The following is a 57671-nucleotide window of genomic DNA, read 5'->3' as shown; positions in this document are numbered from 1 at the left end:
TTACAGCGATTTTGAAAGTGGAATGATGAGTCCTCACTCTGAAGTATATATGCATGAAATGCCTGGAGGGCAATACAGTAATCTTCAACAGCAAGCGAAAGCCGTGGGGCTTGGTGCGCGCTGGGAGGAAGTAAAAGAGATGTACCGCCGGGTAAATGATATGTTCGGAGATATCGTCAAAGTAACACCTTCTTCCAAAGTGGTGGGGGATATGGCCTTGTTTATGGTTCAAAACAATCTTACTGAGGAAGATGTAATAGAAAAAGGAGAATCCATTGATTTCCCCGACTCCGTCATCGAACTTTTTGAAGGCTACTTGGGGCAACCACATGGCGGATTCCCGAAAGAGCTGCAGAAGGTTATTTTGAAAGGCAAATCACCGATTACAGTCAGACCTGGCGAACTATTGGATGATGTGGACTTCGATGATATCCGGCAAAAATTGTTTGATACATTGAACCGTCAGGTGACAAGCCACGAGATAATTGCATATGCTCTGTATCCGAAAGTATTTCTCGATTACCAGAAGAAGCAGGAGGAATACGGAAATGTTTCCGTGATTGATACTCCGACCTTCTTTTTCGGAATGAGGCTTGGAGAAGAGATTCAAGTGGAAATTGAACAAGGGAAAACATTGATGGTAAAGCTTGTTTCAATTGGACAACCTCAAAGGGATGGAATGAGAGTGGTCTACTTTGAATTGAATGGACAGCCTCGTGAAGTGAATATCAAGGACGAAAGCGTGAAGTCGGCTGTTGTGACCAAACCGAAAATGGATGGCAGCAATCCGACTCATATTGGAGCAACCATGCCAGGCACCGTCATTAAGGTACTAGTTGAAAAAGGGGAGAAGGTCTCCAAAGGTGACCACCTCATGATCACCGAAGCCATGAAAATGGAAACGACCGTTCAGGCACCTTTCAGCGGCACGGTCAAGGAAATCCATGCAAACGCCGGAGAAGGCATAGCCACAGGTGATTTATTAATAGAAGTGGAACAGATCTAATCAGTTTTGATTAAAGAAAAGCCCCAAAAAGAAACGAAAATCGTTCCGTTTTGAGGTGCATTTTTAATAATATGTGCTGAAATGACAGTCGTATGGGCATCATTATTGGTATATAAAAAAGTGAAACTCGCCGAAGTAATTGGCGAGTTTCTTTTATTAGGGATACAAAAACCAAATTTAAATATAACCTCACTCACAGATGATTCCGTTCGTTGTAAAGTCTTGTCCTTTATCGAAGAACCAGCAAAAGTATAATAAGCGGAGATTTTCCGGTTAAATGCAGAATCTAGCTAGTTTCGGGACAAATAAGGGGAGTTTTTCCGCTTATGTACAGCAAAATCACCCAAATTCGAATTTTACGAGTCAATAGGCGGAATTTCTCCATCTATTTCAGCCTTTTTTAAATGGTAATTACAAATTAAGCAAAATTGTTCCGTCTATTTATCTGTTTATGTACTTACCTGATCTCCCAACCGAAAAGTGCGAACCTCTTAATCCTAGATGAAGGATTAAGCATCCAAAGATCAATAAAATTCAAAACCGTACTGTAAATTAAGAAAAAAGCGAGGGATCTATTAGTTGATCCGCTCGCTTTTATTGCTGTTTCAGCCTATTCACTTTATTTCGAGTCACTAGCATGAATAGATAGCTAAGCACTCCGAAAAGGCAGGAAATAATTAATGCGTGTAACAGGGAAACAAAAATATTCAATTTAGTTAACACTACTAAAGCACCTGTTGTCGCTTGCAACAAAACTAGTCCCGCGCAAATCATCCAACCTTTATATATAACTGGTTGATGCTTATACTTCCTAAAGCTAAGAATTGTCACATAAATGATCCAGACTACAATAAGTCCAGCAGCTGCCCGGTGACCCATTTGAATCCATTCATGCATTTGTGTAGGAATGCCAAGTCCATTTCGGGTACATGTCGGCCATGTAGGGCATGCTAAACTTGCACCAACATGGCGAACCAAAGCGCCTGAATACACAACCATATAACAATAGGTGATGATCCCGATGATATGATAGGACATTCGGCGGTCTATAATCAATGTTTCAGCATCAAACCGCTTGTCTGCTTCGAAAATAAGTAATGTCAGCAGAAATACAGAAGCGAATGAGACTAGAGAAATTCCGAAATGTAGCGCTAATACAGCTGAAGATTGTCCCCAGATAACCGCTGCTGCCCCAATAAGAGCCTGAAGAATCAGAACGGCAAATGAAAGCAGTGCAAGAAATTTCGTTTCTCTCTTATGGCCAATTGCTCTCCAAGCCCAAACAGCCAATACCAATACCATGATGCCAGCCAAGCCGGAAACGATACGGTGACTCAGTTCGACAATCAGTGCAAAATCGATATTGCTGGGAATCAATTCGCCATGACATAATGGCCAGCTTCTTCCGCACCCCATACCTGATCCGGTTTTGGTAACTAGAGCTCCCCCGATTAATACAAAAAGCATGACAATAGAGGTACAAACGGCGAACCATTTCAATAATTTATACAACCGATTCACCTTCTAACAAAGAATTTATTTCTCCCATATATATTAAAACAAGCAGAAATGGTAAAATAGTAAACGTCCTCCCCATACTACACAATGTAACGGAAATTGACAATATCCAACATGAAGTTACAAAAGCGATTTATTATCGTGAAAAAGGTTGAATAATGGTGTGGAGTTTGCTAGAAATATATATGGGACATGTTGAAATTGTAGCTGTCCAATCGACTATATGATCAACAAACCCTATTATATACTGATTTAGAGAGTGTAGGTAATATTCTGTGTAGGTGACACAAATTAGTCATATTTTCTTCAAATATAATTCACAATGTTTTAGGCAAATATGATTTAATATACAGAGAGAATGTTACTTAACATCCTTGTGTTTTCGTGTGTTTTGCACTATCTCAAAGTTCCTTAGTGGAAACGGATTCAATCCTTATTTTACAGGATATAATGTGTTTAACATGTATGTACCAAGGTTCAAAGGAGGAATACAAATGGCAAAATTGAGGACTTTGGATCAAGCATCTGCTTCTTTGTCAGGTGACCGTCCTCAAGATAAAGAAGTGAATTCTGTTTGGAAGGACTTCTTAGCGCTTATTAAAATAGGGATTGTCAATTCTAATTTTATCACTACTTTTACTGGGCTTTGGTTAGCATTGTTTTTTACCCAAAGAAGTTTTATAGCCAATATAGATGTTGTTCTACTCACAATTATCGGTTCTTCACTGGTTGTAGCCGGATCGTGCAGTCTTAACAACTATATCGATCGCGATATTGACCATCTAATGAAAAGAACCAAAAACCGTCCTACCGTAACAGGTCGAATGAATCCGGTAGGTGCACTTTATCTTGGACTGGCTTTAACAATTATCGGAACTATTCTTTTAGCGATGACAACATATACTGCAGCCATTATTGGTTTGATAGGAGCCTTCACTTATGTGGTCCTATATTCTATGTGGTCTAAAAGAAGGAATACTTTAAATACAGTGATAGGCAGTATTTCCGGTGCAGTCCCACCGCTAATTGGCTGGGCAGCGGTAGATCCTAACCTTTCATTGATTGCTTGGATGCTGTTTTTCATCATGTTCCTTTGGCAGATTCCACATTTTCTGGCAATCGCGATTCGTCGCTGTGAAGAATATCGGAGTGCCGGTATCCCGATGCTCCCTGTCGTACATGGATTCAACATAACCAGACGACAAATGCTCGTATGGGTGGCATGTCTATTGCCATTGCCATTCTATATGTTTGACCTGGGCCTTGCTTTTGTCATATTGGCAACCCTCCTTAATCTGGGCTGGCTCGCATTAAGCGTCGCAGGATTTAGAATGAAGGATGAAATGAAGTGGGCAACATTGATGTTTGTCTATTCCTTGAATTATCTTACCATCCTTTTTGTTTCCATGATTATTGTTACCATTTTTTAAAACAAGGCAGTATAAGCCCAGATCCTATAGAGGAATGACTGTCTTTTTTTGACGGAAACTTTAAAGTTGAAGGGTGAAAGAGTGCAAGCTGTGGTATAGTAACAACTAGAGGAAAAAATTTTCATCTAATGAAGAGAGAATGTGTAAAGGACCTCGACACCATAAGTCATTTTCCGGCAGATGTTTCTGTTAACCTCTGTCGGAAAATGCCTTATGCTTGTCGAGGCTACATAAAAGCGAAGAGAACCTGCCTTCAACTACTGAGCATCTTGTTATGCGCTCAAATTGCATGCAGCACTTTCCGCTTTCCAAATTATGATTTAATTCTTTCTCTTCGATTGGAAGGAATTTATCAATACATTCTACTTCACTTACTAAATATGAAAGAGGGGTTTGATTAAGCTATGAAGAAATGGCTACCAAATTGGCGAATTCTATCGCTTTTTAGTGTAATGACGCTATTCTTAGCAGGCTGTGGTAAACCATTCTTATCTGCACTTCAGCCGGTTGGTGAGGTAGCAGATATGCAAAAATCACTGATCTTGTTAAGTTCAGCAATTATGATTCTTGTAGTAGTGGTTGTTTCCATTATCTTCGTTTACGTTGTGATTAAGTTCCGTCAACGTGATGGAGAAGAAGAGCGCATTCCTAAACAAGTAGAAGGAAGCCACAAATTAGAAATTACCTGGACTGTTATTCCGATTTTACTATTATTGATCCTAGCAGTTCCAACTGTTTCCTACACATTCCAATTGGCTGATGTGAAGGAAATGGAGAAAGAAGAGACTGACGCACTTGTTGTTAATGTTACTGCACATTTGTACTGGTGGGAGTTTGAATATCCCAACCAAGAGGTAGTAACAAGTCAGGACCTATACGTACCAACAGATGAGAAGATTTACTTCAATCTTAAAGCAAGCGATGTAAAACATTCTTTCTGGATTCCTTCTGCTGGGGGGAAAATGGATACGAATACAGAAAACGAAAACAAGTTCTGGCTGGAGTTCGACTCCAAACGTGTAGGGCAGGCACCTGATGAACTTTTCTACGGAAAATGTGCCGAGCTTTGCGGACCTTCACATGCATTGATGGACTTTAAAGTGAAAACACTTCCTCGCGACGAGTTCGACCAATGGATTGAGAACATGAAGAGTGCAGAGCCAACTGCAGAAACTGAACTTGCGCAAGCAGGGGAAGAAATTTTCGAACAAAGCTGTATTACCTGTCACGCAGTTTCTGCTGATCAAAAGGGTGTTGCACCTAACTTGACTAACTTCGGCAGCAGGGAAATGGTTGCTGGTCATGAAGCAAACACGCCTGAAAACCTGGCTGACTGGTTGGAAGATCCAGAGACTTTCAAACCAGGAAACAAAATGACTGGTGCTTACGACGATCTTAAACCAAATGAAATAGAAGCACTTGTAGAATATTTATCAGGACTAAAAGTAGAATAGATTTTCACGAAAAGGAGGTTACATTGTGAGTACGTTAGCACAGAAAAAGGGATTTGGCGCAACAGTATGGGATTACCTGACAACGGTTGACCATAAGAAAATTGCCATCCTTTACTTAATTGCCGGCGGATTCTTCTTTGTCGTCGGTGGGATAGAAGCGATGCTTATTCGTATCCAACTGGCAGTGCCGGATAGCGGCTTCATTGCTGCTGGATTATATAATGAAATACTTACAATGCATGGTACAACCATGATATTCCTGGCTGCGATGCCGCTATTGTTTGCATTTATGAACGCTGCGATGCCATTGCAAATCGGTGCACGTGACGTTGCATTCCCGTTCATCAATGCACTCGGATTTTGGTTGTTCCTATTCGGTGGGATTTTCCTAAACCTTAGCTGGTTCCTAGGAGGAGCACCTGATGCAGGTTGGACCTCTTATGCGTCCCTGTCATTGGCATCCCCAGGTCATGGTATTGACTTTTATGTACTTGGACTTCAAATCTCAGGTATCGGTACGTTAATTGGTGGTATCAACTTCCTTGTTACCATCATCAACATGCGTGCACCTGGTATGACTTATATGCGTATGCCACTTTTCACATGGTCTACGTTTGTAGCATCTGCACTTATTCTTTTCGCTTTCCCTCCATTAACGGTTGGATTGGCTCTAATGATGCTTGACCGTCTATTCGGTTCTGCATTCTTTGATCCTGCTCTTGGCGGGAACACCGTAATCTGGGAGCATTTATTCTGGATCTTCGGACATCCTGAGGTATACATATTGATCTTACCGGCATTCGGTATTTTCTCTGATGTATTCTCAACTTTCTCTAAAAAGCGACTATTTGGTTATTCATCCATGGTATTCGCAACAGTTCTTATCGGATTCCTAGGATTCATGGTATGGGCTCACCATATGTTCACTACTGGACTTGGACCAATTGCGAATGCAATTTTCGCTGTTGCAACAATGGCAATTGCCGTTCCGACAGGTATCAAAATCTTCAACTGGATGTTCACGATGTGGGGTGGACAGTTGAAAATAAATACTGCAATGCTTTGGTCTGTAGCCTTTATCCCGACTTTCGTACTTGGTGGGGTAACAGGTGTAATGCTAGCATCAGCAGCTGCTGACTATCAGTACCATGATTCCTACTTTGTAGTAGCTCACTTCCACTATGTAATCGTTGGTGGGGTTGTTTTTGGTCTATTTGCTGGTCTACACTACTGGTGGCCAAAAATGTTTGGAAAATTCCTGGACGAAACATTAGGAAAGATTACTTTCTGGTTGTTCTTCTTTGGATTCCATTTAACATTCTTCATTCAGCATTTCCTTGGACTGATGGGTATGCCTCGCCGTGTATTCACGTTCAAAGCGGATCAAGGTTGGGATCTTTCCAACTTGATAAGTTCAATCGGAGCTGCTTTCATGGCTATCGCTACAATCGTGCTAGTCATCAATATCGTAAAAACTGCATTAAGCAAACAGACAGTTGCTGGCGATGCATGGGGTTATGGCCGTACATTGGAATGGACCATCCCATCTCCGCCGCCAGAATACAACTTCAAGCAAACTCCACTTGTACGTGGATTAGATCCTCTATGGGTTGAGAAAATGGAAGGCAAAAAAGGTATGACTCCTGCTGAGCCTGTTGGAGATATCCATATGCCGAATGGTTCCATTCTTCCACTCATCATTTCGTTTGGTCTATTCGTTGCCGCGTTTGGTGTAATGTACAGATTGGATTATGCATGGGGATTACCTGTGATGATTCTTGGATTGGTAATTACATTCGGTGCAATGTTCTTGCGTTCTGTAATCGACGATCATGGGTATCATATTCATAAGGAAGATCTATTGGCTGAAGATGATGACAAGGGGGCGAAGTTATAATGCATACAGAAGAAAAATTAACTGCAGAAACTTTTCCAGCATCGCCTGAAAAAGCGACCCTTGAAGGTAAAAACAAATTTTTAGGCTTTTGGCTCTTCCTTGGGGGAGAAACAGTTCTATTTGCATCTTTGTTTGCAACATATCTTGCATTGAATGATTCAACTGCTGGCGGCCCGACGTCGAAGGAAATGTTCGACTTGCCTCTAGTGTTTGCGGCGACCATGTTGCTTTTGACAAGTTCATTGACGAGTGTGTACGCTATGTATCATATGAAAAACTTCAATTTCAGGAAAATGCAATTATGGATGGGTATCACTTGGTTACTCGGTCTTGCGTTCCTTCTCCTTGAAATTTACGAATTCTATCATTATATACATCATTATGGACACACATTCACTAGCAGTGCATTCGGTTCCGCGTTCTATACATTAGTAGGTACTCACGGTGCCCACGTATTCTTTGGTCTTTTATGGATCGGTACATTGTTGATCCGTAACATGAAGCGTGGTCTTGACCTGTACAATGCTCCAAAGTTCTATGTAGCATCATTATACTGGCACTTTATCGACGTTGTATGGTTGTTCATCTTTACTGTAGTATACTTAATGGGAATGGTGTGATGACATATGGCAAATCAAACTAATACTGGAAATCCAAAAGTAGATTTAGCATATCGTCGTAAAAAGAGCAAGGAAGAAATGAAATATCAGGTAGTATCATTTGTGTTGATGATCTTCCTTACGCTTCTTGCATTTTTGGCAGTAGGAGCGGAAATGTCTAAATTGTTCATTGTACCGGTAATCATTTTAATGGCAGTGGTACAATGTATTTTCCAACTATACTATTTCATGCATATGAACCATAAAGGTCATGAAGTGCCTTCATTGTTCCTATTCTCTGGATTAGCGGTTGGGTTGATCACAATCTTAGCGTTTACGACAATTATTTGGTGGTAAAAAGGAAAAGCGGAGACCAGTTAACTGGTCCTCCGCTTTTTTTGTTTGCTTCTTTGAACACCCTGTTGATTTCCTTTCCAGGGTTCAAACACCACACCATATGTCCAATTCATGACAATTACGCTTGAATACCTCTACACGATTCTGCCTTACATTGAAGGGGACAGGGTGCTGTAGTATAATTGTCGTAAGCATACAAGTGTCCTTGGTGGCACTATTAAAAATGAGGTGACTTCTTTCATGTTAGGCAACTTGGATATGTTTGGCTTTCAGGCACTCTGGAGCCCGTTTTTACTTGTCACGACCATTGCAATCATTGCTTTGTATATTTATATAACAGGAAGCGGACGGAAGCATTTTAAGGATTCGGAAGCTATTACCAATAAGCAGAGATCCTTTTTCATTGTCAGTTTAATCATGTTCTATCTTGTCCAAGGGTCACCTGTCGATCTTCTGAGCCACTTGATGTTAAGTGCTCATATGACACAGATGGCAGTGCTTTACCTCGTGCTCCCACCGCTTTTGTTGATGGGTAGTCCGGCATGGCTGCTTCGAAAAGTGATCAACCTGCCTGTAGTTAAGCCATTTTTCAGGTTTTTCACCAAGCCATTAATTGCATTGATCGTATTTAACGCCATATTCTCGATCTATCACATTCCGGTGATTTTTGATATAGTGAAAGTGGATATGACCTTGCATACGACTTATACTGCAGTGATGTTTGTAGCTGCATTCATCATGTGGTGGCCTCTTGTAAATCCTCTTCCAGAAGAACAGAGGCTTTCAGGTATTCTGAAAATCGGCTACATTATGGGAGATGGCATACTTTTGACACCAGCATGTGCATTGATTATTTTCGCCGATCAACCGCTTTATGCGACCTACTCGGAACTGACAGCATGGCTTGCAGCACTTGAGCTGTGTGTGCCTGCAGGAACATTGGCAGGCCTGGATCTTGGAGGACCTGAACTCTTCAATGCCCTTCCCCTTATTGAAGATCAAAAGCTTGGCGGAGTTATTATGAAAATTATTCAAGAAATCATGTACGGTAGCATTTTGGCCTATGTGTTCTTCCAATGGGCTCGCCGTGAAAGAGAAAAAGAAGAGATGGAATTATCACAATCCATGAACCCAAAAGTAGTGGAGTAGCAGTAGCTTCGACAGCAACCATGCAACGTTGCTGTTTTTTATTGAGGTCAGTGAATTTTACAATATCATGAACGTTCTACATTCATATTGCAAGATTTATGTGAGTTAACTTAAAATAGTCTTGAGTAGAGCATAAGTGTGAGAGGAGAAATACATGGATTATTCGATTCCTATTCTACCAACCATCAGTACTTTTTTTATTGTACTCAGTGCTATTTTTGTCGGTATCGGTTGGTATTTAATCAGTAAAAGAAAGATTGAGGCACACAAGAAAACCATGCTGCTTGCAGCGGTATTTGCGATTATCTTTTTCATAATCTATGCTTCAAGAACGATATTTGTCGGTAATACCAGCTTTGGCGGACCGGATAATATTAAGATCTACTATACATTGTTCCTGCTGTTCCACATTACATTGGCAACGATAGGTGCAGTAATGGGTATCATCACATTATGGACAGGATATAAAAACAACCTATCCAAGCATAGAAAGCTTGGACCAATTACAAGTATTATCTGGTTTTCTACAGGTATTACAGGGGTGGCGGTCTATCTGCTACTTTATGTGATTTATCAGGGTGGAGAAACGACATCTGTCTTTAAAGCCATTTTGGGATTTTAATTTCTTCTTGTCTGAATATAACTGAAAAAAGGTGTCCGGAGAAAATTCCGAACACCTTTTTTAATTATATTTTAAAATTAGTCTTGATGATCCCTGCTTCACGTGCGGAATTGAATGCAATCAGGATTAGCGGACCTACTATGAAACCAAGGATTCCAAGGAGCTTCAGACCTAAATACATCGCAATCAATGTGGCAAGTGGCGACAAGCCTATATGTGTTCCCATTACTTTCGGTTCTACCGTTCTTCTTATAATAAGAAGAACAATGGCAAGAACTGTTAGTTGAGTTCCAAGGCTGATATCACCTGTTATCAGATGAAATAGCGCCCATGGGCCAAGGATGACGATAGAACCAATAATCGGAATGAAGTCAATGAGCCAGATGATCAGGGACATGATTAAAGCCGTCTCCGGAGCAATGATCCATAGCCCGACAAGTGAAACGAAAAAAATGATGACACTGACCAAAAACTGGGCTTTAAAAAAGCCAAATACAACATAGGATAGTCTAGAGGTCATAAATTTGACCTTATTGGCAGTAGATTCCTTCAAGTGAGAATAGAATCCTATCTTTAATCGCGGCATATCCATGAGGAAGAGGAACAGGGCGATTAAATAAACGAGAAAACTGACCAGATAATTAGGAATATCCGTGAAGAGGCTACTGATATTTTGGATATTCAAGAAATCTGTCAAGAATATTCTAAGATCATACAGAAAAGATTCCACCTGTTCACTTATTGCATCCACTACTTCAGGTGGCAGGTCTTCGGAGGCATTATGAAGATCTGCTTGAAAATCTTGCCATACTTTATTCACTTCATTTATGTAGGAAGGAGCGTTTTCCACAAGATTTATTGCTTCTGTAATGACCTTTGTTGTAATAAAATAGCCAACTGCCCCAATGGAAGCCATAAAGAGAAGAAATACAATCATCACGGAAAGATTTCTTTTCAAGTTGACACGGTGCTGCAGCAGTTTCACAATTGGTTCTAAAAAGAATGAGGTTACAAGTGCTAATATGATCGGTATGGATACCGGTAAAATGAAGTAACCTACGACACAGATTGCGGCAATGATAATAACGATTAATAACGTTTTTTTCGAAAACAAAGAGGACAATGGATGACTCCTTTCTAAACACAAAACTTCTCTAATATAGATTATAGTATGGATTTTACTGAAATAATAGTATGTAGGAAAATAAATATGTATAGGAAGTCAAAATATGATAATCATTGCAGTCTTAAGGGAAATATAAAGCTATCCACAATAGGATGGCATTTCCTATTCCACAATCATAATTTGATGAAGAAAAAATTTTAGGAGGCTTTTATGGAAATCAATAAAGGGCAGATTGAGATAAGTACATTACTGCTTCAAACGATCACTTCCATATGTGTTTCTGACATTGATGGCATCAAACAGATTGCGCCTCGGCTACTCGGCAAGGTATATTCCTTATGGCAGCAGGAACAGAGGCAAGCGGCCATTATTCAGTTGGAAAAGGAGCATCTGGTTAAGATAGATGTATTTATTGCAGTAGCCTTTCACACAAGCATCCCGGATGTTTGCATCAAATTACAGCAGCATATCAAGAATGAGATAGAGGTAATGACAGGTTATGAGGTAAAATCAGTCCGAGTTTTTGTAGGGGAGGTCTATAGAAAGTAAAAAAAGGTGGAATGCCCGTGCCATGCACAAACAAATCCACCCCCTATCCCGAAATTATTTCATTTGATCCATTCTTTCTTTTGATTGCACCAATAGAGATTTGGATGTCTCTACAACATTTGCGGGAAAAGTTTCGCCTTCTCCATATTCCACGCCATGAGGATAGTAATGCTTACCTAATAGAGGAGTCATCAATTTGATCATTGCATGAGATCCGCCAACATCCCCTTCAACAGCAAAGCCTTGGACACGCAAATAATATACGTGACCTTTATTTTCGAATTTACGATCAAATGTAACGCGCTCGTAATCCCATTGTCCTGCAAGTACGAACCCTAAGTCTTCCATGATATCCGTTAAACGGGATAATTCCACTACTTCATTTTCAATTCCAGTGTTTTCAATTCTCATGTATGTACACTCCCTTTCGATCCTTACCAAAAAAGTACGCTCCTTGTTAATAATAGTACGAATAAGGATAACTTTCAATAATGGAATAGTCGAACTCGCCTTTTCGACGCACTTTTTTAGAAAAAGTCATGATTTTGTAGAAAATGGTCAAACTATCTGTGAGGGAGGAGGTTACATTCCTCCTCTACTAAGTATCCTATCCAATTTAATCGAAAAATACGAGGTGACATAATGAAAACAGTTCGAGAAGTAATGACAACTAATGTAGACGTGTGCACACCATTAGACAATGTTTATGAAGTGGCAACGAAGATGAAGGATTTGAATGTTGGAGCAATCCCTATCGTGGAGAATAATCAGCTAGTTGGAATGATAACAGACCGGGACCTTGTAGTCAGAGGAATTGCTGAAAAGCATGCCGGTTCCAATCCTGTCACCAATGTGATGAGTGATCATCTGGTAACCATTACTCCAGAAGCATCTGTAGAGGAAGCGGCCCATCTGATGGCCCAGCATCAAGTGAGAAGACTTCCTGTGGTGGAACATGGACAGTTGATTGGAATATTGGCTCTAGGAGATCTTGCTGTAAATCAATTGTCAGATGACAGTGCCGGAGATGCTTTAAGCGACATTTCTGAAAGGTAATATGAAGACTGCAGTTATCATAAAGAGCTGCAGTCTTTTATTTTGTCCTTCCACTCCCAAATCTTTTATAATGAAGTAAATATGGAAAAAAGCGTATTCATTACGCAGAAGTTGGGTATAAAAGTGATAAAGATAAAAACTCTACCATTTTGTGTACATAAGTAGAATGTAAAGGAAGTCTATCAAATATATTAATAGAAAAGGAGGGATCGACCGGAAAATGAGGGGACTATTTATATTATTGTTTGTTGCTTTCTGCCTTTATCTATTTGTCAATGTAGAGCCCGAGCAGCTGGAAGAACTGTTGGGCAATCAGCCTCAAACAGAACAGGGTGAATCGGGTGAATCCTTAAATGAGGAAGAGCAGGCAGTGATCCAGTCCAAAATCCAATCATCCGACACAGTGGAAGGAATAGCATCATTCATCGGAAAATCCGATAGTGAGCTATTGGACGCCTACGGGGAACCGGTAAGAAAAGATCTTTCCGCCTATGACTATGAATGGTATATCTATAATAATTATCCGGTAGAATATGTTCAATTCGGGGTGGAAAACGGAAAAGTGGTAACTGCTTTCAGTACAGGTGCAAACAGTAAAAACAGTCCTTTCCAAATTGGTCAAGCATATGATTCCCTTAACGAGGAATGGTCCTTTGCGGATTCTGTCACTGTTTTATACGACGAAGGATCCTATCGTTTCGAAATGAAAGAAGAGGAGCTTCTGACCCGTCCATTAGTCCTGATGGGGGATGTGTATGTACAACTATACTTTGACAGCTTCGATAAAGAGCTTTCGAGTGTACGGTACTTGAATGCGGAGACCCTTATCAAGCAGCGTCCGTATGAGCTGGTTTATCGGGGTCCTTTGCTCAATCCGAAGGAATTGAACCAAGAGGAATGGAAAGCGGTGGAGGCAGGGGCAGAACAACAGATCATCGATTTTACCAATATGATCAGAAACCGATTTGAGCTTGCTCCTGTAGAGTGGCACGACGAAACGGCAGATGTTGCATTTCTGCATAGTAAAGATATGAAAGACGCCGATTATTTTTCGCATACGTCTCCTACTTCCGGAAGTCTCTCTGACAGATTGACAACCGGTAATGTCCCATTTCAATATGCAGGGGAAAATATTGCGGCACAGTATGTCGATGGAATAGCTGCGGTAGAAGGCTGGCTCAATAGTGAAGGACACCGAAAAACCTTGCTCAATGAACGTTTCACCCATCTTGGAGTAGGGGTGAATGAAAAATATTATACCCAGAACTTTATTGAAACATGGTGAAAAAAGCTGAACATCGGGAATACTCGCGATGTTCAGCTTTCTTTTATGCTTCCAGCAATAAAAATGTCTTTTTCCCATTGTCCCTCCACCAATACTGCGTTGCCAGGTCGAAGGTTCATTTCTTTCCAATCCTGAGTAAATGGCTGACGAAGCACCACAGAAACGGTCCGGTCGTTGCTCTGCAGCTGAATGGTGGTTACCATCATGTACATTTCATGGTAATAGCGTTTTTTCACCGTACTCAAGGCGGTGATCGTACCCTGTATACGTGCCTCCAGCATTAACTTGTCGAGCATTTCCCATTTTTGACGTTGCTTTGCTTTCTCTTTTTTTGTAATCAGATAAAAATACAGGATTAATATAGGGATGACTATTGCTGTTACCATTCAAACAACCTCTTTACACTTTTTTAGGGATAATGAAGAAGCTTCCGGTAGCATGAGCGATCAATGTTTGGTCTTCCCTGAAAACTCTCCCTTCCATTACCAGAAGCTTTGAGCCTTTATGTATTACATTTGCGACACAAGTAAATTCATTTCCGACGCCTTTTGCAACATAGTTGATTTTCATCTCAGTGGTAACAGCTGCTTTATCTTCCGGCAGTAATCTGAAGGCCAATGTTCCCATTGCTGAATCCAGAAGTGTGGCAGTTAGTCCGCCATGCAAAATGTCTAAGGAATTCTGCAGAATCTCAGTATTTGGAATGGTCATTGTCAATGTATCAGGCTCATGGAACTCACTAGTGATCCCCATCAGTGCACCGATATGTGTTCCATTCTTACCCGTTTTTTTCCGCTTTAGGCTTTCAAGGTATAAAGAGGCAACCTCGCGCTCCTCCAATGTGGCTTCTATTAAAAAATCGTTCCATTGCTGTGTTAAGTCCATTTCTGTTCCTCTTTTCTAAGCAGTCTCCTCTCATCTTATCAATTATTGGCATGTAAAGAAAAGAAAAATAGGCGAACGCTTTTTCTTTTTTTCAATAAAATACACTAGGCATATAGAGGAGAGAGGTGAGAGAATGGCAACGAAAGAAAAGCACCCAAGTATTGAAAAGTTCAAAGCGTTTGTCAAAAAGCATCCGAAACTTGCAGCTGAAGTAAAAAGTAACAAAAAGACCTGGCAGGAGCTTTTTGAAGAATGGTATTTGATTGGGGAGGAGGATGAAAGCTGGAAAAGCTTCCGGGATCCCAATCTTCCAGAGGAGGAGAAGAGTTCAAAGGAGTCAAAATCAGATGTTATTCCTCAAATACTACAATCTTTGAAGAAAATGGATATGAATCAGATGCAATACCATCTAACCAATGTAAACTCTGCAATAGGCAATATCCAACAGCTCATACAACAGTTTATACCAAACTCGTCAAAGGGTAGTTCGCCGTCCCAAGGCACCAAAAATCCTTTTTCGTTTAGAAAAGATTAAGCTAATAGGAATGGATGAAGACCATGAGAAAAGATGTGTACGAATATATCCAAAAGAAAAAAACATTAAAGTCCTACTTACGTGAACAGCCATCCTGGTATCGAACACTTACGAGAAACCCTGAAAAGCTAAATGATTTTGAGTTATCTTCCATGCACTATTACAAACAGACCATCCCCCACAAAGTAGAAAAATTTCAGAATTCAGTCCAGATGGCGTCCATGATGGTGCATATGTTTCAGACCATGAAGAATATGGATTGAACAAAATAAAACTTGATCTTGATGGAGCTAATAGACAGCTCCATTTTACATATCCAGGAATAGAAACACTTCCAATTTCTCAAACTAAGTAAAAATTGGGAGGAGCAACCATGATGAATAAGTTTTTTATTACCCTTACCTGCTTCACTCTTGTGCTTCTAACAGGCTGCAAGGAAGAGAAACGCAAAGAGCCCGAAGTAATGAACCATGTAAATGAACTGGCAACAGAAGTATCATTGATGTCTTCTCAGGCAAAGAAGCCATCCGGTAAATCTTTATCGATGACCATTCATCACCAAATCAAAGGACAGCATGTTTATATGGAATGCATTGTCGGACCGAATTTTCATTTTACCGACGATAGCAGAAAAAGAAAGCAGGGAGAGGGCCGGCTCCACGTTTATGTTGATGGAAAATTTTTGGAAACCAAGTCGCAGGGAGCCTTCATCCTGAGAGGGATGCCTACTGGAAAACACACAATAACCGTCAAGCTTATGCACAATGACCAGACGGAATATGGAATTTCGGATTCTTTTGAAGTAGAGATAAACTAGGGGTAGGTATTATACTTCCTTTACATTTCATGGTATGATGGAATCGGAGGTGTTTTCCACTATGATCGCTACTTTTGAGCAAGTTCAAATGGTAGAAAAAGCAGAAGAGTTGGCGAAGATGATTTGGCAGTCAGAGCTTGCCGAAGACTATCATCGTTGTCTATATAATGTACATCAGGATAAAGAGGCGCAGGAATTGATCCGTGCTTTTCAACATATGAAAGACCGTTACGAGGAAGTACAGCGTTTTGGGAAGTACCATCCCGATTACCGTAAAGTCACCCTCGAAACAAGGGAGCTCAAGAGAAAAGTAGATCTGCATGAGACCATCCATGCGTTCAAGCAGGCAGAGGAGGCCATTCAAAAGACACTTGATGAAATAAGTGTAATGATAGGCCACTCCGTCTCTGTCAATGTGAAGGTCCCTACAGGAAATCCATTTTTCGACTCCCTATCAAGCTGCGGCGGAGGCTGTGGATCTGGTGGAGGATGCGGCTGTAAAGCAAGTTGATTCTCATTCAGTACGCAAAAAGAGACTAATCCGTTAGTCTCTTTTTTTATGATTTTTTTCTTAAACGGATACAATCCTCACATAGATTTCCACAACAGAACATTTTCTCCTGCGGAACGAAAAAACGGTGTCTATAAACATATTGATTTTGAGCTTGCCGTACAAAATGTGTTTCCACTGTGACCTTTTTACGGAACATGGCTTTTTTGGAACAGGCAGCTATGATGGCAGACCCTTTAGAATCCCATTCTGGCACTTTTTCTTCGGAAACATGAACATAGAGAAAAGGTATTCCGGTGATATTTTTCCGGAAGCACCCCTCTACCAGCTCATCTTCTTTCAGCTCATTCAAAAAAGTGGACCAGATCTGTTCAAGTTCCATGGATAGTGTCCTCCTAACCTTTTTCATAAAGGAAAGTAATGAATTTTCACATATATTAGGGCGTTTATGTGTGTTATCTTCCATTCATCCGTGCTAAAATAATAAAAAGGTCGAAAGAATATGATAATATAGGAATAGTATATAGATATCGGCAAGCTAGAATGATAAAAGGGGCAAAAACATATGCTGACACAAAGACAAGGCATTGTAGTATGGCTACATTCGTTAAAGCAGGCAAAGCTGCTGCGACGTTATGGCAATGTCATTTATATATCAAAAAAATTGAAGTATGTTCTATTCTACTGTAATAGTGAAGATACTGACACTTTGGTCGAAAAGCTGAACAAGCAATCCTATGTGAAGAAAGTGGAAGTATCCCACAAGCCATCCATCAAAACCCATTACGAGAATTCCAGACCGGATAAGGCAAAGGAATATGATTATAAGATGGGACTATAAGAAAGAGCAGTACAAACTTTTGACTTCAGGTTGGGTTTGTACTGCTTTTTGTCTTTTTAATTGCCTTATTCGTACTTCAGTAAACACTTTTGAAATAGAACATTTATCTTAAAGGCGGAATATAATGGTTTAATCGCAAAATCCCTATAATGTATTGGTAGAATAATGCCTTTTCGGCAAAGGTGGTGGATGGCTTGATATCCATCTGTATGATTACCTTGTCCAGGCTTGCAGCCAATTCCTCAAATAATGCCGCGCGCTTATTTTGCAGATGGTTCGGATTGGGTATCCCCTCTAAACATATGTAAATGGCCTGAAAGTCTCCGGGATCTGTCGGTTTCATGACTACAGCCAAAGAAGTGACCTTTTTTCCGTCCTTAACGGTGTGGAACATCATGAGATGCTGCAGCCGTTCCTTGTTGCACCTTCCCAATTCCAGCAGCTCATAAATATCTGAATATCCTTCCCCTAATTCTATAAATCGTTGAATCATTTTTTAATAACTCCTCTCCAAGAACATGTTCATTTAAACAACTATCAATATCCCGGTTTTACTTTAACACTTTCCGCATAAAAATAGAAGTACAGCCCAAAGACCATTGAAAGGGAGGAAAGCTTATGTTATTGGTTTTCTTATGTTTATTGGGTGGTTTACTCGTTGTTTATGGAAAAGATCACTTCACCGTCTCGAAATCTTCCCAAGAGAACAACCATATACCCTTAAAGGGCATTCTTGCCACCGGATTAGTATTCTATCTGCTGTCAAGAGGTCTGATAAACGACGATCAGAAGGAATTGCTTGAATCGAAGACCTTAGAAGAACTGGAAGGGTATATTCTAAGCAACAATATTTTAACTGAGCAGGAATGGGCAAATGTATGTGTCACGGAGTTCAACTCCTGCACTTTAAGTGACTTTGACATGGATATGCCGGTACTATAATAAAAAAAACCCTGCATGGATACCCATGCAGGGTCCTTCTATTCCTTGAAAAAATTCAAGGTTAAGAAGGCAAAGGGAGAGGAGAAACCGGAGGAAGAACTTATGGGGAAACGTAAGTCTTCTCCGCGGTTGGCAACAACATCACACGAATAGATGTTGTTATAGGTAAGTATGAACCAAATAAAGGAAAGCTATACACACAAGTTGCAACTATCTTCCATCCTGATAAATACTTTTGAATTTTATGTCGAATATGATAGGATATTGGTAATTGAGTTTATAGAAATAAAAGTAGTGGTGAGAAGATGAGAGTAGTGTCAGGGAAATTTAAAGGTAGACAGTTGAAAGCGGTACCAGGGATGAATACCCGTCCCACGACCGATAAAGTAAAAGAATCAATTTTCAATATCATTGGACCATATTTTGACGGAGGTTCGGCATTAGATCTTTTTGGCGGCAGCGGCTCACTTGGAATCGAAGCACTCAGCCGGGGAATCGATAGAGTGATTTTCGTTGATAAAGACGGGAAAGCGATTCAGACTATTAAACAAAATATTGAAACCTTTGAATTGGAGCCCCAGGTGGAAATCTATCGCAACGATGCAATGAGAGCATTGAATGCGTTGAATAAAAGGGAGATTTCTTTTGATTTGATTCTTTTGGATCCTCCATATAAGAGGCATCACCTGGAAGATCTTATACATAAAATAAGTGATTATCATTTACTGTCCGAAACAGGCCTTATCATGGCAGAGCATAGCAACGAGGTTGAGTTGCCAATCATTCTTGGAAGCTTTAAACGGACAAGGCAGGAGCATTACGGGCTGACCGTGATTTCAGTATATAAATTTGCATCGGGTGATGAAGGAGGAAATTAAGTTGGCAAGTATTGCAGTTTGTCCAGGTAGCTTTGATCCGGTTACCTTTGGTCATATGGATATCATCAAAAGAGCATCCAAGGTGTTTGATAAGGTATATGTGTGTGTGTTGAATAATACTTCCAAAAAGCCATTGTTTACTGTGGAAGAAAGGGTTGCGCTTCTTCAGGAGGTCACAAACGAATTTGGAAATGTGGAAGTGGAAGAGTTCCATGGCTTATTGATCGATTACGCACGCAGCAAAAATGCAAGTTCCATTGTCAGGGGACTGAGGGCGGTTTCCGACTTTGAATATGAGATGCAGATCACATCGATGAACAGGGTGCTCGACGAAAGCATTGAAACCTTGTTTATGATGACCAATAATCAATATTCCTTCTTGAGTTCAAGTATTGTAAAAGAAGTCGCAAAATACAGCGGCTCCGTATCAGAACTGGTACCGCCGGTTGTAGAAGAAGCGTTGAAAAAGAAATTCAAAAATAATTAAATAATATATAGGTAGAGCCAGCACCCGGTTTAGAGGGTGCTGGTTTTCTATTTGATTTCAACAGGTGCATTCTAATTAAATGACACAAAAAAAGGCGAATGAATTGGCAAACGGCTTTTCTCCTTTTTTTGTCAACGTTTCTACGGAATTCTATTAACTTAGACAAAGCAATTGATATCATTATTATGAGGTACAATTAGTTTTGTACAATTGAAAAGGGTGATCAATGGGAAATCAGGTTAAGCAGTAGAGCTGATAAATAGAGGGAAAAATTCCGCTTAATTAGTAATTACTAAAAAAAAAGGCTGAAATAGGCGGAGAAATTCCGCCTTTTGACTCGAAAAATTAGAAAATGAGCTATTTTGTTGTGCATAAGCGGAAAAACTCCACTAGCATTGCATAAGTATCCACAGGCCAAAAATAAATTCAATTCCCTCCTATTAGATAGAATAATAGGGGCTATTTTATGGACGAAAACAAAAAAGTCCCCTAAAGTAGAAGCTGAACCCACGTTATCCGTGACTGCTACTAAAGGAGACTTTCATGGATAACATCATATCAAATCAGAGTGTATTTAGTAAATGCCTTTCTTTCTTACCGTTTGAAAAATATAAATGCTCGTGCTTAGACAACTGCGTAAAAAAACTTACTACCGCTAACTTAATGAGGATTTGTCTCACCATGCAATTAGGAAATTGGAAATCCTACGAGGAAACAGAAGAACGTATTCGTGCCATGGAAGGCACAGAGGAACTATTTGGACTCACTAGTATTAGTGCTTCTCAACTATGTCGTCGTGTCAATGCCTTACCTTCGGTCCTACCACAGCAGTTATTTCTTGCCGCTGTTGCCCAATTGAATGAATTGACGAGTAACGGAAAGGGAATTCCTTCTTTGGGGCGTCTTCATCTCGTGGATTCTTCTTCTCTGCTTCTTGGACCTACATTAGGAAAATGGACGTATTTTACAAAGTATAGTAATTGCGTGAAGCTGCATACTCGTATTGTAGTAACAGATCCCGACACAGCTTATCCCGATATGGTCATTCCCTCTACAGGTAATGTGGATGATCGTGAAGTCATGCTTGAGCTCGTGAAGGATCCTCATGCAACCCATGTGATGGACCGTGGCTATGTGGATTACAAAAAAATGGACCACTGGGTGGAAAACCAGATTCCATTTGCCATGCGTATCCAAGCTAAGCATAAGACGAACATTATTAAATCCTATGACGTTCCCGATGGCAGTAAGGTTAAGCTAGACGCCTTAGTCGTTATGGGGAGTAAATTCAGATCCATGGAACAGCCCCTTCGTCTGGTTGAATTCACGGATGAAGAGGGGAAAGAATACCGTGTCGTAACCAATCGTTGGGATTTAAAAGCTGAAGAAGTAACCGAATTGTACCGGCACCGGTGGATCATTGAACTGTTTTTCAAGTGGATGAAACAACATCTACGCCTAGTTAAACTACAGAGTACCCAACCCCAAGGAATATGGAATCAGATTTTCTTCGCCATGACGGCGTACTGTATCACACTATATGTTAGGTTAGTTGAGAATACGAAGAAGACCACCTGGAAAGTACTCACCCTTCTCCGCATCCATTCCGAAAGGACATGGAAATGTTTTCTCAATGAGTTACACCGTTTACCAGAAAGAAAATCGAAAGGAAGACAAAAGAGCAAGCACCCGCCAAATGAAATTAAACTTTATGATGCAGGTGTGGCCATGGTAAAACCGGTTGGGGTAAGTACTAGTTCAATGGCAAAATATATGAAAAAAAGAAAATAATATCCATTTTTTGGATAACTGGGTTCATTTACAACCTCCTCGACTTTTTGGCTCAAAGCTACGCGATTCTGGTGTAAAAATTATACATAAAAGCAATATAAAGTAATATAGATACTCTTTTGTGGATATTTTTGCAATGCTAATGGAAAAACTCCGCTTATTTTACATTTGTTTGTTCTTCTATAAAGGACATTAAAAGATTAAGACAACCCAGTATTTTTATTCCTATTTAAGAAACTCGGTTTAGGGTTGAGAAGGAGCTGATTTTCTATTTAAATCCATCAGCGGCAGTATTCAGGAAATTGTTTTAAGTCTTCTGGTAAGCAAAATAATCAAATACCCCCATAGAACAGCCAAAGTAAATAACGGGCCGTATATCTCCAAGCTTGACAGCAGTTTCTCCCAGAAACCTGCGGGCAGATAAGGTGCAAAAACAGGAATATCCACGCTCGCATTTTCAAGTCCGTTCAATTTTTTATCAATTGGTTTCCAAAGAAGGAAAGTAATAAGTGCGGCAAAGCAGCCATGCATGATTCTCGCAAAAAAGAAAGGTTTGAATCTGATATCGGATTCAGCAAGAATGCTTGCAACCTGAGCCTGTACGGACAGGCCACTGAATGCAAGGAAAAAGCTTGTGATAATGATCTGATCCATCAGGGAAACATGCATCACTTCACTGGTTAATTTACCTCCTAAAGTGATTTCAAAAACACCGGATATCAGGGGGATGCTCAGTTCTGTTGATATTTGGAATAGAGGCAGCAATAGCCCGAGCATACCTGCCAGCAATGCAGTGACCCCAATAAGAGCAAGCATGCTGTTCAGAACGGAAAATAGAATGAGGAACCCACCAACCATCAACAGAGTTTGGACAGATGTCAGTACTGCATCTCCCAGGAGTTTTCCAAGGGGTTTTTGATTTTTAAGGCGGGTTTGGTGAAGCTCGCTGAACGCTCTTCTCAAGGATACTTTCTTCACGGTAGAATGGCGCTCCGTTTTTTTTCCTTTATAGTAAGGTCCATGAAAACGCATCACCAGCCCAACACATATGTTGCCAAGATAATGCGCTAGAGCAAGGATGATTCCCACCTTTGCATTATGGAAAAATCCGACTGCTATAGCGCCGAAAATGAAGAGCGGATTGGATGAATTCGTAAAAGAGACAAGCCTTTCCGCTTCATATGCGGTTATCTCGTTATCCTTCCTGAGTCTTACCGTGAGCTTTGCGCCGGAAGGGTACCCGGAGGCCATACCCATTGCCCAAACGAATCCTCCCACACCAGGCACCCTAAACAATGGCCGCATCAACGGCTCCAGCAATACCCCAATAAAGGCGACCACCCCGAACCCTATTAAAAGTTCGCTGATAATCAAAAATGGCAGCAGGGAAGGAAAGACAATCTCCCACCACATTTTCAGCCCCCTTAAGCTTGCTTCAAAGGAAGCCTGAGGATTAAGTATAAGTGATAGTGCTAGTAGGGAAATAATAAAAGCAAAGAATAATGTTTTTATTTTGGAAAAGTTCACTTGTTTAGCCTCCTAGCCAACTTGGGGGATGAAAGGGTTCCTCAGGCTCCGCTTTTCTTTGTCCAGCTCCGCCGGCTAGCCCCTCGAGTCATAAGCCATGTTTCCTGCGGAGGTGAAACCCAACCTCCTCCGGAAACCTGTCTTATGCTTGTCGGTGCTGCCCAAGCCGGCTCCGCTTTTCTTTGTCCAGCTGCGGGCGCTTGGGACTATCAAACTTCCCTCACTTCCCTACGATAAGTCAACATCGACGCTCGTGCTCTTCGTGTTTCCTTTATCTCAGGAAGCTCAGTCCAGTTTGTAAGTCCCAGAGCGAGCGCCCTCCGCTTTTCTTTTTAGTACAAGAATGATTGGGTTTTTGTTAGAATATTAATAATTACCTATGAAAGGTGGGATGGTTTGTCCATCTTACCTTTCAATATACGAGGGAAGGGTAGGGATTTAGAACAAAAATTGACCCAAGTCTCTACTGTTTGCTCACCATATAAATAAATGAAGCGTACAATGAATATGAAGAAAATAGCAGGTTTAATGGGCTTTTAGGTGGCTGTTAAAGCTTGGGGTGATGTGTATGGAACCTAAAATTGGAGTCGCACTGGGGTCTGGTGGTGCAAGGGGGTTTGCCCATCTTGGTGTGCTGAAAGTATTGCAGGATGAAAATATTCCGATTGACCTGATTGCCGGGAGCAGTATGGGGGCATTAGTCGGCAGCTTCTTTGCAATGGGGCATGATATGGACCGCTTATACAAGATTGCTACTGCATTCAAACGGAAGTATTATCTGGATTTTACGGTTCCGAAGATGGGCTTTATTAGCGGCAATCGAGTGAAGGATTTGTTCAGGATGTTTACCCAAAATAAAAATATTGAGGATCTGGCTATACCACTTAGCATCGTAACGACAGATCTGGAGAAGGCCGAGAAGGTTATTTTGACATCAGGATCGATTGCAGATGCTGTCAGAGCAAGCATTTCCATTCCAGGAATATTTGTGCCTGAAAAGCTGAATGGGCGTCTCCTGGTGGATGGAGGGGTGGTAGATCGTGTACCTGTCAGTGTGGCAAAAGGGATGGGGGCAGACCTGGTAATAGCCATCGATGTTTCCCATGTAAAAACAAACGAGCCGGTGGATTCGATTTTCGATGTTATTCTGCAGACCATTGATATCATGCAAAATGAACTGGTGAAGCGCAGTGAGCTAGAATCTGATATTATGATACGGCCACCTGTTGCGCACTACAGTTCACGTGCGTTCACCAATATAGAAGAGATAATACGGATAGGGGAAGAAGAGACAAAAAGACATATTCCTCTCATTCGGAAAAGGATTGAGGAGTGGAAGGGGAATCATCAGAATGAAGAGTAAAATGTATCGGAATTCCTTGATAATCGGGGTCATTATTGCTGTGGTATTGAATTTTGTCACATTGCCCTATTATGTAACCAGGCCTGGATCAGCAGAAGAGCTGGCACCACTGGTTTCTGTGGAAGGGGGAGATAAGGATGATGCGGGACGCTTTATGCTGACTACGGTTAAAATGGGGAAAGCGAATGTCTTTACCTATGCATTTGCAAAATTCAGCGATTACCAAAACATCTATCCGATCAATCAGATTCGCAGGGAAGATGAATCAGATGAGGAGTACTCCTACCGTCAGCTTCACATGATGGAAAATTCTAAAGAGACTGCCATCAAAGTTGCTTATGAGAAGGCAGGTAAGGAAGTAGAACTGATTTCAAGAGGTGTCTATGTTTTCTCGGTGCTTGAAGGAATGCCTGCTGAAGGAAAATTGGCGATAGGGGATAGAATCACCCATATCAACGGGGAGGAAACTCCGACTTCAGAAATTTTCATGGAAAAGGTAAGTGCCAAAAAGATTGGCGAAACAATTGAAGTTACATACGAACGTAAGAAGAATGAGGAAACTGCCACCATCAAATTGGGTGAACACCCTGAAAAAGAAGGAAGTCCAGGGATAGGAATCAGTTTACTGACTGATTATGAGATTACAACCGATCCGGAAATCACTATCGATACAGCCCAAATCGGAGGTCCATCTGCTGGTCTGATGTTTACACTCGAAGTTTACAATCAGTTAATCGAGGAAGACATAACAAAAGGATATAATATTGCGGGTACCGGTGCCATTAATGAAAAAGGTGAAGTATTGCGTATCGGAGGAATTTCACAAAAAATTGTCGCTGCAGATAACGCAGGTGTAGATATTTTCTTTGCTCCAAACGAAAACGGGGCTGAAAATTCCAATTACCAGGAGGCGTTGGTAGCTGCGAAAGACATCAAGACAAAAATGAAAATTGTTCCAGTAAATACCTTTGATGATGCAATCGAATATCTTGAAGAGCTTAAAGAGGAATAAAAAGAACAAAAGACGGAAACGAAAAGCATTTAGAAAAAAAATAATACAAAAGATTGTTCATTTTGAGTACCAATTGTTTATTCTGCTGATTTCTTCATCTGGAATCAAGAGGGTTCTCACTAATCGGTTGGGAGATTAGGTTAACCACTAGCTAGAGCTGATAAATAGACGGAATAATTCCGCTTACTTAGTAATTACTATTTAAAAAGGCTGAAATAGACGGATAAATTCCGCCTATTGACTTGAAGTATTCGAAAATGGGTGATTTTTCTGTGCATAAGCGGAAAAACTCCCCTTATCTCCCCTGAAACAAGCTACATTTTGCATTTAACCGGAATAACTCCGCTTATTTTACTTTTGTTAGTTCTGTGAAAAAGGACATTAGATTAAGACGATCCAGTATTTGTATTCGAAATAAAGAAACTCGCCGATTACTTCGGCGAGTTTCACTTTTTTTTATAAACCAATAATGATGCCCATACGGCTGTCATTTCGGCACATATTTTTAAAAAATCACCTCAAAACGGAACGGCTTATTTTTGGATGGGCGCTGTCTTTTATATTATACGAATTTGTTTGTTTCTTCGTTATATCTAACAGGTGGCTTTGAATACTCCAGCTGCATCCATTCGCTGCGGGCAGGTTCAGGGAATTTCATGGCATATGTGCAGGTGGCTCTTATATCCATATTCAGCATCATGCTTTCCAAAGCTGTAACCTTGGACAGTAAAGGTAGATCTGTGTCTTTTTTGATATGCTTCAAGTAACTTTGCCCTTTCTTTGACATCCCAAGCAATCGTATGTACTCACTCTTTTTTTGGGACGTGATTCGCTGCATCATCTCTTTTTTAGTGTTTGTCAAAAGATGGGTACACATCCTTTGCAATCTTGTCCAGGTGTAACGCTTCGTTTTAAGTTTGGTCATGAACTCTTCAAAGGTATGGCTTTCCTTCATGGTCTGTTGCAGCCTATGCTCAAGTCCCTCCTCCACCTCATAGATATCGGCAAGCTCAGAAGGTGTGCTACAAAGGATACGATACTTCAGGAAAGGGAAATAATCTTCCCATCGATGAAAGCCACCTGCCTGAAGCTGATAATGGGCAAGGAACTGATAGGTGCCTTCAGGGACATATTGTTGTACATTCTCGATTTGACTGCCATGATTAAACAAAGCCTTTCGGATACTTGTGGCACTCGCTATATTTGTAGCATTGAAATCTGGATCATGATAGCCGGCATTTGTCCGTTCAATGGTGAATGCCTTCAGGGGGCTATTCTGTTCACGTATCGCTTTTACATAGTGATAGCCAAGAATATTATTTGGCTGTGTCAGATCAAGCACCCTTTCATTTTTTGTGATTTCGGAAAATGCCATGGAGGACGCTTTTGGGAAACTGTAGCCCTCCTGACTGTAAGACTGGACCCGCAGGTTATAATCCTCTTTTTTCGAATCCATGATGGCCAAAGTCCGCTCAAAGTCATGGATATTTCCTTGCTCGCTTCCGAAACAGACGGTGTCACAATGCATGCCCGACAATATGGAGATGGATCCGCTTGCAAAGACCTCCGCCTTTTGGGTGGCAAAAGCATATGGCAATTCCACGACGATATCGATACCGTTGATAAGGGCCATTTTCGTCCTGGTCCACTTTGAAACAAGAGCAGGTTCCCCGCGCTGCAGGAACTGGCCGCTCATGACGGCGATGACAACTTCGGCCCCGGTTGCTTTCTTGGATTGCTCCAGATGAAATTTATGTCCGTTGTGAAAAGGGTTGTATTCAACAATTACGCCTAAAGATTTCATTTTCAGACCCCTTCATGCAGACAAATATGAACATAATCACATTGTCTGATGGTAATATTATTTTATCGATTGTTTTTTCAGCTATTTTTGTTAAGTACTTGTTCAAATCATAGGATTATGTCTATAATTATAGTGTAAAGAAAAAATATTGACAAATATATCGGTGAAAGCTATAATTACTTTTGTTGCCTTGAGGTGAATATCTTGTTGAAATGGACATTATTCCAGTTAAATCAGTTACAACATAAAGGTTTAGAAATCGATGAAACAGTTGATGTAAGTGAAATTACGACACATAGTGATATTCGATCTATTGAAGCCGTTCACGTAACTGGCAGAGCTGATTTAAGTTCGAAAAAAGCTACGTTTCATTTAACTGTGGAAGGTAGAATGGTTTTACCATGTTCACGTACATTGGTTGATGTGGACTATCCTTTTACGATAAAAACAACTGAAACTTATCTTTTTCAGCCTGCTGAGTATGAAAGTGATGAAGAAGAGCTGCACACTGTTGAAGGTGATGTTGTCGACTTAATGCCAGTCATTAAGGAGGCAATCATTCTCGAAGTACCGATGCAGATTTTCTCAGACTCTCCCGATAAGGAAGAGGCTGCTCCCCAATCAGGTAAAGACTGGGGCGTCATTACAGACGAGGATCAAGAGAAAAAGGTTGATCCAAGGCTTGCAGGACTGGCTAAGTTTTTTGAGAAAGACCAAGAGTAGAGATTACGCTTGTAATGGAAACTCGTTTTTAAGGAGGTGGGAAGAATGGCTGTACCTTTCAGAAGAACGTCTAAAACTGTAAAAAGAAAGCGTCGTACACACTTTAAACTACAAGTTCCTGGTATGGTAGAATGCCCAAGCTGCGGTGAACAGAAATTATCACACCGTGTATGCCCAGCATGTGGTACTTACAAAGGAAAAGAAGTAGTAAATAAATAATGAAAAAAGCACAGGGTCCGTCCCTTGTGCTTTTTTTATTGGCTATTTTCGCATATATTGTTGCTTTTGACGTATCCACCGTAAGCACTTAATATTACTTGCTCTCGTGCTCTTTTCCCTTGCGATAGATTTATTTCACTTTGAATAATATAGGGAGAATTGCTGTAAAAAATCCAAATGCCGATTTTTTACGGACAAAAGCAACAAACTTTTCGAAAAGAGCCTTTTTATTTGTGTTCGTTTATATGTGAATCTCTTACATAAAGCAATACAAGCACCCGGAAATCAGTTAATATGAAAATAAAATCCAAAAAAGGAGCAGCTCAGCTATGCAAAGTTCAAAAACTGTAAGCTACATAGATGAACATAGGTTTTTCTGGTTCAAAATCAACCGCCCCGACAAAAGAAATGCGGTCGATTACGATGTGATGAATGAACTGGAGCAGGCGTTAAAAGAAGTAAAAAGGAATACAGCCATCAGAGCCTTCATTATCACTGGTACCGGGGAGCATTCGTTCTGTTCAGGTGGGGATCTCTCCGTGTTTCATGCCCTCCACACGAAAGAGGATGCTTACGCCATGCTTTCAAAAATGGGGGCGATCCTTTATAGTCTTATGACACTTCCTGTCCCCACCTATGCACTTATTAATGGCACGGCAATAGGAGGGGGCTGCGAAATTGCTTCTGCCTGTGATCAGAGGTGGGCATTGCCCCATGCCAAATTGGGGTTTGTTCAAGGAAAGCTTGGAATTACAACCGGTTGGGGAGGGGCGAGCATGCTATTCGAGAAAATCCCTTCACCTCAAGCCTTGCAAATGTTGAATTCTGCCACTATCTATCCAGCAGAGGAGGCAGAAACTCTTGGTTTCGTTCAGAAAATAGTACCTGCTATTGAAACGCGCGCCCTACATGAGAGCCTTGTCCAATCTTCGGGAGTGCTAAGAAGCTATAAACAGGCACTGGTCTCCAAATGGGAGCAGACAAACCTGAAAGAGAGAATGCTAGCAGAAATAGAGCAATGTGCATATTTATGGGAACAGGATGAACATCACAGCGCTGTGGAGAGGTTTCTTCAAAGTAAGAAAAAATAAGGTGTTACTTCATTTTGGTGCTTCATTTAGTCTATCTTTTCTACTACACGCATATGTATAGGAATAAAAAGTGTGTTAGGGGGATAGCGCTTATGTCTACTGTTCGTCAAGATGCATGGACTCAAGATGAAGATCTATTGTTGGCGGAAGTGGTGTTACGATATATAAGAGATGGTGGCACGCAGCTTACGGCCTTTGAGGAAGTCGGAAAAAAACTTTCTCGAACATCTGCCGCATGTGGCTTCAGGTGGAATTCATATGTCAGAAAGCAATATAAGTCAGGAATCGAACTTGCCAAAAAGCAGCGAAAAGAAATCAAAAGGGAACATGCAGCAAAAAATCCCGTTCCTGAAGTATCGGATTTCAACAGTATCAATGAAAAATTATATGCATCAGATAACCTCACCATTTCTGCTGTCATAAGCTATCTGAACCATTTGGAGCAATTGGAGAATGAATACACGAAGCTCAAAGATGAAAACCTTCAGCTTAAAAGGCAGGTCGATATGCTTGAAGGGGAAGTCCAGCTATTGGGGCAAGCGAAATTGGAGCTTGAAACATCGATGAATCTTGTCGAGGAAGACTATCGTGCCTTGATTGAAATAATGGAGCGCGCGAGAAAGATGGTCGTGCTCCAGGATGATGAGAAGAATAAAAAGGTAAAGTTTCAAATGGATCGAAACGGCAATTTGGAAAGAGTGGAAAAGTAGTATTCAATCAAAGTGAGTGACCACCTATCAACGGGGTGGTTTTTTTTATTGGGTTAAAACCACCTTCTTTTAGAAAATAGAGGTATAATGGAACCATACAAAGAAAAGCGAGGTTTTCTTATGCCTAGCAAAAAGGAAAAGGATATTCAACCCGTTCTATTATTTGATGGAGTTTGCAATATGTGTAATTCTTTGGTTATTTTTGTGATCAGAAATGATAAAAAGGGAAGGTTCAAATTTGCATCCCTGCAATCAGAGAAGGGTCAGCAGCTGTTAAAAAACCTTTCCCTTTCTACAAATGATTTCGATACTTTCTATTTCATCCTGGGCAACAGATACTACACAAAATCGTCTGCTGGCTTAAAAGTGCTTAAAGGATTGGATTGGCCATGGAAGCTTCTTTATCCATTAATATTAGTGCCTAAGCCTATAAGAGATTCAATATACAGTTATGTGGCTAAAAATCGTTACAAATGGTTCGGTAAAAAGGAAGAATGCATGCTGCCAAGCCCGGATATGAAAAAACGATTTCTGTAATAGAAAAAAAGGGAAATTGCCGTTATGCAATTTCCCTTTATTTTTTATTCTGCAGTATCAAGCGTTCCGGATTGTGCTCTTTCCTGGGCGGATACCCCTTTTGGATACCATACTAGCGGATTCTCTCCCAAATCGCGCTCCACGTCGTAGTTAACGGAAGTGAAGCCCATTCGATTCCAGAAGTCGGCTGATTTTACACGTGGGTTCGTTTTGATCGGTAAACCGAAGCTCTTTGCAAATTCAACGAGTTCTTTGCCGAAGCCTTTTCTCTGATAGGCTGACAATACTTCCAGTTTCCATAGCTCCAGGTAGTCCTGAGCTGGTTCAAAGTATTTATCCAATTCCTTGGAAACTCGGTATAGGCTCATTCGGGCTACTAATTTTTCCCCAAAGTAAATTCCGTAGAAAGGGGATTCGCTGTCATTTTCAATAATATTTTCCTGAAGATCCTCTAGCATGGAAAGCTCCTGTATTCCATATTCCCTGAACTGCTTGAATTCTTCTAAAGTTTTATAGTTAATCGATAGTTTTTTTACAGTCATACGTTTTCCCCCTCATGTCTCTCTGGTCAGCCAATTGATAAAACGCTTTCCTTTTATCTTATTAATCGGAAAGCAATTATTTAATATTAATTATATAACAAAATAACAAAAAATTCTGCAATAATTTTAGAAAGCGTTTGCAAATTTAGAAGGAATTGAAGGGATTATGTAGAATTAGTAGTATGTTAGAGCATTTTTTGCTTAGTATTCAGGTAATTTCTAGTGAAGGGAGACAGCTCTATGCAAAAGATACTTATTGCCAACCGGGGAGAAATAGCGGAACGGATCATCCGCACATGCAATCGGTTGGGTATTGAAACTGTTGCAGTATATTCAGAGGCTGATAAAGACTTGCCTTACGTCCATTCAGCAACTATTGCAAGACATATAGGAGAAGCCCCACCTCAGAAATCCTATTTGAATGTGGACCTTTTGATTGAAATTGCAAAAGAAGAAAATGTGGATGCCGTACATCCGGGATATGGATTTTTATCGGAAAACGGGGAATTCAGTGAGAGGCTGCATGAGGAAGGGCTGATATTTATCGGTCCGTCTGTCGATGTCATCAAACTGATGGGGGATAAGCTCTCATCAAGAAGAACCATGATTGAAGCTGGCGTTCCTGTTGTACCTGGATCCGAACAGCCGGTGGAAAGCCTGGAAGCAGCTTGTCAGCTTGCTGCTGAGATCGGCTATCCTGTTATGTTGAAAGCGAGTGGAGGCGGTGGAGGCATCGGGATGCACCGATGTGAAAACCAACAGGATATAGAGAAAACTTTTGAACAGACAAAGAAAAGAGCAAAAGCATATTTTAAAAATGAAGATATGTTTATTGAAAAATACGTTGAAAACGCGAGACACATTGAAGTGCAGGTATTTGGTGACAGTCACGGAAATGTTGTACATATGTATGAGAGAAACTGCTCTGTTCAGCGTCGAAATCAAAAAGTGATCGAAGAGGCGCAAAGTCCTGCAATCAGTGAAGGCGCAAGAATGAAGATTTGTGAAGCGGCTGTTCTAGCTGCCAAGCAAGTCAATTACTCTAATGCAGGTACAGTGGAATTCATTATGGATGACAAGGAGAATTTCTATTTCCTTGAAATGAATACAAGGCTACAGGTGGAACACCCGATTACTGAATCCATTACCGGACTTGATCTTGTTGAGTGGCAGCTTCTTGTTGCTGCCGGAAATCCTCTCCCATTAAAGCAGCAGGAGATCACAAGTCAAGGGCATGCCATAGAATTCAGGGTTTATGCCGAGGATCCGGTTACGTTCTTTCCATCGCCGGGACAGATTACAAAATGGCATATGCCGCTGCAAGAAGGAATAAGAATCGATAGTGGATATGGTCCGGACCTGAAAGTTACACCATTCTATGATCCTATGATTGCCAAAATTATCATAAACGGACAAACTCGGGAAGAAACAATCGATCGTGCCAGAGAGTATCTGGAGCAAGTGGAAGTGGAAGGGATAAAGACCAATCTGCCGTTTTTAAGGCATGCGCTACAAATAGATGAATTCATTAAAGGGGATTACCATACCGGCTTTATTCAGTCCATGAAGCCAATCACAAACTGATGTTGGACATACACCATGAATCTTAGGAGGAAATCACAATGAAAAAAATTGAAGCATCAATGGCAGGTACTATTTGGAAAATCTTAGTTGAGGCAGGAGACGAAGTCACTGCAGGTCAGACTGTTATTATCCTGGAAAGCATGAAAATGGAAATTCCTCTCGAAGCAGCTGTTGATGGGAAAGTATCATCCATTCATGCTGCAGAGGGTGACTTTGTAAATGACGGAGATGTACTTCTCGAACTGGAATAGCCGATAAAGTCAACTAAGAGGCAGAATGGAGGGCTCTGAATGATCAAAACAAGCGATCTGGATCAACAGTTTCAGGAAAACGTAGATAAGATTAAACGTGGTGGAAGTGAAAAATACCATGAAAAGCTGAAAGAGCAGAACAAACTGTTCGTAAGGGACCGTTTGGGGCTGTTATTTGATAATGGTCAATATGAAGAAGACGGGATTTTCGCAAACAATCAAGCAAAGGGACTTCCTGCAGATGGTGTCGTTACGGCAATTGGAAAAATTCATGGTCAGACGGTATGTGTTATGGCAAACGATTCAACCGTAAAAGCGGGTTCCTGGGGAGCAAGGACAGTGGAAAAGATTATCCGAATCCAGGAAACAGCGGAAAAACTGATGGTTCCAATCCTTTATCTTGTTGACTCTGCCGGAGCGAGAATAACCGACCAGCTGGATATGTTTCCAAATAGACGTGGTGCAGGAAAAATCTTTTACAACCAGGTGAAACTCTCCGGGATGGTACCGCAAGTATGTCTTTTGTTTGGGCCATCCGCTGCAGGTGGTGCCTATATTCCAGCTTTCTGTGACATTGTGGTAATGGTGGACGGAAATGCATCCATGTATTTGGGATCACCGAGGATGGCCGAAAAGGTCATAGGGGAGAAGGTTACCCTTGAGGAAATGGGCGGAGCAAGAATGCATTGTTCTGTGAGTGGCTGCGGTGATGTGCTTGCCTCATCTGAAGAGGAAGCGATCAGTCTTGCACGTCAATATATGACCTATTTTCCGAGCAGTTACCAAACCAAGACTGCCGAGGTTGATCCGGTAACTCCGAAAGAGGGGAGAAACCTGGCTGACATCATTCCTGTCAACCAGAATGCACCTTTTGATATGTATGAAGCAATTGACCAGTTGATTGATGCAGACAGTTTTTTTGAAATGAAGAAACTGTTTGCCCCAGAACTTATCACCGGCTTGGCGAGAATAGATGGCAAGGTGGTAGGGATCATCGCCAACCAGCCAAAAGTGAAGGGTGGAGTCCTTTTTGTGGATTCTGCGGATAAGGGAGCAAAGTTTATTCAGCTTTGTGATGCCTATCATATTCCATTACTTTTCCTCGCAGATGTTCCAGGATTTATGATCGGTACCAAAGTGGAGCGGGCGGGCATTATCCGCCACGGCGCAAAATTAATTGCTGCGATGAGCTCCGCAACCGTGCCCAAAATCTCGGTTGTGGTCAGGAAGGCATATGGTGCAGGTCTGTATGCGATGGCTGGTCCGGCCTTCGAACCGGATTGCTGCATTGCGCTTCCTACTGCTCAAATTGCGGTTATGGGTACGGAGGCGGCGGTTAATGCTGTCTATTCCAATAAAATAAATGAGATTGAAGACCCAAAAGAGCGAATGGCATATGTTCAGGAAAAACATCAGGAATATAAAGAGCACATTGATATCTATAAGCTGGCATCTGAACTGATTGTCGATGATATCGTTCCGGCCAAAGATCTTCGAAATGTATTAATAAGCCGTTTTCATTATTATTCAAGTAAGCAAATGAATTTTAGTCACCGCAAACATCCGGTTTATCCAGTATAATTTTAAGAGAGGACCTACTCATTTGAACGTGAGTAGGCCCTCTCTTTTTTTACAACATTTTTAAAGATTTATTGTTAATTTCCTGTAGATTATCCTTCATATATTGGTACAATAAGAAGAAATAGGTAAAAAGGTGGAGGGGCATGATGAACATTGGAATTATTGGAGCTGGTGCGATAGGCCTTTTATATGCGTACCATTTTTCAGCTCTATTTCCTGTCACACTCTACACAAAACGTCCCGAACAGTGTAAAGAGCTGAAAGACAAGGGGATAACCCTGGTGGAGGGAAATCTCCCTGTTGGTAACAGAAAGGTAACTGTAAAGAAACTTTCTGAGAAATCTAAGCTTGTAGAGGAAATAATCATTGTGGCGGTTAAGCAATATGTACTGCAAGATATAATGCCGCATTTACTGAAATTGAAGAAAGATCAATGTGTGCTCTTCCTTCAAAATGGGATGGCCCATGTGAAGCAGGCGGAAAAAATAGAAAATGCTCACCTTTTAATCGGAGTTGTGGAGCATGGTGTAAAAAAGCTGGATGACGTAACGGTCAACTGGACAGGTAAAGGATCGACAAAAGTTGCACCATTTCGAAGCGATTCCTCTGACTCACGCATTCTGGATATGTGGGAAAAGGGTTTATCCGAGAGCTTTCCATTAATAAAAAGTAATAGTTACCAAAACATACTCGTGGAGAAATTGGTGGTAAATGCCATAATCAATCCACTGTCAACTCTATATCGCGTAAAAAATGGACAATTGGTACATAACCGATTCTACAAAGAAACCATGTATGACCTGTACCGGGAAATTTCGTTTTTAATAGAAATAGAGGAAAGGGAAAAGATGTGGGATCATGTTTTAAACATATGCAGCAATACAGCAGAAAACCGCTCTTCCATGCAACGGGATATCGAATTTGGGAGGCGGACCGAGGTGGATGCGATATTAGGTTATCTCATCTTTTTAGCTGGAGAACAAGGAAAAAAAGTGCCCCTTACAGAATTTATTTATAGGAGCATCAAAGGATTGGAAGAGGATAATTTGCATGCAAAACAGTGATGGTCTAAAAGCCATTTCTGTAACAATAAGGTTCGAGGAAGTGAGGTAGAAGAGCCATGTCCAATTTTATTACTGTCTTTTTTGCTACAATCGTTACAGTCCCTATATTTGCCTTGTTTCTTTTTTACGTATTTGCAAGGAGTATCACGAAGAATAATAAAAGGTCCTTTCATGCTGCCGTAGATTCCTCCACCTTATTTTTTATTCTTGCCGTCCATTTCCTGATTGTTATCATATGGGAGCGTTCTTATTTATGGATTATCCTGATGGTTCTTGTATCCATTGCCATGATCATGGTTATTACGCATTATAAAATCAAGCAGGAAATACATTTCAAAAAAGTGTTCAAAGGATTTTGGCGCTTCAATTTCCTTTTGTTTTTCTTTGCCTATTTCTGCCTGGCTCTTTTTGGTGTAATGAAAAGAATATATGAAACTTTTGCGTGAATTTTTTTAGGCAATTTTTTTTGATTCAAAACAAATCAATGCTATACTCATGGAGATATGGATATTTGATCGATTAGAAAGGACGTACTTTATGAATATAGTAGAACTTGCGCTTCCTACTATCAATAAGTTCGCATCAGCTTATTTATCAGAAGAGGAAAGCTTACACCGTTTTTTTACATATAATCCGTTTTCAACAAATTCATTTGAAAACAGAAAAAATGCTCTCAAAGACCGTACCTACCTAAGAGAGGAAATTGCGGATCATTTATTAAGCTATAATACCAACTACCATGCCGATGAAAAAACCTTACATAATATTGAAAGACTGCGGTCTGAAGAATCATTGGTCGTAATCGGTGGGCAGCAGGCCGGATTATTGACAGGACCCCTTTATACAATCTCCAAGATTATCAGCATCATTAAACTTGCACAAGAGCAGGAAAAAAAGCTTGGAGTACCTGTAGTGCCGGTCTTTTGGATTGCCGGGGAGGATCATGACTACCATGAAATCAATCATGTGAATATCCCGGCAGACAATTCTGTTGAAAAGATTTCCCTACCGATGAAGTCAGCTGGAAAGAAAATGGTTTCGGAGCTTGAACTTGATAAGACAAAACTTAGGGAATGGATGCTCAAAATTATAAATTCCTTTGGAGAAACGGCTTTTACGAATGATATAAAGGCTCTGTTGGAAAGATCCTTACAATCTGCAGACAATATTGTCGATTTCTTCGCTGAGCTAATCACCACTCTGTTCAAGGGAACTGGTTTGATACTTGTGAATGCATCAGACCCTGACCTCAGGAAAATGGAGGTTCCATTCTTTCAGCGTATCATCAACAACCATAAAAGTATTACTTCGGAAGTCATATCAGCCCAAACCGATCTTGCAAAAGTCGGATACAATCAGATGCTTGAGGTTCAGGCAAATTCCATGAATATCTTCTTTCATATACAAGGGGAGAGGGAGCTTCTTTACTGGGATGAAGAATCACAGACAGCCTGTACAAAAGACAGAAAGACGTCGTTGACATGGGAACAGCTCAAGGAAGAAATCCAATCCAATCCCCACCATTTTTCAAACAATGTTGTAACACGCCCTATGATGCAGGAAATGCTTTTTCCGACTCTTGCCTTCATCGGTGGTCCTGGAGAAATCAGCTATTGGGCAGAATTGAAAGGGGCTTTCGAAGCGCTAGATCTTGAGATGCCTCCTGTTGTGCCTCGTATCGGATTGACAATAGTGGAGCGGCATATTGAATCCACAGTCAACGAGCTGGGTGAAAACATAGAAGATATTTTGAAATATGGCTTGGAGGAGAAAAGGCTAGCTTGGTTAAGAAATCAGGAGTTGGCGGAACTTGAGAATCGCCTAGAATACTACCAGAAGGAATATGAGCAGGTTCATCAAAAGTTCAGGGAAGCTGGCAAGGGTGTCCTGCCGCATCTGGAGTCCGTCTTTGAAAAAAATTGGAACTTGATTGACAGGCAGTTCGCCTTTATGAAACGGCTGATGGAACGCTCTTCCTATGAGAAACATGCAAATGTCATGAAAAAGTACCATCGTGCTGAGCTTTCGCTCGTTCCAAATTCCCTGCCGCAAGAGAGGGTATGGAATATTTACTACTATTTGAATCAATACGGTCTGGACCTCGTACAACGGATCTGTGAAATGCCACTGGATCATAATGGCAAACACAAACTGATATATATCTAATAGAAGCAAAGAAAAAAGCGACCAATTCCGGTTGCTTTTTTTGTTTTTTATTTTCTGACAATTCGCTGAGGGAAAATAGGTCGTAAACATAAAATTGTTGAAGAATGATAGCACATCATGTTTTTGCGAAGTCAAATTCAGTCAAGTTCATCCTTCATTCATCCTTTTGTCAAAAAATGTTGTAAAAAGATGAAAAACGAAAAAATTTTAGGCTTAAAGGATTTTCTTTTAGGGAAGAGAATAGTACAATAAAGTAAGTGGAGATTAGTGGGGGATTGTGGAGAGAAGTAGAGGGAAGGTGGGGAAGCCGAATGTTCATGGGGGAATATCATCATACTATTGATATAAAAGGGCGTATGATTGTTCCGGCTAAATTCCGTGATCACTTAGGCGAAGCCTTTGTACTTACAAGAGGACTTGATAAATGTCTTTTTGGGTACCCGCTCTCCGAATGGAAAACTGTCGAGGATAAATTGAAACAGTTGCCACTTACAAAAAAGGATGCACGTGCCTTTACACGATTTTTCTTTTCCGGAGCAACAGAATGTGAACTCGATAAGCAAGGAAGAGTGAACATCGCATCTCCACTTGTGCAATATGCCCAATTGGAAAAAGAATGTGTCGTAATCGGCGTATCCAACAGAATAGAAATTTGGAGCAAAGAGAACTGGAATTCATTTGTGGAAGACTCGGAAGATTCCTTCGCAGAAATTGCAGAAAACCTCGTAGACTTTGACTTATAAAAGGGATATATTACAAAGCACCAGCAAGAGCAGCTTGGATAAAAGCCCTAAACCGTGGAAAAATATTAGGGAATGAAGCACACTAACAGGATGGAAACAGCTATGAGCTAGAAAGGCGGTGGAAGATGTTTCACCATGTAACAGTACTTTTGAATGAAGCAGTGGAAGGTCTTAACATCAAAGAAGACGGTATTTATGTCGATTGCACGCTTGGTGGGGCAGGACATAGCTCTGAAATTGTTAAAAGGCTTTCAGAAAAAGGAAGGCTGGTTGCATTTGATCAGGATGATAGTGCCCTTGAGCACGCGAAGCACGTTTTACATAACTACCTGGATCGTGTCATCTTCATCAAAAGCAATTTCAAATTCCTGAAAGAAAAATTGTATGAGCACGGAATCACCAAAGTGGATGGCGTATTATTCGATTTAGGTGTTTCCTCTCCACAGCTGGATACACCAGAAAGAGGCTTCAGCTACCACCATGAAGCCCCGCTTGATATGAGGATGGACAAAGATAGTCCCCTGAGCGCCTATGATGTAGTCAATGAATGGCCTTATGAAAAACTAGTCCGTATTTTCTTCCAATATGGAGAAGAGAAATTTTCCAAGCAGATAGCGAGGAAAATCGAGGAGTACCGCAAGCATAAACCGGTTGAAACAACCTTGGAGCTTGTTGAAATCATTAAAGACGGTATTCCTGCACCTGCAAGAAGAACTGGAGGACACCCTGCGAAGCGTGTATTCCAGGCGATCCGCATCGCTGTAAATGATGAACTGGGAGTTTTTGAGGATGCAATCCACCAAGCTATCGATGTGTTGAAGCCGGGTGGAAGAGTCAGTGTCATCACCTTCCATTCACTTGAGGACAGAATGTGCAAAGTGGCTTTCAAGGAAAAAAGTCAACTGCCGCAATTGCCGCAAGGATTGCCGATCATTCCGGAAGAATTTGAACCGGTACTAAAGCTGGTAACAAGAAAGCCCATTTTACCCAGCGAGGATGAACTTGAGGCGAATAATCGTGCCAGATCTGCAAAACTAAGAGTTGCCGAAAAAGTTAAAGACTAATGTGATACAGATAAAAACTAAAGATTTGGGGGAAGGGAAATGAGTAACTTAGCTCATAAAATTCAGAGACAACACGAAGAACGACAACAGCAAGCTCCGAAAAAGAATCTAGTAGTCAAAAAACGTGCCAAGATCACCTTAGGGGAAAAAGTGTTGGGCTATATGTTCATTGGGCTGCTGGCTTTTGGATCTATTCATATCATTTCTAACAACAATACGATCTATCAAGTTAACAGCGAGATCCAAACGGTTGAAGGTACTGTAGCCACCCAAATCAATAAGAACCGTGAATTGGAGTTGCAGGTGGCAGAGGAAAGCAGCTATGAGCGCATCCTGGAAAAAGCAAAGAATCTTGGGCTTTCATTAAACGAAAATAACGTGAAGAATGTTCGGGACTAAATGCTATGCAAAATATTGTTCATAAAAAAAGAATTCATTTAGGAGCCGCATTTTTACTTGTAATATTTGCGTTGCTCTTTTTTCTATTAATAGGACGCTTCCTATACCTGCAGGCTACAGGTGAAGTAAAGGGCCATAACATGTCTGCCGAGGCGGCAAAGTACTATAATGTCGATAAGAACATCCAGGCCGACAGAGGGGCTATCCTTGATAGAAGTGGAGATCCGATAGCAGAAGATACACCATCCTTCAACCTCGTCGCAGTTTTGGATGAATCTCTTTCAACCGAAAAGATTAAACGCCATGTCGTAGATCCAAAAGAAACCGCTAGCAAGCTTGCGCCACTGCTTGAAGCGGATGAAAGCGAGATACTTGAGAAATTGGAGCAGGATAGGAAACAGGTTGAGTTCGGGGCAATCGGGCGCGACATCTCTCCTTCAGTCAAGAATAAAATAGAAGAGCTCGAGCTTCCCGGAATAGCATTTATTGAAGGAAAGAAACGATACTACTGGAACGGTGTGTTTGCAAGCCATGTTATTGGGTTTGCTAGGCCGGATGAAAATGGCCAGGTTAAAGGTGCTATTGGATTGGAGAAAATGCTGGAAGAAGAATTGAAAGAGCAGGACGGCAACTACACAATCAAAACTGATAATAAAGGCACGGTTTTACCAAAAGATGCCAATGTATCCTTTGTTCCGGCAATAAACGGAAAGAATGTACATCTGACTTTGGATAAGACGATTCAGACGTTTCTTGAAGAAGCGATGAATGAAGTGGAAGAAAAATATGAGCCTGAGAAAATAATGGCCATTGTTGCCGACCCTAAAACCGGGCAGATATTGGCGATGGGTTCAAGACCTACCTTTGATTTGAATACCCGGGAAGGACTTACGGACAATTGGAATAACGATACTATTTCCTATCGTTATGAACCTGGTTCCACGATGAAAATCTTTTCCTTGGCTGCTGCAATCGAAGAAGGCGTCTATAACGGTTCAACGCTTTATGAATCAGGGACGTACATGCTGCCTAAAGATCCGATTCCGGTAAGAGACCATAATGGAGGGGTAGGATGGGGGACGATTACATTTGATGAAGGTGTTCAACGCTCATCAAACGTTGCCTTTGCCTTGCTGGCGGACAAAATGGGGACAGATACACTCCTGGAATATATTAAAGCATTCGGAATGGACAAACCTACAGGGATTGACCTGCCGGATGAAACCACAAGTAACATAAACTATCATTACAACCGTGACCGTATCTCTACCGCTTTTGGACAAGCCTCTGCTTTTACCCCAATACAGCAGATTCAAGCGGCAACAGCAATAGCGAATGATGGGAAAATGATGCAGCCATACGTGATTGACAAAATCGTCGACCCAAATACGAATGAAGTGGTTCTGCAAAATAAGCCCAAGCAAAAAGGCGAGCCGATCTCAAAAGAAACGGCCAATAAAGTACTCTCTGTCCTTGAATCAGTAGTAACTGCTGAAAATGGAACCGGACGTCCCTATGCTATTGAGGGTTACAGTGTAGCAGCCAAGACTGGAACAGCCCAGATGCCTGGTCCTGACGGAAAATATCTGTATGGACATGGGGAATACATCTATAGCATAACAGGTATGGCGCCAGCGGATAATCCCGAGCTTCTCATATATGTTGCGGTGCAAAAGCCGAAAATTGAGAAGCATGAAAATGGGGCTGGACCGGTATCCGGGGTATTCAATAGCGTGATGAGAAGAAGCTTGCAGTATTTGAGCATACAGCCTGACGAGAAGGTGCAAAGTGCTCCGAAGAAAAAACAGACAGGCCACAAGGTGCCAGATCTGGTTGGCGGAAGTGTTAAAAATGCCATAAACGGAAGCCAGGATGCCGAATCGCCGGAATATGTTGTGCTTGGAAATGGATCCAAGGTACTCAAGCAGATTCCAGAAGCGGGCCAATCGGTAATCAAAGCCGAACAGGTTCTTCTTCTTACGGAAAAAGAACCGCCGATGCCGGATATGACAGGCTGGAGCCTGAGAGATGTCAGAAAACTGACGAATCTGTTGGGAATTAAACCGAACATCGTCGGCAATGGCTATGTACACAAGCAGAATATTGCTCCTGGAACAGTTCTGAAAAGTGGTGACCACCTCATCATTGAATTGAAATCCAACAGGCCTCTTCCTGAAAGTGAAAATGAGGAGGAAGAGGAAGAAAGGGACGCTGTGAGCTGAACCCAAAATATAGGCTATTGGACATGGAGTGGTAACTTCTGTTCTATAGCCTTTTTTTCTTTGGTTGTTTTCGCATTCATTGTGCCAATTTGATAAAATGTCCCGTCAAATATAGCCGTTGATTTCCGCTGCAGACACAAGATTCCCGGGGGACGGATGGGAGCCTCCTCGGCTTCGCCTGTGGGTCTTCCATGCCCTCTACTCTCCCGCAGGAGTCAAGTGTCCTCCGCTACAATCAACTCAGTTTTCAATATTATTTGCTCTGCTGAATTGAAAAGATGAGACAAAGTCCAATTTTTAAACTTTAGAAGGCAAATATAATACTATGAGTCACCCCTGTTGGTTGGAGTGCGAGGCGTGAGTCTCCTTGAAAATGCAAGCATTTTCTGCGTGCGATGTATCGCTGCCGGAGCCTTCCTTGTCCTGCGGGAGCAGCGTGTCAAGGGAGACCCCGCAGGCGCAAATGCGCCGAGGAGGCTCCCGAGGCCGCCCGCGATCGCTGCCGCCTGGAACGGAGACCAACATGGTGTTTATGTTCACATTTTATCTTTAGTCCAGCTCGCTATGCTTAAAGCAACAATCTTTACAAAAAGAGCCTTCTCTTTAATCAAACATTTTTGACGGCACCGTCATCATTATTCGCCTCTCGGCATGTTCTATCCCCCGTTGTACAAGCATATATTACAACGAATATTAAAGGAGGTTCATGTGTTATGCGAGTATCTCATGTTGCGGTACGGAGAAGATTGACTGTGGTATTACTGGTAGGCATCCTTCTATTTACAATCATCGATCTGCGCTTAGGCTATGTGCAGTTTGCTCTAGGGAATATGTTGACGGACCGTGCTAAGGACTCATGGAGCCGTAACATCCCTTTTGAACCGGAGCGGGGTGATATTCTGGATCGAAACGGAGTACCTTTGGCCACAAATATGAGTGCACCTTCTGTGTTGGTGGTTCCAAGACAAATTCAAGATCCAAATCAAACAGCTGAAAAATTGGCAGCTGTCTTAAATATGTCCAAAGAAAAATTGTACAAGCAGATTACCAAAAATTCTTCCATGGAAAGAATCAATCCCGAAGGAAGGAAAATATCCCATGAGAAGGCAAAGGAAGTTCGTGCATTGGATCTTAAAGGTGTGTATATTGCCGAAGATTCGAAAAGACATTATCCTTTTGGCAGTTACCTCTCGCATGTCCTTGGATTTGCCGGCATCGACAATCAGGGGCTGATGGGATTGGAGTTGTATTATGATGAACAACTCAAAGGGAATAAAGGGCATGTTCAGTTCTATTCGGATGCAAAAGGTCGAAGAATGCCTGATATTCCAGATGATTATGTAGCTCCGGTGGACGGTCTTGACCTTAGGCTCACGATAGACTCCAAGGTGCAGACCATCATGGAGAATCAACTGGATCTTGCCTATGAACAATATAATCCGGATGGAATCATTGCCATAGCGATGGATCCTAATACTGGCGAAATACTGGCTATGTCGAGCAGGCCCGATTTTGATCCTGCTGAGTTCCAAAAGGTCCCGCCAGAAATCTACAATCGAAATCTGCCTGTTTGGAGTACGTATGAGCCGGGATCAACATTCAAAATAATTACATTGGCTGCAGCATTGGAAGAAAATAAAGTCAATCTGACAAAAGACACCTTCAATGATGACGGGGCTGCTGAGGTGGCGGGTGCGAGACTGCGCTGCTGGAAAAAGGGCGGACATGGCCATCAGACGTTTTTGGAAGTCGTCCAAAATTCCTGTAACCCGGGATTCGTGGAATTGGGACAACGTCTTGGTACGGATACATTATTTGATTACATTAAATCATTTGGATTTGGGGAGAAAACCGGCATTGACCTCCAAGGTGAGGGGAAAGGGATTCTCTTTAAGCCAGAACGTATAGGACCTGTAGAACTTGCGACAACCGCATTTGGCCAGGGGGTTTCCGTGACACCGATCCAGCAGGTGGCGGCAGTGTCTGCGGCAATCAATGGTGGGATACTCTATACACCTTACATTGCCAAGGAGTTTATCGACCCGGTATCAGGGGACGTGGTTTCAAGAAACACACCTGTAGAAAAGAGAAGGGTCATTTCGGAAGAAACCTCCAACCAAGTTCGATATGCATTGGAAAGTGTCGTTGCGCAAGGCACAGGAAAAAATGCATTTGTAGAAGGATACCGGGTGGGAGGAAAAACAGGAACCGCCCAAAAAGTGCAGAATGGTCGATATATGGAAAACAATCATATCGTTTCCTTTATTGGATTTGCTCCTGCAGACGACCCGCAGATTGTTGTCTATCTGGCAATTGATAATCCAAAAGGCACCGTTCAGTTCGGTGGAGTAGTAGCAGCACCAGTCGTCGGGAATATAATGGAGGAAAGCCTAAGCGCGCTTGGTGTGGATAAGAGAAAAGGACAAATAGAAAAGGAACTGCAATGGCCGGATGTCCCTTTGGTTGAAGTGCCTGATTTGAAAGGCATGTCCAAAAAAGAACTAGTTCAGCAGCTGATCACGCTGAAGCTTGACATCAGCGGGGACGGAGACGTAGTAGTGGAACAGGCACCAAAGCCGGGAACAAAAGTCAAAGAGGGTTCCACAATTCGAGTATACATGTCCGGTTCCAATAAAAGTGATAAAGACTAAAAAAACCAAGGGCCCTAAAGCGGGCTCTTGGTTTAATTTCCCTAAATAGGATAGAATGGAGATAGGATGAAAATTCTACCTGTCAATTAACAGTCTAACCTACACTTTCAAGCGTCCTTGAGCAATTCCAAGTAGAAGGGAATGATTCCTATGATGCTTCAAGACTTAATTCAATATTTACACCGATATCAGGTATCTTCTGCTTTAAATCCAGCAATAGATTCGATCGAGATGGATTCCCGGTTGGCAAGGAAGGGGAGTTTATTTTTTTGCATTAAGGGGTATACGGTAGATGGTCATAACTATGCAGAAGAAGCGATCAGAAATGGTGCGGTTGCCATTATTTCCGAAAAAGTGTTGGATGTGCCAGTACCAGTAATAGTTGTCCCGGATTCCAAAAGGGCAATGGCGATTTTAGCTGATATTTTTTATGGTCAGCCTACACATAAATTGCATCTCATCGGAATTACGGGAACCAATGGGAAAACTACGACAACCCATATCATCGAATCCATATTTCAAAAACATGGACAGAAAACAGGAATGATCGGCACCATCAATATGAAAATCGGTAATAGGTCCTTTCCTGTGAAAAATACGACACCAGATGCGCTGACACTTCATGAATCTTTTCATCAAATGGTGAATAATGAAGTTCAGACCGTTGTGATGGAGGTTTCTTCCCATGCCCTGCATATGGGCAGAGTCTATGGATGTGATTTTGATGTTGCGGTATTTACGAATCTCACTCAGGACCATCTGGATTATCACAAGACGATGGAAGAATACCAGTTTGCCAAATCCTTGCTATTTTCCTCTCTGGGGAATGCCTATAACCTACAAAAGCCCAAATTCGCCGTATTGAATGCTGATGACGATGCAAGTGGATTTTTTGCCCGGTCTACAGCCGCCCAGGTAATTACCTATGGAATAAATAATAAAAGTGATATTATGGCTTCCAATATTAAAATATCAGGGAAAGGTACCAAGTTTGACTTAGTATACGACAACAGGGTGGTTCCTATTCATTTGCAGTTGGTGGGGCAATTCAGTGTCTACAACGTATTGGCTGCAATTGCCGCGTCTTATGTTTCCGATATTCCAATGGAAACGATTATTAAGGTTGTAGAGGAAATGAAAGGAGTCCCTGGCAGGTTCGAGGTTATCGAAGAAGGTCAGGACTATACTGTGATAGTGGATTATGCACATACCCCTGACAGCCTGGAAAATGTATTAAGGACAGCCAAACAACTATCCGAGAAAAACATTATCTGTGTGGTCGGATGTGGCGGAGACCGTGACCGTTCAAAAAGGCCCTTAATGGCAAAGGCCGCAATAAGCCATGCGCAAAAAGTAATATTCACGCTTGATAATCCACGTACTGAGCATCCTGCTCAGATTTTTATGGATATGGAGGCAGGGGTAGAGGGTCAGTCTTATGAAATTATTGAGGATCGGAGAATGGCCATATCAAAAGCAGTGAACGAGGCAAGTTCGGGAGATGTCATTTTGATTGCTGGAAAAGGGCATGAAACCTATCAGCTGATTGGTGATAAAGTGCTGGAATTTGATGATAGAAAAGTGGCTCGGGAAGCCATACATGCCCGGGGTCTATCATAGAATATGTAGGGTATGGAAAAATGCGCTAATCAGGCTTTCGAAATATCCATGCTAAAAGTCACTGGCAATCCCATAAAATGAGCAGAATTTAAAGAAAAAGATTCATTTCCTAAAGAAAAAGAAAAAACATGAAAAAAAGTATTTGCAGAAGAGGGAAAAACAGATAAAATTTAGTTTTGGTACATCTAATCACTTTTTTGAATGTGTTACCAAAAAGCAAGTTTTGCGCATCCCAGAAGCTTGTAAATGGTGTTTGAAACCATAGGTATGTCCCGCATTTTTGTCGAAGAAGGTTTGAAACGGAGCATATATTCAGTCGCAGAACCTAATGAATCATAATGTTGAAGAATGCTTATGGTGATAATACCTCTACTCATATTACTAGAGAGGAGGGAATAACGATGCAACAACAGGTTGTATTATTTGCCATCGTTATATCTTTTTTAATTACCGTTCTATTATCACCAATTTTTATTCCCTTCCTACGGAGATTGAAGTTTGGTCAAAGCATCCGGGAAGAAGGGCCCCAGTCACACATGAAGAAGACAGGAACCCCTACAATGGGCGGTCTGATGATTCTGCTTTCTGTAGTCGTCACTACGCTTATCATTACAGGCAGATTTGCTGAGGCATCTGTTGAAACCTATCTGTTGCTTTTTGTTACAGTTGGATACGGACTGCTGGGGTTTTTGGATGATTTCATCAAAGTCGTATTAAAAAGAAACCTCGGGTTGACCTCCCTTCAAAAGCTGGTTGGGCAGATCGTCATCGCTGTGGTCTTCTATTTTGTATTCACACAATTCGAGTTCTCTACAGCTGTTTCCATACCTGGAACGGATCTGTCATTTGAATTGGGTATTTTCTATGTAGTTTTCCTGATTTTCTGGCTAGTTGGTTTTTCCAACGCAGTCAATCTGACAGATGGACTTGACGGCCTTGTTTCAGGTACAGCAGCCATTGCATTTGGAGCATTCGCTGTTTTGGCTTGGAATCAATCACAGTTTGAAGTTTCCATTTTCTCTGTGGCAGTCGTTGGTGCGTTACTCGGGTTTCTTGTATTCAATGCCCATCCGGCAAAAGTGTTTATGGGAGATACAGGGTCATTGGCTCTTGGTGGAGCAATTGCAACTGTAGCAGTCCTTTTGAAGCTTGAAATCATCTTGATCATTATTGGGGGCGTATTCGTTCTTGAAACACTTTCTGTTATTATCCAGGTTATTTCTTTTAAAATAACTGGACGAAGAATCTTCAAGATGAGTCCGCTTCACCACCATTATGAGCTTGTTGGATGGTCGGAATGGCGTGTTGTGGTATCCTTTTGGACAGTTGGCCTATTATGTGCAGTCCTGGGAATCTATTTAGAGGTGTGGATCTGATATGAAGCATATTGACCTTTATAAGGAAAAGAACGTACTTGTCTTAGGACTGGCAAAAAGCGGCACAGCCACGGCAAATCTATTACATACACTCGGCGCAAATGTCATTGTAAACGATCGTACTCCAATTGAAGGTAATGAGCAGGCGATGGCACTGCAAGCCAAAGGAATGGAGGTAATCTGCGGAGGGCATCCATTAAGCATCTTTGATCAGGACATCGATATGGTATTCAAAAATCCGGGAATTCCTTATACGAATCCGTTGGTGGAGTTGGCCATTCAAAAAGGTATTCCTGTACTTACTGAAGTGGAGCTTGCCTATCAGATCAGCGAAGCGGATTTTATCGGCATTACCGGTTCAAATGGCAAAACCACTACCACCACGTTGATTGATGAAATACTTGAAGCGGGCGGGAAGTCTCCTCTTATTGCAGGAAACATCGGTCAAGTTTCTGTAGAGGTGGCCCAAAAAGCTACTTCATCGAACATCATGGTGACAGAGCTTTCTTCCTTTCAATTAATGGGTATTGAATCCTTCCGCCCAAAAATTTCTGTGCTGCTGAATATTTTTGAGGCTCATTTGGATTATCATGGCACAGTAGGAGATTATGCAAAAGCCAAAGCGGCAATCATGAAGAATCAGACAAATGAAGATTTTGCAGTGATTAATGCAGATGATGCTGTCATTATGGACATGGTTCTACATTCAAGTGCAACGATTATTCCTTTTTCTGTAACAAAAAAGGTGGATGGTGCATACCTGCAGGATGATGCCATCTATTTTAAGGAAGAAAAAGTGATGGATGTAAAGGATATTGTCTTGCCAGGAAAGCATAATCTGGAAAACATTCTTGCCGCAGTAGCGGCTGTAAAGCTGGTAGGTACCTCCAATGAAGCGATTCACCAAGTGCTTACCTCTTTTACCGGGGTCAAGCACCGCCTGCAGTATGTGGATACAATCGAGAATCGAAGATTTTACAATGATTCAAAAGCTACCAATGTATTAGCCACTCAAAAAGCGATTTCCGCCTTTGAAGAAAAAGTCATTCTGCTGGCTGGCGGTTTGGATAGAGGAAACGAGTTCGATGATCTTCTTCCGTACCTGGACAATGTAAAAGCATTGATCACTTTTGGCGAAACCGCGGAGAAACTTATGAAAACTGCGAAAGAGGCAGGAATAAAAGAGATTAAACGTGTCGATAATGTGGAAAAAGCCGTTCCGGTTGCTTATGAAATGTCCCATGTCGGTGATGTTATCCTTTTATCTCCAGCATGTGCAAGTTGGGATCAATATAAAACATTTGAACAACGGGGAGACATTTTTATAGAGGCCGTGCATAAGCTTAAGTAAGGGCTTGGCCATAGACAGGAGGCTTTGTTCTGATAGTTGCCCACTTCCGGGATTTAAGGGAAGTGCAACATACGGACAAAGCCTTTTTTTTGGCTAAATAGAAGGAAAAAAGAAGCAGGCTGGTTCTCCTTATCTATTTGCTCTAAAAAATGCTCGAGAGGTGTTTTCTGTTGGCGACAAAGCGATCTACTCCCGATTTAATTCTAATCATAACAACACTGACTTTACTTGCGATAGGTTTGATAATGGTCTACAGTGCAAGTGCAGTCTGGGCGGATTATAAGTTCCAGGACACCTTTTTCTTCGCAAAGCGGCAGCTGCTGTTTGCAGGCCTTGGGGTTGTGGCGATGTTCTTTATCATGAATGTGGATTACTGGACATGGCGTACATGGGCAAAGCTGATTATTATTGTATGTTTTATCCTTCTGGTAGCCGTATTGATTCCTGGTATCGGGATGGAACGGAATGGGTCTAGGAGCTGGATAGGAGTCGGAGCATTTTCGGTACAACCTTCAGAATTCATGAAAATTGCCATGATTGCATTCTTGGCAAAGTACTTAAGCGAAAATCAAAAAAAGATTACTTCCTTCAAAAAGGGGTTAGTACCTAGCCTTGGGTTGGTTTTCCTGGCATTTGGAATGATTATGCTTCAACCGGATCTTGGAACAGGGACCGTAATGGTCGGAACCTGTATCGTCATGATTTATGTTGCAGGTGCAAGAATCAGTCACTTTGTTGGATTAGGGTTAATAGGCGTGGCTGGGTTTGTTGCATTGGTACTGTCTGCCCCTTACCGAATAAAGCGAATTACCTCTTTCCTTGATCCGTGGGAAGACCCTTTGAACAGTGGGTTTCAGATTATCCAGTCCCTGTATGCAATCGGTCCCGGTGGTCTACTTGGATTGGGATTGGGTCAAAGCAGGCAAAAATTCTTTTACTTGCCAGAACCACAAACGGATTTCATTTTTGCCATTCTAGCTGAAGAACTGGGCTTTATTGGGGGATCCTTTGTCGTCTTGCTATTTGCGCTCCTGCTATGGAGGGGCATACGCATAGCACTCGGAGCACCTGATCTATATGGAAGTTTCTTGGCAGTAGGCATTATCGCTATGGTAGCCATCCAGGTTATCATCAATGTCGGGGTTGTTACAGGATTGATGCCAGTAACCGGAATCACCTTGCCGTTTTTAAGCTATGGAGGATCCTCATTGACCTTGATGCTTATGGCAGTGGGAATCCTGCTAAATATAAGCAGATATGCAAAATATTAAACGAAAAAGCCAGAAATTCAGTGAAAACTGACTTTCTGGCTTTGCTTATTGGTCACCCTGAAAATATGAATGCACCTCATTTGACTCCCTGTTGATTTCCGTTCCAGGTGTTCGCTTTCCGCGGAAAGCGCAGCCTAGTGCGGAAATCAACAGCGGTGTTTACGGAGCCATTTTATCTGAAGTTATATAAATGAACAATTAAATAACCAGGAATGTTGAAATGAGTATTTGGACCTGAGATAAGTTTCAGCCGCTTTTCGATTATATGACAAAAAATAAAAATTTGGTTACAAAATCTGATTTTGATTGCACAACTCCAACAAGGGATATAGTATATAGATATTATGCGCGCAAAGTGATGAGTCTTTTTTATTATTTGACGTTTAGATTAGCGGAAAATATGCTAGGATGGATTAAAGGGGTTTATCCTTATAGTACGATGGGTATATAACTATCGTTCGTTTTTTTCATAATACATATTTAGACTCATCCCATCCCTTTACGATGCATTAGGCTGATGTACCTTCTTTTTTTATACTGCATAGAATAAAAAAAGATCAAGTACACGGCAATAAAAACGATTTACACTCTTTCATTATAAAATTAATTGAATGATTGACGGTACGTGTATGTAGGAGGAAATTATGGAACATTTACAGTTGGTTAGTGAGCTGCAAGAAGCAAATGTAGGTAAGGTTCTGCCTGATGAGCCATTGGCAAATCATACAACAATGAAGATTGGCGGTCCTGCAGATGTATTGGTAGAACCGAGTAATCTCGAAATGCTGCAGAAGACCATGAAGATTATTCATAAGCATGACGCAAAATGGACTGCGATAGGACGCGGGTCCAATCTGTTAGTGTCAGATCTTGGAATAGAAGGTGTAGTCATAAAGCTTGGGAACGGCATGGACCATCTCGATGTGAGCGGAAATGAAGTGAAAGTGGGCGGTGGCTACTCCCTGATCAAGCTTGTAACCATCATCAGTAAACAAGGATTGACAGGTCTTGAATTTGCTGCAGGCATCCCAGGGACAGTCGGAGGTGCCGTTTATATGAATGCAGGTGCACACGGTTCGGATATGTCCAAAGTACTGAAAGTGGCACATGTATTATTTGAAGATGGCGAGATGGCCTGGTTGACAGCGGAGGAAATGAATTTCTCCTATCGCACATCACTGCTTCAGAAAGAACGCCCAGGAATCTGTCTTGAAGCTGTTTTGAATGTGGAAGAGGGAAACAGGGAAGATGTGGTTGCTACACTTCAAAAGAACAAAGATTACAGACGTAATACCCAACCTTTCAATTATCCTTGTGCAGGAAGCATCTTCAGAAATCCGCTCCCGGAATATGCAGGTGCATTGATCGAAAAAGCCGGCCTGAAAGGGTACACAATCGGTGGTGCAAAAGTTTCTGACATGCATGCTAATTTCATTGTAAATGATAATGGGGCGAAAGCTCAGGATGTACTGGACCTTATCGCACATATCAAAAAAACGGTACTTGAATCATTCAACGTGCAATTAGAGACGGAAGTTGAAATAATAGGAAGAAAATAGTATTCTTTATCCTTTTTTTCACCCCACATGTGATATAATTATGCTAGAAAATCAATGCATAATATATTCTTGGAATATGCCGTGCGGTGGGGTGAAAACGTACTACATGGAAAAAGGGAAAGTAGTTACTTTGGAAGATCGGGTTCCTAAATTAAAAGAGCAGCGAAAACACAAGGCTAACCGGAGACTTATTCTCTATTTATCCTTATTTTTTATCCTGTTATCCCTAATTATTTACTCACAATCTTCCTTAAGCAAGGTCTCGGCTATTAAAGTAAGTGGTGATCGCCACTTGACGGAAGAGGAAATTGTACACTTAAGTGGAATTTCCCTTAAGACAAGCATCTGGAGAGTAAATGAGGAAGAAGCATCCAATCAAATCCTTCAGCATAAAGAAATAAAAGAAGCCCGTGTATTCAGGAAACTTCCCAATACTGTTGAAATTGACATTAAGGAATATAATCGTATCGCATATATATATGACGAAGGGAATTACTTTCCTGTTATCGAAAGCGGGAAAATTTTAGCTGCAATTGAATTGAACTCGCTGCCAGATGATGCTCCCCTTATGATGAACTGGAATCAGGGTGATTCCGTGGAAGAATTTATCGGGGAACTGATGAAGCTGCCCGAATCCATCATCTATGCCATTTCAGAAATTCATCATACGCCATCTGAAGTAGATCCTTATCATATTACACTATTTATGAACGATGGATTCGAGGTTAGTGCAACAGTAAGAGACTTTTCAAATAAAATGTCAGCATATCCCTCCATTGTCGCACAGCTTGATCCGAATCAAAAAGGTGTGATCAATATAGAGGTAGGGACATTTTTCAAACCTTATGAAACAGTTGGAGATGAAGATCAGGATGAAGGTGAACGGTAAACATGTCGTCCTATCCTTTGTTTGTTTAGTGCTTGGATTCATCATTTCCTATTCGTATCAATTAACGCAAGAGGAAGACAACAAAGGAACAGACAGACAATGGGAACGCGACTTTGCAATTCGCGATTCTTTGATAAAGACGGAAGAGCGGAACTTGCAATTGCAAAAAGAATTATTGGACAAGCAGGAAGAACTAAGAAAAATTGAGGAAAGTCTGGCAACAGGAGAGCAGCTTCTTTTCAATCTGGTGGAAGATGCTGAGAATCTTCGAATGTACAATGGAAACGTAAAAGTACAGGGTAAGGGCGTGGAGATAACGCTTTCAGATGCCTCTTATGTACCATCCGAGGAAAATGTAAATAATTATATCGTTCACGAGGGACATGTTTTTAAAGTGATGAACGAGCTTCTCATCTCGGGTGCAGCTGCAGTTTCCATCAATGATCAACGAATTACGAAGAACTCTTATATTGTTTGCAACGGTCCCGTTATCACCATTGATGGAAACCAGTTCCCTGCACCTTTTAAAATAAGTGCAATAGGAGACCCAAAAGTGCTTATTCCTGCACTTAATATCCTTGGTGGTGTAAAGGACCAATTAGTTGCAGATAATATTACGATAAAAATGATGGAAAAGGACAGAATTGTAATAGACCCTGTCATTCAATAGATTAATTGGGCTGCATGCTTGGTAAGGTAAGGTGTTCTAGGTGGTCAATCGGAAATTAAGTTTCACCATTATTACAATTATTGTTGGCCTGATGGTTGCCGTTCAATTTCAAACAGTTCAACAACCGGATATTCGCGATACACGTGATACATGGGAACTGAGAAGCGATCTGAAAAGAGAGCAGGAAATACAGTCGCAAATATTCCAGGAGATTCGGAAATATGAAGCTACTATTCAGGAATATACAAAAGAGCAAAAAAAATCCAAAGAAGCTGCTTTAAGAGATACGCTTGAGGATTTAAAAAAGGATGCAGGCCTGACAGAAGTGAGCGGGCCGGGTATAAGAATGACTGTCAAACCACTTTTCGGGGAAGATATCCTTGGTGAAGTGCAGGAAAATATTTCAGCAGAACTATTGCGTCGATTTGTCAATGAATTGAATTCCTATGATAGTGAAGAAATCTCCATTGCAGGTCAGCGCATCGTCAATAACACGGTGATCCGTGAAATCAATGGTAGGACAAAAGTGAATAATGCATGGATTCCTAACGCGAATTTTGAAATTGTTGTTATTACAGACAACCCGACCAAGTTATATAACCGTCTGCAGGTATCAAGGGCAATGGACGAGTTTGCGATCGAAAATCTATTACTGGAAGTTTCCACTCCCATTAATCATGTCACAGTACCGGCATATGACGAAGCAATCAGAGTGAAATACATGGAGCCGGTGAAGGCAGAGAAGGAGGGGAATTGATATGTGGCTTCCGCTCCTTGGGCTGATAGTAGGAATTGTGTTGGGACTGTATTCTGAAATCAGGGTTCCGGATGAGTATTCGAACTACTTATCCATCGCAGTTCTGGCTGCACTGGATACATTATTCGGTGGGATAAGGGCTCATCTGCAAAACAATTATGATGATAAAGTATTTGTATCCGGATTTTTCTTTAATATCCTATTGGCAGCAAGTTTAGCTTTTCTCGGTGTCCATCTTGGTGTAGACTTGTATTTAGCTGCAGTTTTCGCATTTGGAGTCAGGTTGTTCCAGAATATTGCAGTGATAAGAAGAATTTTATTATCCAAGTGGTCACTTTCTAAAGAAAAAAACGAAAAAAAATGATTTTTAAAAAGGGAAAACATCATGAATGTGGAATACTTTCTAGTATAATAAGTTTTTCCGCTTGTTGTTCTATATAATTGGTTGTTTTTTAGTAGTAGAAGGAGGTGCCATAGAATGAACAGCAATGAAATTTACGTAAGTTTGGACATCGGTACATCCAGTGTTAAAGTAATCATTGGAGAAATGGTAAATGATACTTTAAATATAATTGGAGTCGGTAATGTAAAATCAACTGGTTTACGAAAAGGATCAATAGTAGACATAGATGAGACGGTTCATTCCATCAAGAAGGCAGTGGAGCAGGCAGAAAGAATGGTAGGCCTGCCTATTAACAGAGTGGTGGTAGGAGTAACCGGAAATCATGTGCAGTTGCAGGATTGCCATGGTGTAGTAGCAGTTTCAAGCGAAAATAGGGAAATTGCGGATGAGGATATCGCACGAGTGATTGACGCAGCTCAAGTTTTCTCCATTCCTCCTGAGCGTGAAATAATCGACTGCATTCCAAAACAGTTCATTGTGGACGGATTGGATGAAATTAATGATCCTCGTGGAATGCTTGGAGTACGCCTGGAAATGGAAGGTACCCTCATCACAGGTTCTAAAACAGTTCTACATAATTTATTGCGTTGTGTGGAGAAAGCAGGATTGGAAATAACCGATATCTGTTTGCAGCCTCTAGCAACCGGCTCCATTGCCCTATCCAAGGATGAACGAGACCTGGGTGTTGCGTTGGTAGACATAGGTGGGGGTTCTACTACCATCGCGGTTTATCAAGATGGATTTTTAAAGGCAACAAGCGTGGTTCCTATAGGTGGGGAATATATCACAAAGGATATATCCATCGGTTTACGCACATCTACGGAAGATGCAGAGAAAATCAAAATCAAGCATGGACATGCCTTCTATGATCATGCTTCTGATGAAGAGGTCTTCAGTGTTCCTATTATCGGCAGTGATCAGCACCAACAATTCAGCCAACTTGAAATCTCTGATATTATTGAAGCTAGAATGGAAGAAATTTTCGAACTTGTGCAACATGAGATTAAGAGATTGGGTGTAAGAGATGTACCTGGTGGCTTTGTGCTGACAGGTGGTGTTGTAACAATGCCAGGTGTGCTGGAACTGGCACAGTTGATCTTGAATAACAATGTACGCAAAGCTGTTCCAGATTATATTGGTGTAAGAGAGCCACAGTATACAACTGGTGTGGGACTGATACAATTCGCATATAAAAATGCAAAGCTACAAGGAAGAAAAATCGAGTCTACATCCTCATCTGTAGAACATGTAGAAAAGCGCAGTGGTAAACCAACACAACAAAAAGGAAAGCAGATGAAGCAAGTGAATGAAGAAGAAAAGGTTGGTACAAAAGTGAAGAAATTCTTCGGTCTTTTCTTTGAATAAACATTTGATGAATTTGTTAGTACTTTCTTAGAATTAGGAGGAACAGTTATGTTAGATTTTGATACTAATATCGATCAATTAGCTACCATTAAAGTAATCGGTGTCGGTGGAGGCGGAAATAACGCTGTAAACCGTATGATAGAGCATGGTGTACAAGGTGTGGAATTCATCGCTGTAAACACGGACGCTCAAGCACTGAATTTATCCAAGGCAGAAGTTAAAATGCAAATCGGCGGTAAATTGACCCGAGGACTTGGTGCGGGAGCCAATCCTGAAGTTGGGAAAAAAGCTGCAGAAGAAAGCAAAGAGCAATTGGAAGAAGTATTAAAAGGTGCAGATATGGTATTTGTAACAGCTGGAATGGGTGGAGGTACCGGTACAGGTGCAGCACCTGTCATCGCTCAGATCGCACGTGACCTAGGTGCATTGACAGTAGGTGTTGTTACAAGACCATTCACATTCGAAGGCCGTAAGCGTGCTACTCAAGCAGCTGGCGGTATTGCTTCCATGAAAGAAGCTGTCGATACGCTGATTGTAATCCCTAATGATCGTCTACTTGAAATCGTAGATAAAAACACACCGATGCTTGAAGCATTCCGTGAAGCGGATAATGTACTCCGTCAGGGTGTTCAAGGTATCTCTGACCTTATTGCCACTCCTGGTTTGATTAACCTTGACTTTGCCGATGTGAAAACAATCATGTCCAACAAAGGTTCTGCATTAATGGGTATTGGTGTAGCAACAGGTGAAAACCGTGCAGCAGAAGCTGCGAAAAAAGCAGTATCATCTCCACTACTTGAAACTTCCATCGATGGAGCGCAAGGAGTTCTGATGAACATTACAGGTGGAACAAATCTTAGTCTTTATGAAGTCCAGGAGGCGGCTGATATTGTTGCTTCAGCTTCTGACCAAGAGGTAAATATGATTTTCGGATCTGTTATCAATGAGAATCTGAAAGATGAGATTGTAGTTACAGTTATTGCTACCGGATTCAGTGAAGCGGAAATCAACCATACGAAACAAGGTGCCCGCCCTGTATTTGGTGCACAAAAATCACCTGTACAAAAGCGTGAAGTGAAGCGTGAGGAACAAGTGCAACAGCACCAGGAGCCTGTTCGTCAGCAACAGCCTTCACAGCCACAACAGCAAGAGGAAACATTGGACATCCCGACGTTCCTTCGTAACAGAAACCGTCGCAGATAATAATATATGAGACCCAGCTTCTTTTAAGAGCCATTTCAAAAGCGTAAAATCCGTACTAATACGGGTTTTGCGCTTTTTTTGTTCTTACCCTGTCATCAACACCGACAAATTAGCAAAAAATCCTGGTTCTATAATAAATGTTGGGGTTCCTACACAATTTGAAGACATAAAAAATGCACGTAATCACCCAGTCTAATATACTTGAATTGTCGAGAAACA

At 41.3% G+C, this 57671-nt stretch carries 59 protein-coding genes (1 of these 59 running past the window's edge); 49 read left to right on the top strand and 10 right to left on the bottom strand.

Annotation, left to right across the window (positions count from 1 at the left end):
- A protein-coding gene (gene pyc / locus ACFVAD_RS19975; protein WP_386644250.1) for a pyruvate carboxylase crosses the window boundary here: on the top strand, positions 1-1006 show its 3' end. Its footprint begins 2438 nt before the window's first position; 1006 of the gene's 3444 nt are visible here — the last part of the coding sequence; its start codon lies beyond the left edge, outside the window; its stop codon occupies positions 1004-1006.
- Positions 1007-1600: 594 nt separating this feature from the next.
- Here pyc and ACFVAD_RS19970 read toward each other — a convergent pair.
- The gene (locus ACFVAD_RS19970) at positions 1601-2518 is read right to left on the bottom strand and encodes a COX15/CtaA family protein (RefSeq protein ID WP_386644247.1); all 918 of its coding nucleotides are present in this window, start codon (positions 2516-2518) and stop codon (positions 1601-1603) included.
- Positions 2519-3018: 500 nt separating this feature from the next.
- On the opposite strand from ACFVAD_RS19970, the gene cyoE reads away from it, so the two are divergent.
- The 7 genes from cyoE to ACFVAD_RS19935 all read left to right on the top strand — a co-directional run bounded on the left by cyoE (position 3019) and on the right by ACFVAD_RS19935 (position 10032).
- Entirely contained in the window at positions 3019-3954 is a 936-nt protein-coding gene (gene cyoE, locus ACFVAD_RS19965; RefSeq protein WP_386644244.1) for a heme o synthase, read from the top strand.
- Positions 3955-4358: 404 nt separating this feature from the next.
- Positions 4359-5408 (top strand): cytochrome c oxidase subunit II, encoded by a 1050-nt coding sequence (gene coxB / locus ACFVAD_RS19960; RefSeq protein WP_386644241.1) that lies wholly within the window; start codon positions 4359-4361, stop codon positions 5406-5408.
- A gap of 25 nt (positions 5409-5433) precedes the next feature.
- On the top strand, positions 5434-7305 hold the full coding sequence (ctaD, locus tag ACFVAD_RS19955; protein WP_386644238.1) for a cytochrome c oxidase subunit I: 1872 nt from the start codon (positions 5434-5436) through the stop codon (positions 7303-7305).
- Positions 7305-7925 carry a cytochrome c oxidase subunit III gene (gene ctaE, locus ACFVAD_RS19950; RefSeq protein WP_386644236.1) on the top strand — a complete coding sequence of 207 codons (621 nt, stop codon included), beginning with the start codon at positions 7305-7307 and terminating at the stop codon, positions 7923-7925. Before ctaD ends, ctaE begins: the two co-directional genes overlap by 1 nt.
- A gap of 6 nt (positions 7926-7931) precedes the next feature.
- A complete protein-coding gene (gene ctaF, locus ACFVAD_RS19945) occupies positions 7932-8261 on the top strand; it encodes a cytochrome c oxidase subunit IVB (protein ID WP_204418502.1) in 330 nt (109 codons plus the stop codon).
- A gap of 240 nt (positions 8262-8501) precedes the next feature.
- A complete protein-coding gene (gene ctaG / locus ACFVAD_RS19940; protein ID WP_386644232.1) occupies positions 8502-9410 on the top strand; it encodes a cytochrome c oxidase assembly factor CtaG in 909 nt (302 codons plus the stop codon).
- Positions 9411-9564: 154 nt separating this feature from the next.
- Positions 9565-10032 (top strand): DUF420 domain-containing protein, encoded by a 468-nt coding sequence (locus ACFVAD_RS19935; protein WP_386644229.1) that lies wholly within the window; start codon positions 9565-9567, stop codon positions 10030-10032.
- 64 nt (positions 10033-10096) lie between these two features.
- Here ACFVAD_RS19935 and ytvI read toward each other — a convergent pair whose 3' ends face one another.
- A complete protein-coding gene (ytvI, locus tag ACFVAD_RS19930) occupies positions 10097-11155 on the bottom strand; it encodes a sporulation integral membrane protein YtvI (protein ID WP_386644226.1) in 1059 nt (352 codons plus the stop codon).
- Positions 11156-11368: 213 nt separating this feature from the next.
- Between ytvI and ACFVAD_RS19925 the strand changes: the two genes are divergently transcribed.
- Positions 11369-11707, top strand: coding sequence for an Asp23/Gls24 family envelope stress response protein (locus ACFVAD_RS19925; RefSeq protein WP_386644224.1), 339 nt, complete (start codon positions 11369-11371; stop codon positions 11705-11707).
- A 54-nt stretch (positions 11708-11761) separates the two neighbouring features.
- Here the strand turns inward: ACFVAD_RS19925 and ACFVAD_RS19920 are convergent, their stop codons facing one another.
- The gene (locus ACFVAD_RS19920; protein WP_386644221.1) at positions 11762-12118 is read right to left on the bottom strand and encodes a YugN family protein; all 357 of its coding nucleotides are present in this window, start codon (positions 12116-12118) and stop codon (positions 11762-11764) included.
- Between the two features lie 231 nt (positions 12119-12349).
- On the opposite strand from ACFVAD_RS19920, the gene ACFVAD_RS19915 reads away from it, so the two are divergent.
- Together ACFVAD_RS19915 and ACFVAD_RS19910 are read left to right on the top strand one after the other, a co-directional pair.
- On the top strand, positions 12350-12763 hold the full coding sequence (locus tag ACFVAD_RS19915) for a CBS domain-containing protein (RefSeq protein WP_386644218.1): 414 nt from the start codon (positions 12350-12352) through the stop codon (positions 12761-12763).
- Positions 12764-12983: 220 nt separating this feature from the next.
- Complete coding sequence (locus ACFVAD_RS19910; protein ID WP_386644215.1) at positions 12984-14048, top strand: CAP domain-containing protein; 1065 nt, start codon at positions 12984-12986, stop codon at positions 14046-14048.
- 32 nt (positions 14049-14080) lie between these two features.
- Here ACFVAD_RS19910 and ACFVAD_RS19905 read toward each other — a convergent pair whose 3' ends face one another.
- Together ACFVAD_RS19905 and ACFVAD_RS19900 are read right to left on the bottom strand one after the other, a co-directional pair.
- Positions 14081-14434, bottom strand: coding sequence for a hypothetical protein (locus ACFVAD_RS19905; protein ID WP_386644212.1), 354 nt, complete (start codon positions 14432-14434; stop codon positions 14081-14083).
- A gap of 13 nt (positions 14435-14447) precedes the next feature.
- Entirely contained in the window at positions 14448-14933 is a 486-nt protein-coding gene (locus ACFVAD_RS19900; protein WP_386644210.1) for a PaaI family thioesterase, read from the bottom strand.
- 133 nt (positions 14934-15066) lie between these two features.
- Between ACFVAD_RS19900 and ylbD the strand changes: the two genes are divergently transcribed.
- From ylbD to ACFVAD_RS19880, 4 genes are all read left to right on the top strand, one after another.
- Entirely contained in the window at positions 15067-15468 is a 402-nt protein-coding gene (gene ylbD, locus ACFVAD_RS19895; protein WP_386644207.1) for a YlbD family protein, read from the top strand.
- 23 nt (positions 15469-15491) lie between these two features.
- Positions 15492-15731, top strand: a complete 240-nt coding sequence (locus tag ACFVAD_RS19890) for a YlbE-like family protein (protein ID WP_386644204.1) — start codon at positions 15492-15494, stop codon at positions 15729-15731.
- A gap of 110 nt (positions 15732-15841) precedes the next feature.
- On the top strand, positions 15842-16285 hold the full coding sequence (locus tag ACFVAD_RS19885) for a hypothetical protein (protein WP_386644202.1): 444 nt from the start codon (positions 15842-15844) through the stop codon (positions 16283-16285).
- A 61-nt stretch (positions 16286-16346) separates the two neighbouring features.
- The gene (locus ACFVAD_RS19880) at positions 16347-16796 is read left to right on the top strand and encodes a YlbF/YmcA family competence regulator (RefSeq protein WP_386644200.1); all 450 of its coding nucleotides are present in this window, start codon (positions 16347-16349) and stop codon (positions 16794-16796) included.
- A 46-nt stretch (positions 16797-16842) separates the two neighbouring features.
- Here the strand turns inward: ACFVAD_RS19880 and ACFVAD_RS19875 are convergent, their stop codons facing one another.
- Positions 16843-17178 (bottom strand): hypothetical protein, encoded by a 336-nt coding sequence (locus ACFVAD_RS19875; RefSeq protein ID WP_386644197.1) that lies wholly within the window; start codon positions 17176-17178, stop codon positions 16843-16845.
- A 183-nt stretch (positions 17179-17361) separates the two neighbouring features.
- On the opposite strand from ACFVAD_RS19875, the gene ACFVAD_RS19870 reads away from it, so the two are divergent.
- A complete protein-coding gene (locus tag ACFVAD_RS19870; RefSeq protein ID WP_386644195.1) occupies positions 17362-17637 on the top strand; it encodes a YlbG family protein in 276 nt (91 codons plus the stop codon).
- A 103-nt stretch (positions 17638-17740) separates the two neighbouring features.
- Here the strand turns inward: ACFVAD_RS19870 and ACFVAD_RS19865 are convergent, their stop codons facing one another.
- Positions 17741-18130 (bottom strand): DUF7147 family protein, encoded by a 390-nt coding sequence (locus tag ACFVAD_RS19865; RefSeq protein ID WP_386644192.1) that lies wholly within the window; start codon positions 18128-18130, stop codon positions 17741-17743.
- 125 nt (positions 18131-18255) lie between these two features.
- Here ACFVAD_RS19865 and ACFVAD_RS19860 point away from each other — a divergent pair, with 125 nt between their 5' ends.
- The 4 genes from ACFVAD_RS19860 (at position 18256) to ACFVAD_RS19845 (ending at position 21735) form a co-directional block, all read left to right on the top strand.
- The gene (locus ACFVAD_RS19860; RefSeq protein WP_386644189.1) at positions 18256-18579 is read left to right on the top strand and encodes a hypothetical protein; all 324 of its coding nucleotides are present in this window, start codon (positions 18256-18258) and stop codon (positions 18577-18579) included.
- Positions 18580-18884: 305 nt separating this feature from the next.
- Positions 18885-19457, top strand: coding sequence for a 16S rRNA (guanine(966)-N(2))-methyltransferase RsmD (gene rsmD / locus ACFVAD_RS19855; RefSeq protein WP_386644186.1), 573 nt, complete (start codon positions 18885-18887; stop codon positions 19455-19457).
- Position 19458: 1 nt separating this feature from the next.
- Positions 19459-19944 carry a pantetheine-phosphate adenylyltransferase gene (gene coaD / locus ACFVAD_RS19850; protein ID WP_386644184.1) on the top strand — a complete coding sequence of 162 codons (486 nt, stop codon included), beginning with the start codon at positions 19459-19461 and terminating at the stop codon, positions 19942-19944.
- A gap of 543 nt (positions 19945-20487) precedes the next feature.
- The gene (locus ACFVAD_RS19845) at positions 20488-21735 is read left to right on the top strand and encodes an IS4 family transposase (protein WP_386644181.1); all 1248 of its coding nucleotides are present in this window, start codon (positions 20488-20490) and stop codon (positions 21733-21735) included.
- A 294-nt stretch (positions 21736-22029) separates the two neighbouring features.
- Here the strand turns inward: ACFVAD_RS19845 and ylbJ are convergent, their stop codons facing one another.
- Positions 22030-23262, bottom strand: a complete 1233-nt coding sequence (gene ylbJ / locus ACFVAD_RS19840) for a sporulation integral membrane protein YlbJ (RefSeq protein WP_386644179.1) — start codon at positions 23260-23262, stop codon at positions 22030-22032.
- A gap of 568 nt (positions 23263-23830) precedes the next feature.
- Between ylbJ and ACFVAD_RS19835 the strand changes: the two genes are divergently transcribed.
- Together ACFVAD_RS19835 and ACFVAD_RS19830 are read left to right on the top strand one after the other, a co-directional pair.
- A complete protein-coding gene (locus ACFVAD_RS19835) occupies positions 23831-24625 on the top strand; it encodes a patatin-like phospholipase family protein (protein WP_386644176.1) in 795 nt (264 codons plus the stop codon).
- Positions 24615-25637, top strand: a complete 1023-nt coding sequence (locus ACFVAD_RS19830; RefSeq protein ID WP_386644173.1) for a SepM family pheromone-processing serine protease — start codon at positions 24615-24617, stop codon at positions 25635-25637. The genes ACFVAD_RS19835 and ACFVAD_RS19830 overlap by 11 nt, the downstream gene beginning before the upstream one ends.
- A 562-nt stretch (positions 25638-26199) precedes the next feature.
- Here the strand turns inward: ACFVAD_RS19830 and ACFVAD_RS19825 are convergent.
- Positions 26200-27441 (bottom strand): nucleotidyltransferase, encoded by a 1242-nt coding sequence (locus ACFVAD_RS19825; protein ID WP_386644170.1) that lies wholly within the window; start codon positions 27439-27441, stop codon positions 26200-26202.
- Positions 27442-27648: 207 nt separating this feature from the next.
- On the opposite strand from ACFVAD_RS19825, the gene ACFVAD_RS19820 reads away from it, so the two are divergent.
- The 5 genes from ACFVAD_RS19820 to ACFVAD_RS19800 all read left to right on the top strand — a co-directional run bounded on the left by ACFVAD_RS19820 (position 27649) and on the right by ACFVAD_RS19800 (position 30721).
- Complete coding sequence (locus ACFVAD_RS19820; protein ID WP_386644167.1) at positions 27649-28164, top strand: YceD family protein; 516 nt, start codon at positions 27649-27651, stop codon at positions 28162-28164.
- A gap of 45 nt (positions 28165-28209) precedes the next feature.
- Positions 28210-28383 (top strand): 50S ribosomal protein L32, encoded by a 174-nt coding sequence (gene rpmF, locus ACFVAD_RS19815; protein WP_010193033.1) that lies wholly within the window; start codon positions 28210-28212, stop codon positions 28381-28383.
- Between the two features lie 329 nt (positions 28384-28712).
- The gene (locus tag ACFVAD_RS19810) at positions 28713-29474 is read left to right on the top strand and encodes an enoyl-CoA hydratase/isomerase family protein (protein WP_386644164.1); all 762 of its coding nucleotides are present in this window, start codon (positions 28713-28715) and stop codon (positions 29472-29474) included.
- Positions 29475-29566: 92 nt separating this feature from the next.
- Positions 29567-30184, top strand: coding sequence for an RsfA family transcriptional regulator (locus ACFVAD_RS19805; RefSeq protein WP_386644161.1), 618 nt, complete (start codon positions 29567-29569; stop codon positions 30182-30184).
- A gap of 120 nt (positions 30185-30304) precedes the next feature.
- Complete coding sequence (locus ACFVAD_RS19800) at positions 30305-30721, top strand: thiol-disulfide oxidoreductase DCC family protein (RefSeq protein WP_386644158.1); 417 nt, start codon at positions 30305-30307, stop codon at positions 30719-30721.
- Between the two features lie 44 nt (positions 30722-30765).
- Here ACFVAD_RS19800 and ACFVAD_RS19795 read toward each other — a convergent pair whose 3' ends face one another.
- The gene (locus tag ACFVAD_RS19795) at positions 30766-31263 is read right to left on the bottom strand and encodes an N-acetyltransferase (RefSeq protein ID WP_386644155.1); all 498 of its coding nucleotides are present in this window, start codon (positions 31261-31263) and stop codon (positions 30766-30768) included.
- Positions 31264-31503: 240 nt separating this feature from the next.
- On the opposite strand from ACFVAD_RS19795, the gene ACFVAD_RS19790 reads away from it, so the two are divergent.
- The 22 genes from ACFVAD_RS19790 (at position 31504) to ftsZ (ending at position 57452) form a co-directional block, all read left to right on the top strand.
- Positions 31504-32847 carry an acetyl-CoA carboxylase biotin carboxylase subunit gene (locus tag ACFVAD_RS19790; RefSeq protein ID WP_386644152.1) on the top strand — a complete coding sequence of 448 codons (1344 nt, stop codon included), beginning with the start codon at positions 31504-31506 and terminating at the stop codon, positions 32845-32847.
- A gap of 38 nt (positions 32848-32885) precedes the next feature.
- Positions 32886-33098 (top strand): acetyl-CoA carboxylase biotin carboxyl carrier protein subunit, encoded by a 213-nt coding sequence (locus tag ACFVAD_RS19785; RefSeq protein ID WP_386644149.1) that lies wholly within the window; start codon positions 32886-32888, stop codon positions 33096-33098.
- Positions 33099-33137: 39 nt separating this feature from the next.
- Positions 33138-34679 carry an acyl-CoA carboxylase subunit beta gene (locus ACFVAD_RS19780; RefSeq protein WP_386644147.1) on the top strand — a complete coding sequence of 514 codons (1542 nt, stop codon included), beginning with the start codon at positions 33138-33140 and terminating at the stop codon, positions 34677-34679.
- 143 nt (positions 34680-34822) lie between these two features.
- Positions 34823-35743 (top strand): 2-dehydropantoate 2-reductase, encoded by a 921-nt coding sequence (locus ACFVAD_RS19775; protein ID WP_386644144.1) that lies wholly within the window; start codon positions 34823-34825, stop codon positions 35741-35743.
- A gap of 56 nt (positions 35744-35799) precedes the next feature.
- Positions 35800-36189 (top strand): DUF3397 domain-containing protein, encoded by a 390-nt coding sequence (locus tag ACFVAD_RS19770; RefSeq protein ID WP_386644142.1) that lies wholly within the window; start codon positions 35800-35802, stop codon positions 36187-36189.
- Positions 36190-36280: 91 nt separating this feature from the next.
- Positions 36281-37909 carry a bacillithiol biosynthesis cysteine-adding enzyme BshC gene (bshC, locus tag ACFVAD_RS19765; protein WP_386644139.1) on the top strand — a complete coding sequence of 543 codons (1629 nt, stop codon included), beginning with the start codon at positions 36281-36283 and terminating at the stop codon, positions 37907-37909.
- 311 nt (positions 37910-38220) lie between these two features.
- Entirely contained in the window at positions 38221-38652 is a 432-nt protein-coding gene (gene mraZ / locus ACFVAD_RS19760; RefSeq protein WP_204413469.1) for a division/cell wall cluster transcriptional repressor MraZ, read from the top strand.
- 125 nt (positions 38653-38777) lie between these two features.
- On the top strand, positions 38778-39716 hold the full coding sequence (gene rsmH, locus ACFVAD_RS19755) for a 16S rRNA (cytosine(1402)-N(4))-methyltransferase RsmH (protein WP_386644135.1): 939 nt from the start codon (positions 38778-38780) through the stop codon (positions 39714-39716).
- A 39-nt stretch (positions 39717-39755) separates the two neighbouring features.
- A complete protein-coding gene (gene ftsL, locus ACFVAD_RS19750) occupies positions 39756-40115 on the top strand; it encodes a cell division protein FtsL (RefSeq protein WP_386644132.1) in 360 nt (119 codons plus the stop codon).
- 5 nt (positions 40116-40120) lie between these two features.
- Complete coding sequence (locus tag ACFVAD_RS19745; RefSeq protein ID WP_386644129.1) at positions 40121-42337, top strand: penicillin-binding protein; 2217 nt, start codon at positions 40121-40123, stop codon at positions 42335-42337.
- 713 nt (positions 42338-43050) lie between these two features.
- Positions 43051-44988, top strand: a complete 1938-nt coding sequence (locus ACFVAD_RS19740; protein WP_386644126.1) for a stage V sporulation protein D — start codon at positions 43051-43053, stop codon at positions 44986-44988.
- 150 nt (positions 44989-45138) lie between these two features.
- Positions 45139-46608 carry a UDP-N-acetylmuramoyl-L-alanyl-D-glutamate--2,6-diaminopimelate ligase gene (locus ACFVAD_RS19735; RefSeq protein ID WP_386644123.1) on the top strand — a complete coding sequence of 490 codons (1470 nt, stop codon included), beginning with the start codon at positions 45139-45141 and terminating at the stop codon, positions 46606-46608.
- Between the two features lie 401 nt (positions 46609-47009).
- Complete coding sequence (gene mraY, locus ACFVAD_RS19730) at positions 47010-47984, top strand: phospho-N-acetylmuramoyl-pentapeptide-transferase (protein WP_386644121.1); 975 nt, start codon at positions 47010-47012, stop codon at positions 47982-47984.
- 1 nt (position 47985) lies between these two features.
- On the top strand, positions 47986-49335 hold the full coding sequence (murD, locus tag ACFVAD_RS19725; protein ID WP_386644118.1) for a UDP-N-acetylmuramoyl-L-alanine--D-glutamate ligase: 1350 nt from the start codon (positions 47986-47988) through the stop codon (positions 49333-49335).
- Between the two features lie 170 nt (positions 49336-49505).
- The gene (gene spoVE / locus ACFVAD_RS19720; RefSeq protein ID WP_386644115.1) at positions 49506-50606 is read left to right on the top strand and encodes a stage V sporulation protein E; all 1101 of its coding nucleotides are present in this window, start codon (positions 49506-49508) and stop codon (positions 50604-50606) included.
- Positions 50607-51250: 644 nt separating this feature from the next.
- Positions 51251-52165, top strand: coding sequence for a UDP-N-acetylmuramate dehydrogenase (gene murB, locus ACFVAD_RS19715; RefSeq protein ID WP_386644113.1), 915 nt, complete (start codon positions 51251-51253; stop codon positions 52163-52165).
- Positions 52166-52271: 106 nt separating this feature from the next.
- On the top strand, positions 52272-53054 hold the full coding sequence (locus tag ACFVAD_RS19710) for a cell division protein FtsQ/DivIB (RefSeq protein WP_386644110.1): 783 nt from the start codon (positions 52272-52274) through the stop codon (positions 53052-53054).
- Positions 53038-53724, top strand: a complete 687-nt coding sequence (locus ACFVAD_RS19705; protein ID WP_386644107.1) for a DUF881 domain-containing protein — start codon at positions 53038-53040, stop codon at positions 53722-53724. Before ACFVAD_RS19710 ends, ACFVAD_RS19705 begins: the two co-directional genes overlap by 17 nt.
- A 40-nt stretch (positions 53725-53764) precedes the next feature.
- The gene (locus ACFVAD_RS19700; RefSeq protein ID WP_386644104.1) at positions 53765-54481 is read left to right on the top strand and encodes a DUF881 domain-containing protein; all 717 of its coding nucleotides are present in this window, start codon (positions 53765-53767) and stop codon (positions 54479-54481) included.
- Position 54482: 1 nt separating this feature from the next.
- Positions 54483-54845: a small basic family protein gene (locus tag ACFVAD_RS19695; RefSeq protein WP_010193065.1), complete on the top strand. Its 363-nt coding sequence runs from the start codon at positions 54483-54485 to the stop codon at positions 54843-54845.
- Between the two features lie 114 nt (positions 54846-54959).
- A complete protein-coding gene (gene ftsA, locus ACFVAD_RS19690; protein WP_386644100.1) occupies positions 54960-56249 on the top strand; it encodes a cell division protein FtsA in 1290 nt (429 codons plus the stop codon).
- A gap of 48 nt (positions 56250-56297) precedes the next feature.
- On the top strand, positions 56298-57452 hold the full coding sequence (ftsZ, locus tag ACFVAD_RS19685) for a cell division protein FtsZ (RefSeq protein WP_386644097.1): 1155 nt from the start codon (positions 56298-56300) through the stop codon (positions 57450-57452).
- Positions 57453-57671 lie beyond the last annotated feature (219 nt).

This window comes from Sutcliffiella sp. NPDC057660, from assembly GCF_042800035.1.
Classification (GTDB): Bacteria; Bacillota; Bacilli; order Bacillales; family Bacillaceae_I; genus Sutcliffiella_A.
This window is presented reverse-complemented; position numbering and strand designations above follow the sequence as displayed.

What these genes read in the sequence shown, in the direction of transcription:
- ACFVAD_RS19775 (WP_386644144.1), top strand. Translation starts at nt 34,823, where the DNA reads ATGATGAACATTGGAATTATTGGAGCTGGTGCGATAGGCCTTTTATAT.
- ctaG (WP_386644232.1), top strand. Translation starts at nt 8,502, where the DNA reads ATGTTAGGCAACTTGGATATGTTTGGCTTTCAGGCACTCTGGAGCCCG.
- ACFVAD_RS19915 (WP_386644218.1), top strand. Translation starts at nt 12,350, where the DNA reads ATGAAAACAGTTCGAGAAGTAATGACAACTAATGTAGACGTGTGCACA.
- ctaF (WP_204418502.1), top strand. Translation starts at nt 7,932, where the DNA reads ATGGCAAATCAAACTAATACTGGAAATCCAAAAGTAGATTTAGCATAT.
- ACFVAD_RS19800 (WP_386644158.1), top strand. Translation starts at nt 30,305, where the DNA reads ATGCCTAGCAAAAAGGAAAAGGATATTCAACCCGTTCTATTATTTGAT.
- cyoE (WP_386644244.1), top strand. Translation starts at nt 3,019, where the DNA reads ATGGCAAAATTGAGGACTTTGGATCAAGCATCTGCTTCTTTGTCAGGT.
- mraY (WP_386644121.1), top strand. Translation starts at nt 47,010, where the DNA reads ATGCAACAACAGGTTGTATTATTTGCCATCGTTATATCTTTTTTAATT.
- ACFVAD_RS19870 (WP_386644195.1), top strand. Translation starts at nt 17,362, where the DNA reads ATGCTGACACAAAGACAAGGCATTGTAGTATGGCTACATTCGTTAAAG.
- ACFVAD_RS19905 (WP_386644212.1), bottom strand. Translation starts at nt 14,434, where the DNA reads ATGGTAACAGCAATAGTCATCCCTATATTAATCCTGTATTTTTATCTG.
- ctaE (WP_386644236.1), top strand. Translation starts at nt 7,305, where the DNA reads ATGCATACAGAAGAAAAATTAACTGCAGAAACTTTTCCAGCATCGCCT.
- ACFVAD_RS19860 (WP_386644189.1), top strand. Translation starts at nt 18,256, where the DNA reads ATGTTATTGGTTTTCTTATGTTTATTGGGTGGTTTACTCGTTGTTTAT.
- coxB (WP_386644241.1), top strand. Translation starts at nt 4,359, where the DNA reads ATGAAGAAATGGCTACCAAATTGGCGAATTCTATCGCTTTTTAGTGTA.
- ACFVAD_RS19695 (WP_010193065.1), top strand. Translation starts at nt 54,483, where the DNA reads ATGTGGCTTCCGCTCCTTGGGCTGATAGTAGGAATTGTGTTGGGACTG.
- ACFVAD_RS19810 (WP_386644164.1), top strand. Translation starts at nt 28,713, where the DNA reads ATGCAAAGTTCAAAAACTGTAAGCTACATAGATGAACATAGGTTTTTC.
- ACFVAD_RS19710 (WP_386644110.1), top strand. Translation starts at nt 52,272, where the DNA reads ATGGAAAAAGGGAAAGTAGTTACTTTGGAAGATCGGGTTCCTAAATTA.
- ACFVAD_RS19770 (WP_386644142.1), top strand. Translation starts at nt 35,800, where the DNA reads ATGTCCAATTTTATTACTGTCTTTTTTGCTACAATCGTTACAGTCCCT.
- ACFVAD_RS19910 (WP_386644215.1), top strand. Translation starts at nt 12,984, where the DNA reads ATGAGGGGACTATTTATATTATTGTTTGTTGCTTTCTGCCTTTATCTA.
- ACFVAD_RS19805 (WP_386644161.1), top strand. Translation starts at nt 29,567, where the DNA reads ATGTCTACTGTTCGTCAAGATGCATGGACTCAAGATGAAGATCTATTG.
- ftsL (WP_386644132.1), top strand. Translation starts at nt 39,756, where the DNA reads ATGAGTAACTTAGCTCATAAAATTCAGAGACAACACGAAGAACGACAA.
- ACFVAD_RS19740 (WP_386644126.1), top strand. Translation starts at nt 43,051, where the DNA reads ATGCGAGTATCTCATGTTGCGGTACGGAGAAGATTGACTGTGGTATTA.
- ACFVAD_RS19795 (WP_386644155.1), bottom strand. Translation starts at nt 31,263, where the DNA reads ATGACTGTAAAAAAACTATCGATTAACTATAAAACTTTAGAAGAATTC.
- ACFVAD_RS19935 (WP_386644229.1), top strand. Translation starts at nt 9,565, where the DNA reads ATGGATTATTCGATTCCTATTCTACCAACCATCAGTACTTTTTTTATT.
- ACFVAD_RS19900 (WP_386644210.1), bottom strand. Translation starts at nt 14,933, where the DNA reads ATGGACTTAACACAGCAATGGAACGATTTTTTAATAGAAGCCACATTG.
- mraZ (WP_204413469.1), top strand. Translation starts at nt 38,221, where the DNA reads ATGTTCATGGGGGAATATCATCATACTATTGATATAAAAGGGCGTATG.
- ACFVAD_RS19925 (WP_386644224.1), top strand. Translation starts at nt 11,369, where the DNA reads ATGGAAATCAATAAAGGGCAGATTGAGATAAGTACATTACTGCTTCAA.
- ACFVAD_RS19885 (WP_386644202.1), top strand. Translation starts at nt 15,842, where the DNA reads ATGATGAATAAGTTTTTTATTACCCTTACCTGCTTCACTCTTGTGCTT.
- ACFVAD_RS19785 (WP_386644149.1), top strand. Translation starts at nt 32,886, where the DNA reads ATGAAAAAAATTGAAGCATCAATGGCAGGTACTATTTGGAAAATCTTA.
- rsmH (WP_386644135.1), top strand. Translation starts at nt 38,778, where the DNA reads ATGTTTCACCATGTAACAGTACTTTTGAATGAAGCAGTGGAAGGTCTT.
- ACFVAD_RS19890 (WP_386644204.1), top strand. Translation starts at nt 15,492, where the DNA reads ATGAGAAAAGATGTGTACGAATATATCCAAAAGAAAAAAACATTAAAG.
- rsmD (WP_386644186.1), top strand. Translation starts at nt 18,885, where the DNA reads ATGAGAGTAGTGTCAGGGAAATTTAAAGGTAGACAGTTGAAAGCGGTA.
- ACFVAD_RS19735 (WP_386644123.1), top strand. Translation starts at nt 45,139, where the DNA reads ATGATGCTTCAAGACTTAATTCAATATTTACACCGATATCAGGTATCT.
- ACFVAD_RS19865 (WP_386644192.1), bottom strand. Translation starts at nt 18,130, where the DNA reads ATGATTCAACGATTTATAGAATTAGGGGAAGGATATTCAGATATTTAT.
- ACFVAD_RS19835 (WP_386644176.1), top strand. Translation starts at nt 23,831, where the DNA reads ATGGAACCTAAAATTGGAGTCGCACTGGGGTCTGGTGGTGCAAGGGGG.
- ACFVAD_RS19790 (WP_386644152.1), top strand. Translation starts at nt 31,504, where the DNA reads ATGCAAAAGATACTTATTGCCAACCGGGGAGAAATAGCGGAACGGATC.
- ACFVAD_RS19745 (WP_386644129.1), top strand. Translation starts at nt 40,121, where the DNA reads ATGCAAAATATTGTTCATAAAAAAAGAATTCATTTAGGAGCCGCATTT.
- ACFVAD_RS19880 (WP_386644200.1), top strand. Translation starts at nt 16,347, where the DNA reads ATGATCGCTACTTTTGAGCAAGTTCAAATGGTAGAAAAAGCAGAAGAG.
- ACFVAD_RS19825 (WP_386644170.1), bottom strand. Translation starts at nt 27,441, where the DNA reads ATGAAATCTTTAGGCGTAATTGTTGAATACAACCCTTTTCACAACGGA.
- rpmF (WP_010193033.1), top strand. Translation starts at nt 28,210, where the DNA reads ATGGCTGTACCTTTCAGAAGAACGTCTAAAACTGTAAAAAGAAAGCGT.
- bshC (WP_386644139.1), top strand. Translation starts at nt 36,281, where the DNA reads ATGAATATAGTAGAACTTGCGCTTCCTACTATCAATAAGTTCGCATCA.
- ACFVAD_RS19845 (WP_386644181.1), top strand. Translation starts at nt 20,488, where the DNA reads ATGGATAACATCATATCAAATCAGAGTGTATTTAGTAAATGCCTTTCT.
- ACFVAD_RS19830 (WP_386644173.1), top strand. Translation starts at nt 24,615, where the DNA reads ATGAAGAGTAAAATGTATCGGAATTCCTTGATAATCGGGGTCATTATT.
- ACFVAD_RS19705 (WP_386644107.1), top strand. Translation starts at nt 53,038, where the DNA reads ATGAAGGTGAACGGTAAACATGTCGTCCTATCCTTTGTTTGTTTAGTG.
- ACFVAD_RS19780 (WP_386644147.1), top strand. Translation starts at nt 33,138, where the DNA reads ATGATCAAAACAAGCGATCTGGATCAACAGTTTCAGGAAAACGTAGAT.
- ACFVAD_RS19875 (WP_386644197.1), bottom strand. Translation starts at nt 17,178, where the DNA reads ATGGAACTTGAACAGATCTGGTCCACTTTTTTGAATGAGCTGAAAGAA.
- ftsZ (WP_386644097.1), top strand. Translation starts at nt 56,298, where the DNA reads ATGTTAGATTTTGATACTAATATCGATCAATTAGCTACCATTAAAGTA.
- ylbD (WP_386644207.1), top strand. Translation starts at nt 15,067, where the DNA reads ATGGCAACGAAAGAAAAGCACCCAAGTATTGAAAAGTTCAAAGCGTTT.
- murD (WP_386644118.1), top strand. Translation starts at nt 47,986, where the DNA reads ATGAAGCATATTGACCTTTATAAGGAAAAGAACGTACTTGTCTTAGGA.
- ACFVAD_RS19920 (WP_386644221.1), bottom strand. Translation starts at nt 12,118, where the DNA reads ATGAGAATTGAAAACACTGGAATTGAAAATGAAGTAGTGGAATTATCC.
- ftsA (WP_386644100.1), top strand. Translation starts at nt 54,960, where the DNA reads ATGAACAGCAATGAAATTTACGTAAGTTTGGACATCGGTACATCCAGT.
- murB (WP_386644113.1), top strand. Translation starts at nt 51,251, where the DNA reads ATGGAACATTTACAGTTGGTTAGTGAGCTGCAAGAAGCAAATGTAGGT.